The organism is Streptomyces sp. DT224, assembly GCF_049844595.1.
In the GTDB taxonomy this organism is placed as follows: domain Bacteria; phylum Actinomycetota; class Actinomycetes; order Streptomycetales; family Streptomycetaceae; genus Streptomyces.
In genome coordinates this window covers 1-53,852 of sequence record NZ_JBNCLI010000020.1, presented here as the reverse complement: position 1 = coordinate 53,852, position 53,852 = coordinate 1, and the positions used below count along the sequence as shown (strand labels likewise).

The window sequence follows — 53,852 nt, the reverse complement described above, 5'->3', positions numbered from 1 at the left end:
GGGGACAACCCCGCTGTCGGTGGCCGCCGCCGTGGGGCTGTGCGTCGCGCTCGTCCCGCTGGGTGTGGCCGTGGGGCGCGGGGGCCGGACCCCGGTCTCGGCCACCGTCGCCGGAAGGTTTCTTCTGGTGGGCGCCGTGGCGACCGGCATGTTCTTCTTCGGACGGGCCGGATGAGCGGCCTCGGATATCGTCGGCCGGTGCACTTCATGAGGCGGCGTGCCGGGGCCGGGGCGCATCTGCTGGTGCTCGACGCCTGCGCGGCGGCCGTGGTGACGGCCGGCTACGCGGCGCTGGCCGGGCAGGGCGACACGGACGGCCTCCCCCGGTTCACGGGTCCGTGGTGGCTGGGCCTCCTGGTGGCCGGCGGGGTCGGGGTGCCACTGGCGGTCCGGCGCCTGTGGCCCCTGCCCGTCCTGGGCACGGTGCTGGGCGCTTCGGCGGCCGCGACGCTGCTCGACATCACCCGGGACCCCTACGTCTCCCCCGCCCTGGCGCTCTACGCGGTCGCGCTCGCCGGACCGGCGCGCCGGGCGGCCGTGGCGGGCGCCCTGGCCCTGCTCGTCGCGGCCGCCGCCGTCGTCACCGGTGAGGCGGCCGTGACGCCCTCCGGCCCGTGGGCGGAAGCGGTCGCAACCGCCGCCCTTGTCTGGCTGGTCCTCGGGGCCGCGTGGTCGGCGGGCCGCGTCGTACGGGAGCGGCGGAAGCGGTCGGCGCGGCGGGAGCGCCGCCTCGCGGAGGAGGCGCTGGCCGAGGAACGGCTGCGCATCGCCCGGGAGTTGCACGACATCGTCTCGCACAGCCTGAGTGTGATCGTCGTCAAGGCGGCCGTGGCCAACCATGTCGCCGGGTCGCGTCCCCAGGAGACGCGGGACGCGGTCCGGGCCATCGAGCAGACCGGCCGGGAGGCGCTCACCGAGATGCGGCGGGCCCTGGGGGTACTGCGCGGCGGCACCGGTCGGGCGCAGACCGCTCCCCCACCCGGCCTGGACGACCTTCCGGCCCTCGTCCGGCGCGCCGAGCGGGCCGGGGTCCGTACCGAACTGCGCGCCCGCCCGGCCGGCGGCGTTCCGGCGGGGGCGGCGCTGGCCGTCTACCGGATCGTCCAGGAGGCCCTGACGAACGTGGTCAAGCACGCCGGCACCGGCGCCCACTGCCAGGTCGCGGTCACCACCGGTCCGGGAGGGGAGGTCTGCGTCGAGGTCGTGGACGACGGGAAGGGGAGCCCGGGCACGCCCGGCCGAAGCGCGCCCGGCGGCGGCCACGGGCTCGTGGGGATGCGTGAGCGGGTGATGATGTACAACGGGACGCTGACCGCCGGCCCCAGGCCCGGCGGAGGATTCGCCGTGTCCGCCCGGCTCCTGTCCGGACCGGCCCACGGCCCGGCCCCGAGCAGCGAGGAGCCGATGACGTGACCGAGCCCGTCCGGGTACTCGTCGCCGACGACCAGTCGCTGCTCCGGGGGAGTTTCCGGGTGCTCATCGACACCGCTCCCGGGCTGAGGGCGGTGGGCGAGGCCGGGACCGGGGCCGAGGCCGTCGAGGGCGCGCGGCGACTGCGCCCGGACGTGGTGCTGATGGACATCCGGATGCCCGGCATGGACGGCATCGAGGCGACCCGGCACATCGCCGGTTCCCCCGGGACGGCCACGGCACGCGTGCTGATCCTCACCACCTTCGACCTCGACGAGTACGTGTACGGCGCGCTGCGCGCCGGAGCGGCGGGGTTCCTGCTCAAGGACACCTCTCCCGAGGTGCTGCTCGCGGGCATCCGTACGGTCGCCGCCGGTGAGTCCCTGCTCGCGCCCTCGGTGACCCGGCGGCTGATCGCCGAGTTCGCCCGTCTCCCCGGGGCCCGCCCCGGGCCGGCGCCCTCGCTCGGGGAGCTCACGGACCGCGAGCGCGAAGTCCTCGTGCTGGTGGCCCGGGGCCTCTCCAACGCCGACATCTCCACGTACCTTCATCTCAGCAGCGGCACCGTGAAGACCTACATCGGCCGGCTGCTGAGCAAGCTGCGTGCCCGGGACCGGGCCCAACTGGTGATCAGCGCCTATGAGTCGGGGCTCGTCACCGCCACTCCTCGGGAAGGGGACGCGACCGCGTGACGGGCGACGATGTGCTGGAGGTCCTGGACCTGCTGCGGGAGGCCGGTACGGAGGTCTGGGTCGGCGGGGGCTGGGGCATCGACGCCCTGGTGGGGCGGCAGACCCGGGAGCACGAGGATCTGGACCTGATGCACCGCCTGGAGCAGGAGCCGGCGGTCGTCGCCGCTCTTGCCGCGGCCGGGTTCACCGAAACGCTCGACTGGCGGCCCGCACGGTTCGTCGTCTCGGACGCGGCGGGACGTCAGATCGATCTGCACCCGCTCGTGTTCGGCCCCGGTGGAGGCGCCCTCCAGGAGTCGCTGGAGCCCGGGAAGCCGTTCGTCTATCCGGCGGGCTGCTTCGTCACGGGCCGTGTCCGGGGCCGCACCGTGCCCTGCCTGTCGGCCGCGCAGCAGGTCTCCTTCCACCAGGGTTACGAGCCCAGGGACCGGGATCTCCATGACATGGCCCGGCTCCGCGAGGCGTTCGGGATCCGTACGCACTTCTGACCCCGGGGCGGGGCTCGACCGGTGCCCCCGCCGCGCACGGGACGCGCTCGGAACCGGCTCGAAGCGCGCTCACGAAGTCCCCCCATCTCCTGGGGAAGCACCCGTACGCGCGGCGGCGGGTGCTTGAATACCCTTGATCGGTAAGGTACTTGACTCAGGGGGCGAGCTCCGCCATGCGGAAGTCGTATTACGCAGCACACGTCTACATGATCGTCGGAGTGGTCTCGGGGCTCTTCTACCGGGAGTTCACCAAGATCAAGGACTTCCACGGCGACACCCAGCTGGCGCTCATGCACACCCATCTTCTGGCGCTGGGCATGCTCGTCTTCCTGATCGTCCTCGCCCTGGACAAGGTCTTCGGGCTGTCCGGCTCGAAGCTGTTCACCGCGTTCTTCTGGTTCTACAACACCGGCATCGCCATCTCGACGGCGATGATGGGCGTCCACGGCATCCTGACCGTGCTCGGCCGCGACGAGGACCACATCGCGGAGGCCGTGCCGCTGACCGCCGGACTCGGCCACATCCTGCTGACCGTGGGGCTGGTCCTGCTCTTCATCCTGCTCGGCAAGCGCGTCAACGAGCACGTCAAGCCGGCCGCCACTCCGGACGAGCCGACCGCACAGACCGCGGGCGCCGTCTGACCCCGCATGCGGGGGGCCTCGATCATTACGCCGTAATGATCGAGGCCCCCCGTCGTGCGTCCGCCCCGCTACCGCGCGGGCGCCTGGAACGTCACCTCGGGATTGCCCGGCGTCGGGCCGGCGAGCAGACGCTGCGGTACGCCCTTGAGGTGGAGGTCGAAGAAGGCGGCGACGTAGTCGCGGGTGATGTCGCCGGAACGGCCGGCGGGCAGCGGGGCCGAGGGGTCGGCGATGCCCAGCTCCGCCCCGAGCAGCGGCAGGTCGGTGAAGGTGAAGTGGCCGGCTCCGGCGACCGTGAGCCACCTCTTCCAGCCGTCGAGGCGCTTCCAGTCGCGGTCCCACGTGGTGTCGAAGGTGCCGCCGGAAGCGTGGTCGGCCTCGGTGCCGAGCATCAGGAACGGCCGGCCCTTGAGCCCCGCGGCGGGAACCGGGTCGTAGAAGGTGCCGTCCATGTTCACGCCCGCGCGCACCCGCCGGTCGGCGGCCATCGTGGACGCGGCGCAGTCGCCGCCGATGGAGTGCCCGGCCATGCCGATGCTCCCCCGGTCGATCATCGGGGCATGCCGCCAGGCGGGGTGATGGCCCGTCAGCCGGTCCAGCAGGAACGAGACGTCCTCGGCCCGGCCCCGCGCGACCTCCGCGAGCCCCGCGTCACCGACGCGCTCCACGTACGCGCAGGCGGCGCAGGGCAGGACGCGCCCGCCCGGGAAGACGGTGGCGACGGACTCGTGGGCGTGGTCCACCGCCGCGACGACGTACCCCCGGGAGGCCAGGTCCGCCGCGAGGGACGTCAGCGTGAAACGGCTCTGCCCGAACCCGGGCGACAGCACGACGAGCGGAAACCTCCCGCGCGCGGGCGCGGCGCCGGTACGCGCGTACGTCTCGGTGGCCGCGACCGCCCCGGGCGCGGCGACCCCGCCCAACCCCCGGGATTCCAGCAGCAGTTCCGCCTCCTCCGTGCTCATGTACGGGGCACGGGCCCCGGTCCCGGCCCGCGCCGGGTAGAAGACGGACACCAGCAGCTCACGCGCCCCCGCCTCCGGTACGTACGGGTCGGCGCGCCCGGTGTCCCGCAGGTGGAGGGTGTCCTCGCCGACGGCGTACGGCCCGGACGGGGCGGGGAGCCGCAGCCGGGGGGCGGGGACGTCGGCGACGGGGGTGGAGGGGGCGGGACGGGGGGAGGCGAGGGCCGGGGGGACGGCCGTCGCGCCCAGGGCGAGGACGAGGAGCGCGGCGGCCGTGGCGCGGTGACGAGTTCTCATGACCCGAACGCTAGGCGGGGGCCGGGCGCGTCAACGTCCGCCCGCGGTACGCGTTTTCGTACCTCTCTGGTCGCATGGACGGGATGTGTGTCGTACTACGGGCCCACCGGCACGCGGTCAGCGGGAACGGGCGACGGGGCCGCGGGTTCAGGGCGTCCGTCGAAGTCCTATCCTCTGCCGCGGCGGTGAACGTCGATCTGCGGCCGGCTCGTTCGTCGTGGATGCAGGAGGGCCGCAACAGGCCCCATGGCGACGGGATGCACGAGATGGCGAAGTACCTGCTCCTCATCTACGGGGACGAGCAGACCTGGGAATCGATGTCCGAGCAGGACCAGAGGGAGCTCGGGGCCGCCCACGCCGCCTTCACCGCCGCGGCCGGTGCCGCGGTCCTCTCCGGTCACGAGCTCCTGCCGACGACGACCGCGACGACCCTGCGCGGCAGCGTGAGCGGCCGGCCGGCGCTGACCGACGGGCCGTTCCTGGAGGCCAAGGAGGCCCTGGGCGGCTACTACGTGGTGGAGGCGCCCGACCTGGACGCGGCCATCGCGCTCGCCGAGCGGCTGCCCGAGGTGGCGGTGGGGCACAGCGGGGTCGAGATCCGCCCGGTCAACGACCCGGGCCCCAGCGGGACCGGCGTGTCGTGACGGAGAACACCGGCGGCGCCGATGTCAGGGAGGCCGTCGCGCGGGCGCACCGGCGCGAGTGGGCCGGAGTGCTCGCCGCGACGGTGCGCGTCACCCGCGATCTCGGCCTCGCCGAGGAGTGTGCCCAGGACGCGTACGCCCAGGCGCTGCGGAAGTGGACGCAGAACGGTGTCCCGCAGCGGCCGGGCGCGTGGCTGACCACCGTCGCGCGCAACCGCGCGAAGGACATCCTGCGCCGGGAGTCCGTCCTGCGCTCGGCGCTGCCGCTGCTGGTCATGGACGACGTGGTGGCCGGGCCGCAGGACGGGGAGGAGCCCCGGGCGGTCGACGACGACTGGTTGCGGCTCATCTTCACGTGCTGCCATCCCGCCCTCTCGCGTGACGCCCGGGTGGCGCTGACCCTGCGGCTGGTGTGCGGCTTGTCCACGGCCGAGGTGGCCCGGGCCTTCCTGGTCCAGGAGACCGCGATGGCGGCGCGGATCACCCGGGCGAAGAAGAAGATCAGCGGTGCCAGGATCGCCTACCGGGTGCCCGGCCCCGAGGACCTTCCCGGGCGCCTGGGCTCCGTGCTCGACGTCGTGCACCTGGTGTTCACCACCGGCCACGCCGCGCCCGTCGGCAGCCGGCTCGTACGGCAGGACCTGGTGGACGGTGCCCTCCACCTCGCCCGCACCCTCCACCGCCTGCTGCCGGGCAACAGCGAGGTCGCCGGCCTGCTCGCGCTGGTCCTGCTCACCGACTCGCGCCGGGAGACCCGCGTATCGAAGGCCGGGGAGCTGGTCCTGCTCTGCGAACAGGACCGGGCGCGATGGGACACCCGGCGGATCGAGGAGGGTTGCACGCTGCTGACCGAGTCGCTGCGCCGCGGGGGCCCCACCCGGTACTCGCTCCAGGCGGCCATCGCGGCGGTGCACGCAAAAGCCGCGACGTGGGAGGAGACCGACTGGACGGAAGTGATCGGGCTCTACCGGGAACTGCACCGCCTGTGGCCGTCGTCGGTGGTCCTGCTCAACCTCGCGATCGCCGTGGGATTCCGGGACGGCCCCCGGGCGGGCCTGGCCGCGCTCACCCCCCTGCTGGACGATCCGGCGCTGGGGACCTACGCGTACCTGAGCGCGGCCCGCGCCGGCTTCCTGCGCGCCCTGGGCCGGTGGGCGGAGGCGGCCACATCGTACGAGGAGGCCCTGGCCATGACCGGCAACGAGGTGGAGCGCGCCTTCCTGGCCCGTCGCCTCGCGGAGGCGACCGGCCGCCCCGGCTGATCCGCTCCCGGCTGCCGGTCCGCGCCCGGCCCGTTCGCCGCTCATGGGTGGGGCGCCGGGCGGGCGCCGGGCGGACGCGGAGGAGGTGGCGCGCACCGGCCGCTTCGGCCCTGCGGTCTTCCGGCGGGAGGAGCACGACGTCACGTACACCACGGCGCAGTACCTGGCCGTGCTGCGCACGTACTGCGGGCACCGGGCGCTTCCGGAGGCCGCCCGGCGCGGGCTGCCGGAGTCCGTCGCGGAGCTGGTCGACGGGCGGTGCGGGGGCCGGGTGGAGAAGCGGCACCGGATCGGGCCGGGGTCTTTCGCAGGCGGTGACCGCTACCCGTTCACGCCCGCGATCCCCCAGCCCCTGCGGGCGGCCTCGGCCAGGACTTCCCCCCAGTTGGCCAGGAGGCGCACGAAGGCGTCGAAGTCGCTGAACCGGAACGCGGTGGAGTGCTCCTCGAAGGGCGCGCGGAGCTCATCGAGCCGGGCCCGTACGCGCTCCCAGGCCGCGAGCAGTTCCCGTACGCCCTTTGGGGACTGAGCGACCAGCAGGCCGGAGCCCCCGGAGAAGAAGTCGTAGCCCTCGTCCGGCCCCTCGTCATCGAAGTCCGGCCCGTTCCAGATCAGCCCGCCGAGCAGCGCGTCCAGGTCCGCCCGCACGGCCGGGCCGACGTGGTCGCGCGCCTTCTCCCATGCCTCCCCCGCCCAGAAGTGCGGCTTGTACGAGCCGAGGGTGCCGGGGAACTCGTACACGCCGAAGTACGCGCTGTGCGGCCCGCGCGGCCACTCCCACCCGTACGTCACCGACATGGCGTCCCACAGCCCGGTCGCCTCGTCGTACCAGGCGTCCCGCAGCCGCTCCAGCCGCTCGGGGGGCGGGACCTCGGCCAGCCAGGACCAGTCGGCGATGAGGGTGGTGAGGTCGACGCCCATGGGGTCAGCCTATCGACCGGTACGGATCGTCAGGCCCGCGCGGGCAGCGCCGGATCCCCGATGTCTTACCCCGATCGGGGCATGTCCGCCCGACGTACCGGAATGCCGGCCGGGCACCGTGGATGATCCTGGACGAGCTGCCCCCACCCCGGAGGAGCCGGCCGGCCCCCGGGCGCCCTTCCCCCCACCTGGAGCATCCATGCGACACCGTGTCTCCCTCCTGCGCACGCGCGCCCTGGCCGTCGGGCTCGCCCTCGCGGCATCCGCGCTGCTGCCCTCCGGCTCCGCCGGTGCGGCCGACTCCTACCAGTGGGCCGCCCTGGGCGACTCGTACACCGCCGGCGTCTTCGTCGGAGCCCCGCAGCCGCCGCTGGGCGACGCGTCGCGCGACGGCTGCGCCCGCACCGCGGATGCCTACCCGGATCTCGTGGAACGGGAACTCGCCGGGTTCCCGCCCGGCAGGCCCGTCAGCCTGACCGACGTCAGCTGCGGCGGCGCGGCGATCTCCGACATCGCCACGACCCGGCAGACCCCGGTCAGCCCGGTCCAGCCGCCCGCCGCCGGCTGGCCGTCGGTGGCCCCGCAGACCGAGCGGGCCGGACTCGGTGACGGGACGGACGTCGTCACCATCGGCGTCGGCGGCAACAGCCTGCCCTTCGCCGGCATCCTGACCAGGTGCCTGGAGATGGGCGCGGCCGGCCGGTCCTGCCGCGACCACTACACCAGCCCGCCCGAGGGAGAGGAGAGCCTTCAGGACAAGCTCGCCCGGGTCCGGGGCGAATACATCGAGATGCTGGCCCGGGTGCACCGGGCGGCGCCCCACGCCAAGGTCGTCACGGTGGGCTACCCGGCCGCCTTCCCCGAGGACGGCGGCGCCTGCGACCGTCAGTCCCTCACCGGGCTGAGCCTCATCGGCCACGCCGACGTCGACTGGCTCCGCGACGAAGTCCTCAAGCCGCTGAACAGCACCATCCAGCAGGTGAGCGGCTTCTTCGGCGACCGCTACGTGGACGTCTACTCCTCCAGCGTGGGCCACGACGCCTGCCGGCCGGCGGACACCAAGTGGGTCGAGGGCATCTGCGGTGACGCCGAGGACTACTGGCCCGCCGGACTCCCGGGCACGGCGCTGGACTGCGGTGCCATCGGCAAGAAGGCCACCCTGGTCCACCCCAACGCCGAGGGCCACGCCGACATGGCGGCCCACGTCGAGCGGGCCGTCCGCATCGCCCTTCTCGAACGCTGACCGTCACAAAAGCGCGGTGGCCGGGGGTGTTGCCGGTGCGGCGGGCCCGGTGCGGCCCCTCTCGGAACGAGCCCGGCCGGCACGCGGCGCCCACGATCCGAAACCCCCTCTTGCCTTTGCGAAAGCAACGCTATAGTTTTCCCTCGTGAGCGCCACGGCGGTGGGTCAAAGCTCTTTGGTTTTGCATGAGATGGGGGATACTTGCATGCCTCGATTGCCTACAGAGGTTCGCACAGTGCAATCCGCAGCGCATATGGATGGCGGCTCGGGGATCGTCGTACGGGCGGCCCGGGCCGAGGGGGGCGCCCGGTGAGCGCGGCGGCCCGTTCGCGGGCCTGCTTCGCCCTGGCTCTCGTCGCTGCCGTGCTGGCGGGCGCCCCGGCCGGGGCCGCACCCGCCGCGGAGCAGGCGCCGCCCCGCATCGAGACGGTGCTCGATGTGTCGGGGTCGATGGCGACCGAGGACGCGGGCGGGCAGACCAGGCTCGACGCCGCCAAGACCGCCGTCCGCCGCCTCCTCGACAAAACACCCGACGGCACGGCCATGGGGCTGCGGGTGTACGGGTCCGAGTACGCCGGTGAGGCCAAGGGCCCCGGATGCAAGGACACCGGACTCCTCGCCCCGGTCGCCCCGATGGACTCCGCCTCGAAGGCGTCCGCGCTGGCCCGGGTGCAGGCGCTGAAGCCGGTCGGGATGACGCCGATCGGCCGCAGCCTGCGGGCCGCGGCCGCCGACCTCGGGGACACCGGACCGCGCCGGATCATCCTCGTCAGCGACGGGGAGGACACCTGCGCTCCCCCGAGCCCGTGCCAGGTCGCCCGTGAACTCAAGGGGGCCGGGATCGACCTGGTCGTCGACACCGTCGGCCTGAGGGTCAACGCCGCCGCCAAACGCGAGCTGACGTGCATCGCGAACGCCACGAAGGGGACGTACGTGGACGCGGGTGACGCGGACGAACTGGCCGACCGGCTCGACCAGTCCGTGAAACGCGCCCTCACCCCGTACGCGCGAAGCGGCACCAGGGTCAGCGGCGGCAAGGACTGCCCCAGCGCCCCCGTCCTCGTCCCCGGCCAGTACCTCGACAGGATCCGGGAGGGCGAGTCCCGCTGGTACAAGGTCACGCTGCGCCCGGGGCAGTCGCTCCGGTTCTCCGGCTCCGTCGTCCCGGCCGGCGCGTGGGAGACCCCGACCTCGGTCAACGCCCAGCTGTCGCTGCCCGGCCAGGCCGGGGTGTGGGCCACGGAGACGGCGGTCGAGGACCGCTGGTCCAACGTCATGTCCATCGGCGTCCAGTCCGAACGCCTGTCCTGGGACAGGATTCCCGCCGGAACCGACAGCACCGAGGTCTGCGCCCGGATCCACAGCAAGGTCCGGACAGGGCGGGCCGAGCCGGTCGAGGTCGCCGTCGGCATCGCCGACCGGGCCGTCCGCCCCGACGGAACACCCGACGAACGGGTCACCGGCGCGGGCGCCGAGGCCGGACAGCCCACCACACCCCCGAACACCGGCAGCACGCCCCCGAACACCGGCCACCACCGCGCCGGCACCACCGGGACAAGCGCGGCCGCCACGCCCTTCCTGGACCGCCCGGCAGCCCTCGCCATCGCCGCCCCGGCCGCGTTCCTGCTCACCCTGGCCCTTCGATTCGCCATCGCCCGCAACCGCCGCAGGGGAGCCTGACATGCGCGTACGCACCGCACTCATGACCACCGCGGCATTCGGCCTCCTCGCCGCCGGCACCGCGCACGCCGCCGACGGCGCCACGGGATCGGCGGGGGGCTACTCGTTCAACAGCAGCACCCCCCTCGACGAGGGCGCTCAGCGCCGGCTCACCGTCGGCGACTTCCACTTCTGGAAGATCACCCTCAAGCCCGGCCAGCGCCTGGACGTCAAGGCATCGGTCGAGGTGCCCGGCGGCTACGACCCCGGCCCCTCACCCCACTACGAGCGGCTCGGTGTCCGGATCTACGACCCCACCCGCCGGCCCATCCTGTGCGACGGCTCCTCGAACGGCACCGAGATGATCTACCGCGGACACGCCACGGCCCGAAGCGGCGGCACCTTCACCGCCGAGTGCACCGTGGGAACCGTCGACTACAAGCCCGTCGAGCGAGCCGGAACCTACTACGTCCAGGTCGGCATCGGCGGAGCCACCCAAACCAAGGGCGACACGCTTCCCCTCACGGTGTCCGCCGCCACCGGCACCGGCGTCACGCCCCGGCCCGTCGCATCCTGGAAGCCCGGCACTCCGGCCGGCGCCGTCCCCGCCGAGCCGGAACCCGCCGCCGCGACCACGCCGCCCGAGACTGCGGCGGACCCGGACCCGGACCCGGCCGCCGCCGCGGCGGCCGGCAAGGGCCTGCCGCCGTGGGCGCTGCCCGCCGCGCTGGCCGGAGGCGTGGTCGCCGCACTCGCCCTCGGCGCCGTACGCCGCCGCCCGGGCCGCGCGGCACCGCGGCCCACCCCCGCACCCGTCCCCCCGGGCCCACCGCCGCACGGCACCCCGCAGCAGCCGCCCCACACCGGCGCCCCCGGCGGGCCGCCCTCCCCGTTCTGAACCCGGGCTCAGTGGACCTTGTCACCGATCTGGCCGAACGGCAGGGTGAGGGCCATGGGCATTCCCTTCTTACGTGACGACATTGCAGGGCGCGTGACCGTGACGCTGGAGCGCGTCGACGATCCCGTTGCCGTGGGCAAGCACCCGTCCTCCGCCGGTTTCCCGAGTTGCACGGCTGTGGTGGACTACCCGGGCAAGGGGTACCGGGCCATGTTCGGCTGGGTCCAGCTGGTGCGTTCGACGGACAACTCCTCCGCGGGATCCGCGTTCGACATGGACCCGTTCTACCTTTTCGAGGACGCACCGTCGCCCTACGCGTTCTTCGGCCTCAACCCGACGCTGTTCGATGCCCCGTCACGGGCTGAACGGGCCGTCCTGGACTGGACGGCACACAGCTTTCTGGCCTGGACGCCGATGGACGACACCGAACGGCGCGTCGTGCCGCTGGCCGGCTTCTCGTGGGGGTTCGACATCGACGCGGCCGGTGAGATCGCGTTGCAAGGGGTTCAGGCTCTGACGGCTGAGGACTGGGCCGGGCACCTGCCGTACCTCGGCTCCTCCTTCCCGGGCTGGGGCTTCGACAAGTGGCTGCCCGAGACCCGGAGCCGTTGAGCGCCCAGGCCGCCGTGAGCGCATGAGCCGTCCGCTGATATCAGCCCGGATGCCGTTCGCGTGCGACGGATCGCCTCTCGTTCACTGCCCGATCGCCCACCCCGGCACCCAGGTTCCCGCCGCCCCGTAATCCCCCGCCGTCGCCAGGTGCGTCCGCAGCGCCTCCAGCCCCGGGTGCGGGTTGTCGCGGTGCCAGAGGAGGGAGGGGGGGTGGACCGGGGGTCGGGTCCGTGACCGGGATGCGGCGCAGGTCGTGGCCGGTGGGCCGGACGAGGCGGGAGTGTTCGCCCATGAACGGGGCCAGGGACGGGGTGTCCGCGATGGTGTCGAACAGGATGAAGTTGCTCTCCGGCCGATAAGTGACCACGTCGTGCGTCAGGATCTGGATGGTCACGTTGTCCAGCTCGCCGAGATCCGCGATCTCCTTGAACTGGTCGAGCATGACCTCCTGACTGCCGACCATCCTCCGGACGGTCGTCTCGTCCATGATGACGCGAAGCTCCAGAGGGTCTTCGGAGCGGGTGATCAGCCGGCCCGCGCCGCCACCCGCCCCGGCGACCGCACCGCCACCGTCCACCAAGGCGGCCCGCGCCGCCTGTACGACCTGCTCGACGGGGTGCGGTGGCGGTGGATCGAGGAGGGTGAACTGCCGGTGTACGGGGCGGAGGTCACTGTCACGCCGGGGGGTGGGACAACGCTGAGGCGTGGAGGGTGGACGGCGGTGTTGCAGGGGCGCCGGGTCTGGCGCTACGGATCGATCCGTCCGGTCAGCCGCCAGTCGAGGTACGTGGCCAGGTCGGGGGCCACCCAGGTGCGGCTGTCGTTCTCGTGGTTCCAGGCGAAGACGTCGGGGCGGTCGATCGTGGCGAGAAGCGCGAACAGGTCGCCGTTGCCCGCGTCCGCGAAGAAGAGGAGCGGGGCGAACGGCATGTAGAGGGCGGGGAACGCGGAGTCCTCGCGGAGGCTCTGATTCGTGGAGGCCACGTTCTCGGTCGGCCAGACGAGGCCGTCTCCGTACTCGTCCTCGATGCCGTCGGTCTCCCGTAGGAGGGCGACGAGGTCTGCGGGCAGCGGATGGCCGAGGACCGTGGCGCAGTGGGCCAACGACGACTCCGACGCGGGGGGCCGGAGGACTGCCGTAGGAGGTAGTGCTGTGACGACTTCGGTCCACACCGCTGATTCGCCTTTCATGGGCTCGGTCCCACCACGATACGACGGTGAGTCGCCGTTCAGCCGCCTGTCGGCGGAAGGTGCAAAGTGCCTCGAAGCGGCCGGCGCGAATGCGGTGGGGGCTCCGATCCGGCGGGCCCTACCCGGCGTCGGTAACCCGCCGCCATCCGTCCGCCCAGGCGTACGTGCCGGCAGGGTCATACGCGTGCGGCCCCTTGGCCTTGGCCTCGAGCGCCGGGTCGGTGGTCACCTTCCAGTCGCCGCCCTTCCGGGTGAGGATCAGGTGGGTGGTCTCGTCCCGAAGCGGGTCGCCGTCGACCCCCTCGTCTGCGGTCGTGGCGAACCGATCGTAGGACATCCATACGACGACCGGGTCTCCGCTCCGGTCGAGGGAACGTCCAAGCACAGCATTCACGTGGGTGCTGAAGGTGAGGCCGCCTGGCGTTCCGCCGGATGGAGGCAGGCCCACGCCTTCGCGGAGCTTGCGAACCTCGCTCACTACAGGTCGCACAACTCCCGTGTTCACTTTTCGACCGCCCACCCCGGCACCCAGGTTCCCGCCGCCCCGTAATCCCCCGCCGTCGCCAGGTGCGTCCGCAGCGTCGCCAGTCCCGGGTGCGGGTTGTCGCGGTGCCAGAGGAGGGAGTGGGGGTAGACCGGGGTCGGGTCCGTGACCGGGATACGGCGCAGGTCGTGGGTCCTGGGCCAGATGAGGCGGGAGTGTTCGCCCATGAACGTGGCCAGGGACGGGGTGTCCGCGATGGTGTCGAGCAGGACGTCCGAGCCGAAGTTCGGGCCCGTCGCCTCGATGGTCAGGTCGAACTCCGCGGCCAGGTCGTCGTAGTAGGCGCCCCACTCGGTGCCGGGGGCGATGCCCGGCATCCAGATGCGGTGGCCGGCCAGACCGGTGAGGGTCACCGAGGGGGCGTCGGCCAGGGTGTGGGCGGGGCCGGTGAGGAGCTGGAGGGGTTCGTCCAGGACGCGGGCGGACGCGATGTCGTCGGGCAGGGGGCGGCCGGGGGCCGTGACGGCGCGGAAGGTCGCGTCGAGTTCGCCGGAGCGCAGCGCGGCGACGGCCGTGTCCATGCTGACCAGCATCATCACGTCGAGGGCGATCCCGGGGTGTGCGCGGTGGAAGGCGCGCATCAGGTTCGACTGCGCGGTGCGGGACGCGAGCACGTCGACGCGCAGCGGGCGGCTGCCGGGGCGTACGGACGCGGTCGCGCGCTCGGCCGCGCGCAGCAGTTCGCGCGCGTGGGGCAAAAACGCCCGGCCGTCGATGGTGAGCTCGGCGCCACGCGGGGCGCGTGTGAACAACCGGACGCCGAGGGCCGCCTCCAGTGCGGCGATGCGCTTGGAGACGGCCTGCTGGGTGACCGAGAGGTCCGCGGCGGCCTTCTGGAACCCGCCCGCTTCCGTGACGGCGACGAAGGTGCGTACTGCTTGGAGGTCCACGTCGCCCTACCTTAGGGAACGTCACGCGGCCGTCGTGAGCGTCTTCCTGGTGTCGGCGGCCCGCGCCCGCCCCGCCGCACGGCGGCCGTAGACGTTGTTGGCGATGACGGCCGCCAGGGTCGGCGCGACGCCGGCGAGTTCGGCGGTGGTCGGCCGGTGGCCGCGTACGGCTTCGATCGCGAAGGCCGTGATCGGGACGAGGTTGATGAACAGGACGCCGTTGGCCGGGCCGAGGGTACGCGTCGCGTGGTTGAAGGCGAGGATCGCGACGGCGGTGGCGGGGACGGCCGCCCCTGATCTTCGCAGGGATCTTGGCCTTCGGGCTGGGGCGGGAATGCGATCTCGTGGCTGTTCTGACGTGATGGTCAAAGCGGACGTTTCTGCTGCTCGATGTACTGCTCAACGGTGCTCCGTCGCAGGACCCTGCGAAGTAGGACGGGGACCAGAAACGGCCGTGCGTGACTGCGCGGCCGGTGAACTCCTGGCGCAAGTATCGGGAGGAGACCCCTTTGAGGGAGTTGACCAGTTTGGACAGCTGGACCTTCGGTGGGTAGTGCACCAGAAGGTGGACGTGATCATCTTCGCCGTTGAACTCACGCAGCTCTGCCTCGAAGGACTGGCAGACGTCCCGCATGATCTCTTCGCAGCGGGTCAGCATGTCGTCGTTGAAGACACCGTGCCGATACCTGGTGACAAACACCAAGTGCACGTGCAAGTTGAAAACGACATGATTTCCCCTGCGGACTTCGGGATCGGTTTCCCAGCGCGGTGACATCCACCAAGGGGAGAGTCTTGGGCAAGCCGGACGAAGGGGGTGGGCTGGTTGATTCGTGCGTACAAGTTTCTGTTACGGCCCACCGTGAGCCAGGCGATCGCGCTCGGTGAGATGCTGCGTGATCACTGCTCGCTCTACAACGGTGCGTTGCAGGAACGCCGCGACGCCTACCGGCATCCGTCGAGGACGAGCATCAAGTACGGGACGCAGTCCGGGCAGCTCAAGGACATCCGGGCCTTCGGCCCCGAGCGTCAGGGCCGCTGGTCGTTCAGCTCCCAGCAGGCCACGCTGCGGCGACTCGACAAGGCGTTCGCCGCGTTCTTCCGCCGGGTCAAGATCGGGGACAAGCCCGGCTACCCGCGCTTTCGCGGGGTGAACTGGTTCGACACAGTGGACTTCCCCAAGGACGGGGACGGCTGCCGTTGGGACTCCACCCCGCACGACCCGGTCACCCGGGTCCGTCTCCAGGGCGTCGGGCATGTCAGGGTCCACCGGCACCGCCCGGTGGTCGGCACGGTCAAGACCGTCAGCGTGAAGCGTGAGGGCCGTAAGTGGTTCGTCGTGCTCACAGCCGAACGGGCCGTGCCCGAGCCACTGCCCGCGACCGGCTCCGGCATCGGTATCGGTATCGGTATCGGTATCGGTATCGGTATCGACCTTGGTATCGCGTCGTTCCTCACCGACTCCAACGGCGTCCACATCCCCAACCCGCGTCACGCCCGCAGGGCCGCCGCCAGGCTGGAGGCTGCGCAGCGGGCGCTGTCCCGGTTCCCCCGGTGCGGGGCAAAGGACCGCACCCGTAACCATCAGCGGGCGGTGGAGAAGGTCGCAGGCCCTGCACCGCAGAGTGCGGCGCCGACGGCTCGACCACGCACACAAGACCGCGCTCACTCTGGTCCGGGAGCACGACTTCATCGCGCACGAAGACCTCAAGATCCGCAACATGACCAAGGCCCCTGTACCGAAACCCGACCCCGATGCACCGGGGATCTTTCTGCCGAACGGGGCAGGGGCCAGGGCGGGGCTGAACCGTTCGATCGCTGATGCCGGTTGGGGGGTGTTCCTGACGATCCTGAACGCGAAGGCTGAGAGTGCCGGGCGGGAAGTGATGGCCGTGGACCCCCGCAACACCTCCCGTACGTGTCCCGCATGCGGGCACACCGCGCAGGAGAACCGGCCCACCCAGGAGAAGTTCCACTGCGTCGACTGCGGCCACCAGGCGCATGCCGACGAGGTCGGGGCACTCAACGTTCTACGGGCCGGGCTGGTCCGCCGCAACGCCAACACGGCATAGCGAGAAGCCCCGCCCCCCGGGGCGGGGAGGAGTCACGTAGAGGATCTGCCCTCAGTCGGCGGCGGACGGGGTGGGACCGAGGCCGAGCTTCCGACAACCAATGGTTGTGGGGAAACCGCACGTCGGTTGTTTGACCTGCGGTTCCGTCGAGCGGTTAGCTCTCACCCGGCTATTTCGGGTTGTATGGGTGAGGCGGCATGGGCAGAAGAGCGTGGGGGCGGCCGTTCAGCTGGTTGTGGGCCGCCTACGCCGTGAGCGCGTACGGGTCGGGGCTCGGGTTCGGAGCGCTGCCGCTGCTCGCCGTGCTGGTGCTGGACGCCGGGCCCGGCGAGGTGTCCGCGCTGTCGGCGGTCGGGCCCGCCGTGGGGGCGCTGATCGCGGTGCCGCTCGCGCCGTGGGTGGAGTTCCGGCGCAAGCGGCCCGTGATGATCGGGATGGACCTGGTCCGGTTCGCGGCCATGGCGTCGATCCCGGCCGCGTACGCCTTCGGGCTGCTCGGGTTCGTCCAGCTGCTGGTCGTGTCGGCCGTGGCCGCCGCGGCGAAGATCGCGTTCGGGGCGGCGAGCGGCGCGTATCTGAAGGCGCTCGTCCGCCAGGAGGACCTGCTCGTCGCCAACGCGCGGTTCGAGGCCGCGAACTGGAGCTCCATCGCGGTCGGCCCGCCCCTCGGCGGCGCGGCGATCGGGGTCTTCGGGCCGGTCACCACCGTGGTGGCCGACGCGCTCAGCTATCTGCTCTCCGCGCTCGGCATCACCGCGATCCGGGGCAAGGAGGACGCCCCGGGCCCGGCGGGCCGGAGCCCGCTGCGGGCGGGTGCGCTGCTCGCCGGATGGCGGCACATCCTGGGGCACCCCGTGCTGCGGGCGCTCTACCTCAACCAGGTCCTCGTCGGCGGCCTGATCATGGCCACCGAACCGTTGCTGGCGGTGCTCCTGCTGCGCCGCCTCGGGTTCCCGCCCTGGCAGTACGGTCTCGCCTTCGCCGCTCCGTGTCTCGGCGGGCTCATCGGCTCGCGGCTGGCCCGCCGGGTCGTCGCCCGCTACGGCCGCGACCGGGTCTTGCGGACGGTGGGCACCCTGCGCGCGGTCTGGCTGATCGGGCTGGTCTTCGTACGGCCGGGTGTCCTCGGGCTCGTCACGGTGATGGCCGTCGAGCTGGCCATCATCGTCAACATGAGCCTGTACGGGCCGGTGCTCTCCGCGTACCGGCTGGAACACACGCCCGAGCACCTCGTCGCCCGTATGCTCACCGCCTGGTCGATCGGGCAGCAGGCGTGCATCGCCGTGCTCACCGCGCTCGCCGGGCTGCTCGCCGACGTCACCGGGCCGCGCGCCGCCCTCGCGGTGGCCGGGGTGCTGATCCTGGGCACCCCGTTCCTGCTCCCTGGGCGGGGGCGGGCGCCCCGGACGGCCGCCCTCGACCTCAACCGGACTTGATCTCAACCGGACTTGAGGTCGCAGGATGCCGGGCATGGATACCGAAACACACACCCCCGCACACGCCGCCGACCTCGAAGCCATCCGCGCGGTCGTCGCCACCGTCGAGCGCTCCCAGCAGCGCAAGGACCCCGACGAGTTCCTGGCCCTCTTCCGGCCCGACGCGGTCTGGACGACGGCCCACGGCAAGGTGCTCATCGGCATCGACGCGATCTCCGCGTTCACCCGGACCGTGCTGCCCGCCGCCGACTGGGCAGGGCGGGTCACCTACGACGTGGCGCACGTCCTCTTCATCCGCCCGGACGTCGCGGCGGTCAAGGTCCGGCAGCGCTACCTGGCGCCGGAGGAGGAGAGCGAGGGCGCTCCGCTGTATGTGATGAGCCGGGGCGACGACGGGCGGTGGCTGCTGACCGCCGGTCAGAACACGCAGGTCGTCGCGGGCTGACCGCACCGGCGCCGGTCAGCCCGCCGCCGTCTCCTTTTCGAGCAGCGTGAACGACTTCGGCGTGCCGCCCGGCTGCGGCTTGCCCTCCTTGCGGCCGACGACCCGGTAGCCGGCGCCGAGGTAGTACGCGGTCAGGGGCTCGTTGCCCGCCAGGCAGTCCAGGCGTACGAGCGTCCGGCCCGCCTCGGCCACGCGGTGCTCGGCGGCCCGCAGGAGCCGGCGCCCCGTGCCGGGCGGGACGGCGGTGCGGTCCACCATCAGCCGGTGCACGTAACCGGCCGTCGCCGGCTGCGGGCCCCAGGCGTCCTCGTCCTCCCACCACAGCTCCCAGGCGCCGACCACACGTCCGGCGGCCTCGGCGAGCCACACCTCCCCCGTCGCCATGATCCGGCGGAAGTGGTCCTCGGCGAGTTCGCCGGGCTGCCACTGGCCGGTGACGCCCCGGGCGAGCATCCAACGGGCCGCGTCGTCCCGCAGCCGTACGACGGAGGCGAGGTCGGCTTCACCGGCGGGGCGCAGGCGCAGGTCGGTCGGGCTCAGGTCCTTCACGCCACGATCCTCGCACGCGCGTACGCATACGGCGTCGGGCGCGGGGGACCGACGTTCTCCCCGCGCCCCGTCGGGCCGATTACTACGACATCTTCGGCGCGATGACCGAGAAAGCCCCGCCCTGCGGGTCGGCCAGGACCGCCATGCGGCCGGCGACCATGTCGAAGGCGGGGGCCAGGACCGTGCCGCCGGCGCGGACGGCGGCCGACTGGATGTCGTCCACGCTGTCCACCGCGAAGTAGGGCTGCCAGTGCGGCGAGACACCGGGCGGCACCTTGCTCATGTCCATCATGCCGCCTACCGCCCGCCCCTCGACCTGGAACTCGACGTAGCCGTCGGCGCCCTCCATCTCGGAGGGGGTCGCCGTCACCGGCAGGGCGGCGGAGTAGAACGCGGACGCCGCGTCCGGGTCGGGGGTGGTCAGCTCGCTCCAGACCAGCGCGCCGTGCTCGTTGACGATGCCCGCGCCGCCGAAGGTGCCGGGCTGCCAGAGGCCGAGGACGGCGCCCGCCGGGTCGGCGAACACGGCCATGCGGCCGAGGTCCATGACGTCCATCGGGGGCACGACGACCGTGCCGCCGGCGTCGGTGACGGACGTGAGCGTGGCGTCGACGGCGTCGGTCGACAGGTACGTGGTCCACTCCGCCGGAGGCATCGGGTCCGGCACCGTGCCGTCCTGGTTCATCGCCTTCATGATCCCGGCGACCGGCTTGCCCTTGAGGGTGCAGACGGCGTAGCCGCCGTGTTCGGCCGGGCCCGCCTCGCCCTGCCAGCCGAAGAGGTCGCAGTAGAAGTCGATGGCCGCCTGCTGGTCGGGGACCATCAGGTCGATCCAGCAGGGGGTGCCGGGCCGGTAGGGGTCGTTCATTTCGGGCACGGGTGCCTCCGGGAGGCTGCTCGGGGGTGGACGGGCCCTCCTTACCCGCACCCCGCGCGAGCGGAATCGGCCCGTACGGGTGACAGCCCGTTCAGTACCAGGGCCGCGCCTCCGGCGTGGGCAGCGGACGCAGGGCCGGCCAGTTCTCCAGCAGGCGGGCGGCCAGGGAGGAGGCGAGACCGCCGAGCGCGTGCAGACGGTCGTGGTCGCGGGCCAGGTCCGCGACGGCGCCCAGGCGGTGCACGAGGCGTTCGCGGGCGGAGACGTACCCCCACTCGAAGTCCTCGGCGGGCACCCGGGCGAGCTGGTCGGCCGTCCCCCGCCGGGCCCGTTCGACCAGCGCGTCGCCCTGGATGAGCCAGCCGGCGCACGCGTCGGCGAGGTCGCCCGGCACGTCCCGGCCGGTGAGGTCGCGCCAGGTGGTCCGGTAGACGGCCTCGGCCTCCGTGAGCGGCGCGGCGGTGACCGACAGGGCGCACCAGCAGGTGGGGAAGCCGATGCGGAAGTACGCGAGCTCGACCAGGCCGTTGCCGAGCGCGGCCCGCTCGAAGTCGACGAAGCGGACGCCGTCCGGGGTGCGCAGGTCGTTGCCGGGGCAGGGGTCGCCGTGGAGCAGGGCGTGGTGCCCGGCGGGGTCGAGCCGTTCCAGGAGCCCGGCGAGTTCGTCCGGGACGGCGGCCGGCACGGGCACGTCGAGCGCGCGGGCGAGGGCGAGGAAGGAGTCCGCGTCGGCGGCCGTGGGGCCGGACCAGGCCGGGAGCGCGCCCGCGTCGGCGGGCCCGGTCAGGGCGTGCAGCCGGGCGAGCGCGTCGGCGTACCCCGGCATCCAGTCGTCGGTGCGGCCGAGGTCGTCCACGTATTCCAGGAGCATGATCCGCGCGGCCGGGTCCGTGGCGAGCAGCGCGGGGGCCGCGGAGCCGCGTCCCGCGAGGCGCAGTCCGGCGGTCTCCCGGGCGAAGCGCGCGTCCGCGTCGGCGGTGGTGTCCCCGTCGTCGGTGATCTGCTTGACGATCACGGGCCGCCCGTCCCCCGCCCGCACCCGCCACACCCGGGAGCGGGGGCTGCTGTCCAGGGGCTCGGCCTGTGCGGGGATGCCGCCCAGGGCGCAGAGCAGGGGGTCGGTGAGCAAAAGGGGGTCCGGCATGGAGCCGAGCCTACGGGTCTGCTCGGGCGCCCCGGGACCGCTCGACGAGTACGGCCACCCCGTCCAGCAGCCGTTCGAGGCCGAAGGAGAAGAGCGTGTCGAGTTCGAGGTCGAAGCCCTCGTCGCCGAAGAGCGTGGACAGGGTCGGATAGGAGCCGGTGATCTGGATCGTCTCCATCCGGGTCTCGTGGGTGGCCAGCCACTCCTCGGGGGTCATCCCGGTCTCCTGCCATGCCTGCGACTCCAGCTCGACGGCCGCGGCGATGCCCTGCGCGTAACCGAGGAGAGCCAGGTGCACGTGGATCATCTGGGTCGGGGTCAGGCCCAGGCCCTTGAGGGTGCTGAGGATCCGCTCGGTGTAGCGCATCGCGTGCGGCGAGGCCGACGGGCGGGTGAGGGCGGACAGGGCGCGCGCCATCCACGGGTGGCGCAGGTACAGGCTCCACAGCCATCGCACCTCACGCTCCAGCCGGGCCCGCCAGCCGGACGGGCGCGGGCCCGGCGGTTCGCCCTCGAACACCGTCTCCGACATCAGGCGTACGAGTTCTCCCTTGCTCGGGACGTGGCGGTAGAGCGCCATGGTGGACACCCCGAAGTCGGTGGCGATCCGGCGCATGGAGAGCGCGGGCAGCCCTTCGGCGTCGGCGAGGGCGATCGCGGCGTGCACGATGCGGTCGCGGGTGAGGCCGTGCGCCGGGGCCGGGGGGCGGGTGCGTCCGGTCTCGGCCACCACGGTGCCGACGCCGGGCACCGCGCACACCAGGCCCTCCTGGTTCAGGGCGGCGAGCGCCTTCGTCGCGGTCGCCATGGCGACGCCCCACTCCTGCGTGATGCGCCGGGTGGAGGGGACACGGTCCCCGGGCGCCAGCTCGCCGGAGGCGATGCGGCGCCGGATGTCCCCGGCGATGCGGAGGTAGGGCGGTTCCTTGGCCATGGGCGTACTGTACTAGTGCACCGCACGGGTCAACAGGGCAGGGCACCAGGCGTATTGACAGGTGCACTAGGCCGCCGCTTGCGGTGTACGCCGGTGCCTCGCTTCTCTTTTGCCCATGGAGAACAACACACCCGGCCCCCGCGCGGGGCGCAAGGAATGGACCGCCCTCGGCGTCCTGATGCTCCCCGTGGCTCTCGTCTCGATGGACGTCTCCGTCCTGTACTTCGCGATCCCCTCCATCAGCCAGGACCTGGAACCCAGCGCCACCCAGCAGTTGTGGGTCCTCGACATGTACGGTTTCGTGCTCGCCGGGCTGCTCGTCCCGATGGGCGCGCTCGGTGACCGGCTCGGCCGGCGCAGGCTGGTGCTCGTGGGGGCGGCCGTCTTCGCGGTGGCCTCGGCGGCTGCGGCGTACGCGCATACGGCGCAGGTGCTCATCGCCGTACGTGCGCTGCTGGGGGTCGGTGGCGCCGCGCTGATGCCGTCGACGCTCGGCGTGATCCGCAACCTCTTCCACGACGGCCGGCAGCGCGGCCGGGCGGTGGGCCTGTGGACCGCCGTCATGACGACGGGCATCTCGCTCGGCCCCGTCGTCAGCGGTCTGCTGCTGGAGCACTTCTGGTGGGGCTCGGTCTTCCTGGTCAACGTGCCCGCCATGGCACTGCTGCTCGTGCTGGTGCCGTTCCTGGTGCCGGAGTCCCGGCCGGCGAGGAGCGCGCGCTTCGACCCGCTGAGCGCGGCGCTGTCCCTCGGTGCCCTGCTGCCGGTCATCTACGGGATCAAGGAGTGGGCCCGGCACGGCTACGAGCCGCTGCCCGCGTCGGCCGTCGGTGCGGGGCTGGTGCTCGGTGCCGTGTTCGTACGCCGGCAAAGTCGCCTCCCGCATCCGATGGTCGACCTCGGGCTGCTCGGCCGGCGGTCCTTCGGCGGGCCGGTGCTCGCCAACCTCCTCGCGATGTTCGCCACGGTCGGGATGGCCGTCTTCCTCACCCAGTACCTGCAGTCGGTCCTCGGTCTGAGCCCGTTCCGCGCCGCGCTGTGGAGCCTGGTGCCGGCCGCCGGGGTTGCGGTCGCGGCCCCGGCCGGGGCGGCCCTCGCGCAACGGGCCGACCGGGCGTATGTGATGGGCGGCGGATTCCTCGTCTCCGCGTGCGGGTTCCTCTGGCTGTCCCAGGTCCGGACGGACTCGGCGCTCTGGTTCACCCTCACCGGCGCCTCCCTGTACGCGGGCGGCCTGGTGGCCGCGATGACACTGGCCAACGAACTCGCCCTGGGCGCGGCCCCGCCGCAGCGCGCGGGGTCGGCGGCGGCCGTGCTGGAGTCGGGCCAGGAGCTGGGCGGCGCGCTGGGCATGGCGATCCTGGGCTCCGTCGGCGCGGCAACCTACAGCCGGGACATGGCGGACGCGCTGCCCTCCGGCGTGCCGCAGGCCGACGCCGTACGCGAGACGCTGGGCGGTGCCATGGCCGTCGCGGCGCAGCTGCCGCGCGCGTCCGCCGACGCCGTGCTGAGGGCCGCGCGCGACGCCTTCACGCACGGGATGAGCGTCGCGGCCTTCGGTGCGGCCGCCGTCATGGCCGGGGCCGGTCTGCTGTCGCTCACCCGGCTGCGGGGTGCGGGCGGGACGGCGGGCGCCCGGGACGAGCGGGAATCGGCAAAGGTGGGGTAGGGCGCGGCCCGTAGCGGTAGAAGAGCTCCGGGTCGCCCTCGTCCAGACCATGGAGGAGGCCCGCCGGGGTCCAGCCGGCGCGTTGGAGCAGGCGTTGCATCGGGTGGTTGGAGACGTTGGCCGAGGTGAACAGCTTCGGGGAGGTGCACAGGGCCGTCACGGCTTCCAGCAGCCGGTGGCCCACGCCCCGGCGCCGGGCCTGTTCTGGACTGTTCCGGGGAAACCCCGGGGCCGCGGGCGGCCCCGCGGGCGGGCGGGGGCCGTGGCCGCCGCGCAGACCGGGGGTTTCCCAGGAGCGCGTCGAGGGCGGAGCCGTGATGAGCGAACCGGTGGCCGAGCTGCATCCCGACTACAGCAGTGCCGGTGCCACGGCGACCCCGTGGACCGAGGTGGTGGCCGTCCTGGAGCGGGCGCAGATGTTCTGGCTCTCGACGGTCCGGCCGGACGGGCGTCCGCATGTGACGCCGCTGCCGGCGGTGCGGCTCGACGGGGCGCTGTACTTCTCGACGGGGCTGGAGGAGCAGAAGGGCCGCAACCTCACCCGCAATCCGAACTGCGTCCTGACGACGGGCAACAACGTGTACGAGCGCGGGCTCGACGTGGTCGTCGAGGGGCCGGCGGTGCGGGTCGCCGAGCGCGCGGTGCTGGAGCGGCTCGCGGAGCTGTGGATGGCGAAGATCCGGTGGCCGTACGACGTGGCCGAGGGCGGTTTCCGGCACCGGCCGGAGGGTCCCCAGCCGGAGAGCTCCGGGGAGCCGGGTGCGGTCGTCCCGGTGTTCGCCGTCCGGCCGGTGAAGGTCCTCGCGTTCGGCCGGGGCGAGGTGTTCAGCCGGACCCGCTTGCGGCCCTGACGCGCTACGGCCGCCGGACCCAGGTGATCTCCGGCCGGAGCCCCCCCCCGGGAGCCGGGCGCGGTCGTCCCGGTGTTCGCCGTCCGGCCGGTGAAGGTCCTCGCGTTCGGCCGGGGCGAGGCGTTCAGCCGGACCCGCTTGCGGCCCTGACGCGCTACGGCCGCCGGACCCAGGTGATCTCCGGCCGGAGACCCCCCCGGGAGCCGGGTGCGGTCGTCCCGGTGTTCGCCGTCCGGCCGGTGAAGGTCCTCGCGTTCGGCCGGGGCGAGGCGTTCAGCCAGACCCGCTTGCGGCCCTGACGCGCTACGGCCGCCGGACCCAGGTGATCTCCGGCCGGATCCTCGGCAGACCCCAGCACTCCAGAGCGCCGCCGGCCAGGTCGGCCAGGAACTGCACCGCACCGCCGGTGTAGTGCCACCAGGCGCCGTTGCGCGAGGCGACGGTCACCGTCCATTCCTGCGGGCCCGACGGGCTGGTGGACCAGAGGAAGTAGTCGCCGTCGTACGAGGACGACCAGGGCAGCAGGCCGCCGGGGGCGGGGTACGGGTGCAGGGGGACGGTCAGGTCGGCGTCCTCGCACCACTCGGCCAGGGTCTCCAGGTCGTCGGTGTCCTCGGCCCAGACCGCTTCGCTGCCCGGGACCGGGCCGCCCACATGCAGGAAGTCGCTCAGCACGAACGTCGGGTAGCGGTCGCACAGGAGCTTGTAGTCGGCGGGCAGCGCCGTCCCCAGGGCGGCTTCCAGGCGGGGCCAGTCGACCCCCGGCGGGGCCGGAAGGCGGTGCGCCGCGAGAGCGGGCAGCACGCGTTCGAGTTCCGCGAGCGCCCCGGCGGGGTCGGTGAGGCGGCGGGCGGGGGCCTGCGTACCGACGAGATCGTCTTCCACCCGCGCAGGGTGTCACAACAGGCCCCCGCCGCCACGGCCGCCCCCGTACCCTGTTGTCCTTGACCTTCCTGTTGCATTCCCTTTGCGCAGAGGAGAGTTGACTTGCGCAAGCACCGCCGCACCGGCAGAAGCTGAAGGGTCAGGCAATGCAGATCGCACAAACGCTCGCGCTCATCGCGGCCACCGTGACGACGGGGCTGGTCAGCGGGCTGTTCTACGGCTTCGCGATCTCCGTGATGCCGGCGCTGCGCGGTGCGGGGGACCGTACGTTCATCGATGTGATGCAGCGGGTCAACGTGGCCATCCTCAACGGGTGGTTCGTGCTCGGCTACATCGGGGCCCTGGTGTTCACGGGGCTCGCGGTCGGGCTCCAGTTCGGCGGCGGGGACCGGGACGCGGTGGTGCCGACCGTCGCGGCGCTCGTCTGCTACATCGCGTCGATGGGTGTCACCAGCCGCCTGAACATCCCGCTGAACAACGCGCTGGAGACCGCGGGCCCGGTGGACGCAATCGCGCGGCCCGAGACGGTGCGGGCGGCGTTCGAGGAGGGCTGGGCACGCGGGAACGTGCTGCGCACACTGCTGTGCACCGCCGCCACCGGGCTGCTGTGCTGGGCTCTCGTCCTGCACGGCGGCAGCTGAACACACGGGAGGGCGGGTACGGGGCCCGCGCCCGTACCCGCCCTCCCCGGGGCCCGTCGGCTCAGCGGCCGGCGGACAGCAGCGCCTCCGCGCGGCCGTGCAGCCTGGCGGCGTACGCCGCGCAGCCCAGGGCCGCCGTGTTCAGGAGCGTACGGAAGATGTTGACGGTCTCCCAGGTCCCCTTGAACTTGTCGACCAGGGAGAAATCGTGGATCCCGGCCGGGTCGCCGAGGTCGGCGAGCTGGTTGTTGAGCGGGATCTCGACGCCCATCGTCAGCATCAGGACGACGAGGTAGAGGACGGCGGCGAGACCGGCCCACAGGGCGATCGTCTTTCGTCCCCGGCGGAACTCCAGGAACGCGGCGAGGCCCGCGGCGACGATGGCCCCCATGAAGATGAGCACGAACAGGCCGTTGCCGTCGATCTCCGCGTTGAACTGCTGCATCGCGGCCACGTAGGTGCGGTCGTCGGTCTTGGCGAGGCCGGGCATGACCGAGACGTCGAAGGCGAAGAACAGGCCCGCCATGAGCCCGAGCGTGATCACCGAGATCATGTGCAGCCAGCCCACGGCCTTGTTGGGGCGGTCGGCCCGCGGCGGCACGGGCGCGGCGGGCTGACCCCACGGCTGCTGGTACGGCGCCTGCGCGCCGGCGGGGCCCTGCTGCGGATACGGATTGGGTGTCATCGGTACGTCCTCGCTCTTGTCCGGTTCGTAAGTGGGGTGCCGAGGCGCGCTGTTGACGAGGATAGAGGCGCTCCTGCCCCGCCGCGGGCGCGGAGGCCGCCCCCGACAGGATCACGAGCGTTCCTCCAGCGAACACCGAGTGATACTCGAACGGGCGTGCCCGGGTGCGACGGGCCGGCTGGGGCGCAGCGGTCCGGTGTGCCCGTACACCCAGCCCTCACTGCACACCGACCGGCTCCCGCTCGCCGCACCCCACCCGGAACACCCCGGCCGCCCTGCCCCGCACCATGGACGCGCTACGCACCCGGCACAAACAGCCGACGGAAAACGAACAGGAACCCTCCCCGCCCCGCTGACAGTGCACGCAGACCACGACCACACGAACCCGAACAATCCCCACCTGCCGCAAGCCAAGCCCCGCCACGGAAGAAGCGGCATCCGTGACAGAAAAAGTGCGAGGGGCCCGGGCGGCCAGGCCCGGTGAGCCAGGCCCGGGCCCATCCGGCCACCACAGGGGCGCCGAAACAGCCCTCGCCGCCACAGACCGCAATGCCCACACCGACACCACGCAGCCAGAGGCGACAAAACCCCTTCCCACCCACACCGGCCAGCCCGGACGAGTCCGCCGACAAGCCACAACAGCAGAGTGAACCACTCGGTGAGGCCGGTCCCGGGCGGGGGCCGGCCGCCCTTCCACGTAGGGATCAGGCGCGGGCCCGCAGCGTGAGCGCCCGGCCCAGGCAGCCGAGGGCCGCCGTGCAGGCCAGGGTGCGGGCGGCGTTGGCCGGCGTCCAGGCGCCGCGGAACCGGTCGCGGATCACGGCGATCTCGGGTCCGGACGCCTCCGCGGTCAGCCGGGCGAGCTGCCGGTTGAGGGGGATGTTGACCTTCATCGTGACGGCGACGGCCGCCGAGTACAGGGCGAGCGCCGCCCAGGTCCAGCGGGCGGCGCGGGTGTGGCCGAGGCGGCGCAGGGAGACGCCCGAGACCCCGGTGGCCAGGAACGCGCCGAAGAAGACAAGCCCGAACAAGCCGTTCTCGATGGCGTCGTTGATGTGTCCCATGGCGCTCGCGAAGGCCGCGTCGTCGGTACGGTCGAGCCCGGGCATGACGGACACGTCGAACGCGAAGTACAGGCCCGCGCTCAGCCCCATGGCGATGGTGGCCGCGTAGAGCGAGGCTTCGGTGCGTCCGCCCGGCCGGGCCGGGAGCGAGGTGGTCGGCGCGGTGGCGGTCATGGCTTCTCCTCGGCGGTACGCAGTACGGGGGCGAGCAGGCGTTCGTAGCGGCGGCGCAGCACCGTGCGGCCGAGCAGCCGTACCGGCGGCGGGATGGTCGCGGCGACCTGGGCCGCGGCGGCGGGGCCGGCCCCGTCGAACATCCAGGGCTGGAGCCGGCCGAGCACGCCGGGCGGGGCGGTGCGCAGCAACCGCCGTTCCAGGGAGGCGTAGCGGGCGGCGCCGAGCGCGGTGAAGGCGGGAAAGGCGATGCGTTCCTCGGCGGCGAGGTGGTCGCGCAGGACGGCGGCGAAAGCGTCGGCGGCGGGGCGCAGCGCTGCGGGGCCGGTGCCCGGGCGGAGGGCTGCGCCGACGGCGTCCATCGCCGCGTCGAGGCGTTGGTGGTCGCCGTCGATGGCGTCGGCGGCCTGTGCGAAGCCGGGGACGGTGCGCCGCAGCCCGGGCCACAGGACGGCGTCCTCGCTGTGGTGGTGCCAGTCGATCACCTCGCGCAGGCTGTGCCACCAGGTGACCACACCGCCGGTGGGGGTGCCGGGCCCGGAGTGTGCGACGTCGACGAGCCGGGCGGCGTCGCGGCGCATCGCGATGTGCATCAGCGCGAATCCGTGGAAGTGCCCGGGCAGCGACGGGAGGTGTTCGCTCGTCATCGGTTCGGTACCGGTCATGGGTGCCTCCTCACGCGGGGGGGGTGGGACGGGGACGGGCGGCCGCGGTGTGCGGCCGCCCGCCCCGCGGGTCCCGGTGTCGGTCAGGCGTTCCAGACGCCGCTGGCGGCGGCGTCCCGGGCGAAGTCTGCGAAGTCCTTCGGCTTGCGGCCGGTGGCCTCCTCGACCCCGTGCACGAGGTGGGCGTTGCGGCCGTCGAGGATCAGCCCGAACAGGTCGGCGAACTCGACGGGGAGCCCGTTCTCCTCCAGGGCCTGGCGGTACTCGTCCACGCTGACGGGGATGTACGTGATGGTGCGGCCGGTGGCCTTGCCCAGCTCCTGGGCGATGTCGCCGAAGCTGAGCAGGCGCGGGCCGGACAGCTCGTACGTCTTGCCGATGTGCTCGTCGTCGGTGAGCGCGGCGACGGCGACGTCCGCGATGTCGTCGGCGTCCACGAAGGGCTCCACCGCGTCCCCGGTCGGCAGGACGATCTCGCCGGCCATGACCAGGTCGTGGAAGAAGCTCTCGCTGAAGTTCTGGTTGAACCAGCTGGCGCGGACGACGGTCCAGTCCGCGCCGGACTCCTTCACCTTGTCCTCGCTGATGACCGCGCCCTCCTCGCCGCGCCCGGACAGCAGCACTAGGCGGCGCGCCCCCTTGGCGACAGCGGCCTTGGCGAACGCGCCGACGGTCTCGGCGGCCCCCGGGAAGGCGAGGTCGGGGTAGTAGGTGATGTAGACGGCGCTCACCCCGTCGAGGGCGGCGTCCCAGGTCGCGGGGTCCTCCCAGACGAAGGGGGGCGTGCCGGAGCGCGATCCGATGCGTACGGGGAGCCCTTTGGCGGACAGCCGCTCGGCGACCCGCCGCCCGGTTTTGCCCGTGCCGCCGATCACAAGGGTCGTGTTCGTCATGTTCGTCCCGTCTGTCGTGGCCTGCGTGGTGGTGTGGTTCTCGTCGTGAGGCAGTGGTCGCGTGCGGAGGGTGGTGGGGTCCGCACGGTGGCGGCGGTGGCGGCGCTGTCCGGTGGGGGCGGCTGGGGAAGGACCGTCGGGTACGGCCTTCATCCGCAGCGTAGGCAGCCCTTCGCCGGACGAGCCATGTCACCGGGCCTTGTCTCCAGCGGTTCTCCAGGGGGACTCTGGGCGGTCACCTCGTACGGTGGCGGGTCAGTAGCGGTAGTGGTCGGGCTTGTACGGGCCTTCGGCCTGGACAGGGTCGAGAAGATGTCGCAGGAGGCCCAGCGCACCTGCGCGCCGAGCGCGGGTGCCCGGATCACCGGTTCGCTGCACATGACGGTGACCGACGCGTTCGCCGCGCTGACGAGGGTCACTGGCCGCCTCGGGCTCGGCCCGCGTTGAAGTACGACGCCTCGGGGCACCGGCCCCCCGCGGCAGTCCTGGAGCGCCGGGCCGCGCCACAGCTCCAGGGCGCCGTGCCGGACGTCGGTGGCCGGCATGATCTCCGGGGTGATCGGGGTGGTGCAGCCGGCGGCCGCCACCCGGCCCCGCAGCCGCAGGCAGCATCGTGCCGGTCTGGAGGTGTCGCATGCCGAGTTCTTCCCACGATCCACTACGAGGCGCCCGGCAGGGCGCTGCCCCAGCCTCCGGCCGGCGGCCCGTTCCGGGCAACGCCTCTCTGGGACAGGCACGTTAACCTGCGGGTTAACGCAGAGGAGGAGAGCGTGGAACTCAGGGACATCGAGATCTTCCTGACGCTGGCGCGGGAACTGCACTTCGGCCGCACCGCCGAGCGCCTGTACGTGACACCGGCCCGCGTCAGCCAGGCGGTCAAGAAGCAGGAACGCGGCATCGGCGGCGCCCTCTTCGAACGGACCAGCCACCACGTCCGTCTGACCCCGCTCGGACAGCAGCTCCATGACGACCTTCTCCCCGCATACCAGGCACTGCGTCACGGCCTGGAGCGCGCCGCGCAGACCGCCCGCGGCGCACCAGATGTGCTGCGGCTCGGCATGATCTCCAGCAACACCGGTGACCTGCGGCCGGTACTCGACGAGTTCGCCGCCCGGCGCCCGGGCTGCACCGTACAGATCCGGGCCGTGGCCTACGACGACCCCTTCGCCCGGTTGCGCGACGCAACCGTCGACGTCCTGCTCGTCTGGCTGCCCATCGAGGAGCCCGACCTGACCGTCGGCCCGGTCGTATGCACCGAGCCCGTCGTGCTCGTCGTCTCCGCCACCCACCGGCTGGCCGCCCGTGCCTCGGTCTCGTACGAGGACCTGGCCGACGAAGCCGTGGTCACCGGAGCGTCCCCCGCGTACTGGCGTCAGGCCCTGATCCCCGCCCTGACCCCGAGCGGCCGCCCCATCCCCGCCGGCCCGTCCGTGTCGGACGGCACCCAACTGTTCGCCGTCGTCGCGACCGGCGAGGCAGTCTGCCCGGCCTTCGCACACGGAACCCGCTACTACGCCCGCCCGGACATCGCCTACGTCCCGATCCACGACGCACCCCTCAGCCACTGGGCATTCTGCTGGCGCAGCGACACAGAGACCGACACCATCCGCACACTCGCCTCCACGGCAGCAGACCTCGGCCCACTGACCCTGTAACCGCACCGGCGACGCCAGCCCATCTTCGTGCATCAGTCCGCGGTGTCCGGTGCGTCTTCGAGCTCTCGGCTCCGCTCGAACTGGGGCGACCCCACTTCTCGGGCATGCGCCCGGAGACGACGTCGGCGACGGACGAGGAGGGCAGTTCCCCGTCCAAGCCGAGGGCGGGCATGCCGCGGATGACCCCGAGCGCGGTGAGTCCGTAGCCGCCCCCGATCGAGTGCGTGCCGAACTTCAGGACAGCGGCGACGGCCGCATCCGCCACGACGGAGAAAGTCAGGCTCCCACCAGGAGAACCCGCAGTCCGCGACGGCCTGGGAAGGTTGCCGAGAATCACGGCGGTGAAGATCCCGTCGCGTAGACACGGACGTCCCACTCCGGTCCGTCGACATTCCCGACGTGTATCGCTCGGGCATGACGGGCGGCTGTGGCTTCGTCGAGACCGGAGCCGCCCGGCATCCGGTCGTTGACGTCGACCGGCGATGAGCGCCACCCGCGCCGCTCAGGCGTGGGCCGCCGCCGCAGCGACGATCCAGTTCGTGCACTCGACGGCGTAGTGGCGCAGGTGGTGGTCCAGGACGTCCTTCGGGCAGGACGTGGGGACGTAGACCGTGAGGTTCGCGGTGAACCCTTCGGCGGTGTCGCCGAACTGGATCAGCCGCCCGCCCGACGACCGGCCCCGTCGTCGGCCCAGGCCATCGCGGCCGTGCCCCAGCCGCCCGTGTAGAAGGAGCAGACGTGGGGGCCGATGTTTTCCCCCACGAGCGCGCCGGTGTCGTCGGTGCCCCTCACGTAGCGCTCGGGGTGCGCCGCGAGCAGCGGGGCGCGAGTCGTCGCTGTCCGGCATCGTGAACGCCTACGCGCACGCCCAGCTGCAGTCCTTCGCCGACAGCAACAACCTGTTGCCCGAACTGCTGCGCGCACGAGGCGCCAAGCCCTCGGACCGCGGCGCCTGCTTCCACAACTCCGTACGCCCCGACCCGGCGACCGGCGAGACGGCCCAGCGCCGCTACGCGGACGAACTCAGCGACATGGCGGTCGCCTACCTCCTCACGCCTGACCGCCGGGGCCCCGCCCGTGGCTGTGCGCCCGGCCCACCTCTGGGCAGAACGGCCGGTCACAGCCGGCGGCGGCAATGAACGTGTGGCGTCGGCCCCGTCGAACGCCTCGCTGAAGCGCATCAAAGCATCCGCAGGAACGGACACGACTGCGGCGAACAGCTTGTTCTTCGACCGGAAGATCTGCATCACCAGTGACGCGTCCACCCCGGCGTCGGCCGCGACCCGCCGGATCGGGGTCCCGGTGAAGCCGTCGCCCGCGAAACGGGCGCGGGCCGCGGTGAGGATCGTTTGCCGGGTCGTACTCAGCGGCACGTCCGCTGAGCGGGCTTCCGCCTCCCCGGGGGCAGCTGTCGCCGCGCGGGATCAGTCGAGCCCGGTGCTCGTGCCCGGGGCCTGCCGGTGATAGCGGGCGGGACCCTGGGGCCACGCTCCCCGAGAAAGCCTCGAAGGCGGCACCGCCCCCGTCGCCTCGGGCGGTGCCGGCGCAGTATCGGCAGTCGTCTGGTGCGGGGGCAGCAGTTGCCGTAGGGTGCCGGACGATCCATGGGAGCGCTCCCATGCGTCGAGCGCTCCCATGCGTCCCTCCGGCCTCACCCGATTGGAGAACTTCGCATGCGCTACCTCCTCTCCGTCCGGCGGCTGCACCGGCTGCTCATCGCCGTCGCCCTGGCCGGCGTCACGGTGGTGACCGCCACCGGCGGCGCTCCGGCACACGACCGCCACGGCGGCCGGCCGATTGGCGGTTGTTCCCCCGACCCGGCGTTACTGTTCTGCGAGGACTTCGAGGAGCTGCCGCGGGGCGCGGGCACCAGCCTGCGCTGGGGCGTGGACACCCGCAACGGCGCACTGTCCGTCGAACGCGAGCGGGGCCGGGGACACGGCGGGGAGCGCGGCGCGGACCAAGTACTCCGGGTGCGCACCGAGGGCAACGGGTACGCGTTCCTGGAGGTCGACGAGTTCTCCGCCCCGGACAACAGCTTCTTCGGCCGGATGCGGGTGAAGGTCGACGCCTTCCCCACCGCTCCGGACTGGGCCCACTTCACCCTGGTGGAAGCCACCGGCCGGGGCGACGGCAGCGTGGTCCGACCGATCGGCGGCCAGTACGTACCGGCCGTCGGCAACGGGGTGCAGCTGTGGGGCATCGGCTCCGACGGCGGTCCCACCGGCGACTGGACCGACTGGCGCGAGTCCGCCCCGGCCGAACCGGGGAAGTGGACGTGCCTGGAATGGCAGGTGGACGCCTCGGACAACCGGGTGGCGGTATGGATCGACGGCGAGCCCCAGCCCGACATGACCGTCACCACCACCCGGCACGGAGGCAATCCGGTGGACTTCGTCCTGCCCGCCTTCGACACCGTCCGCATCGGCTGGCAGCTCTACCAAGGCAATCCCACCCCGGACTCCTACGACCTGCGCCTGGACGACTTGGCGCTGTCCACGGAACGCGTCGGATGCAGCCGCTGAGCGGCACCATGAGCCGGCGCCCGCTCAGGGCGCCGGCCGGTTGAGACCGACGGCGAGCAGGGCGGTGACGGCCAGTGCCACGACAGCCGACACCGCCCTCGCCCGCTCCGGCGGGCAGCGTGTTCAGCCCAGGCCCGGCGCAGGGCCTCAGAGCGGGAGACGTCGACCTGATGGCGGTGCTCGATGCGGGCCTGCTCGATCGGGCCATCCGGTCGTGGCCGTCACCTGCGGCTCGGGGAGCACCCGGAGGCTGACCGCCCACACCGCCCCGGTCTGCCTCCACCGCCTTCGCGATCGAGGGGGCGACGGCGACGCGGCTCGCGGGCACTACGGCCTGGGGACTGTCGTCAAACTCCCCTCGTCGCCCGGAGGGCGGCCGCCGGGCGTCCGGTGCATCATCCCCACGTTCTCGGCTTCGCTCGAACAGGGGAGCTCCGCCTCTCGGCGTGCCGGCCGCGACCCTCGTACTGGACGTACGAGGGATCTCGGCCGGTGCGGCGAGAGTGCGTGCCACCTTCGGCGACACCGCCTATTCCACCGGGCCGACCCGTCAGGCCCTGCACCGGGCGGGACACCGGCTGTTCCTCAAACCCGCACCACTACGGCCCGCTGTCCCGGGCGGCTTCACCCTCGACGACTTCACCATCGACACCACCACCGGCACGGTGACCTGCCCCGCCGGACACACCGTTCCCCTGTCCAGGCCCGGGGGACAACGACAGCAGCGCACAGCCAAGTTCACGAATCTGTGCATCGGATGCCCCTTGCGCGGACGGTGCACCACAGCCAGGGCCGGACGCATCCTGACCATCCGCCCGCACCACGACACCCAGGCAGCCGCCCGACGTCAGGCCGCCACCGACCCCGCCTGGCAGGCCGATTACCGCCGCCGGCGGCCACCGGTCGAACGCGCCGTCGCCTGGATCGTCCACCACGGCAACCGCAGACTCCGCTACCGCGGAACCATCAAGAACGACCTCTGGCTCCACACCCGAGCCGCCGCCCTCAACCTCCGCCGACTGATCAACCTCGGACTCACCCACACCCAAGGCACCTGGCACCTCGCCACCGTCAGCGCATGACCGGCGGGGTGGTCCGACCTCACAGCCGGACCACCCCGCCCCAAGATCTTCATCAGTCTTCTAGGCGCGTACGCCACCGTGCAGCACCGCGTCCCGCGCCGTGCGGGCGGCCTCCGCCGCGGCGTCGTGGTCGAGGCGTTCGTTCATAACGACCGTGCCGTAACTGCCGTCGTCCACCCAACTGCACGCCACATGTGCGCCGGTCGCCTCCCTGTCCTCCGCGAACGAGACGCAGCGAAGCCTGCCCCCGCCCGGACCGGCATCCGGCTGCCAGATCTCGTTGATGGTCGAGTCCGACTCCGACAGCCCCAACTCATATCCCTTCAGGACCGCGTCGGGGGTGCCCCGGAAGTCACCGGTCACGCCGACGATGACGGCGCCCGGGCCGCTCCTGTCGCCCAGGACCGACAGGTCGCCGTAGAGGTAGGCGAACGCGCCCTCGACGTCCAGGGTCTCCGTCCACAGCGACGCGAGATCGGAGCCGACACCGTCCACCACCGGAACGGCGGAGGCCAGCGACTCACCCCGGAACTCCTGCGGCGGCGTGACCGTGTAGCGCGGGTAGTCCCTGGGCTCGGCCGGCACGGTCTTGAGTGCCATCGGCGAGACCAACGCGAACACCGCGAGGGTGAGCGCCGCGCCCAGCACCGCGAAGTCACGCAGCCCCGGCGGGGCCGGCGGACTCGCCGGTTCGGGCGTGCCGGCCGGGAGCGGCACAACGCGGTCCATGGCACGGATGCGGGCGCCGCTCTCCAGCACGGTGAGCAGCCGGTACGGGACGAGGGCCAGCACGGCGCCGGCACCCGCCCACACCGACCAGCGCGCCGACGCGTCGAGGACGAGCGTCAGGGCGCCCACCGCCAGGACGGCGAGGATGCTCAGATACGGTGCTCTGATCAGCCACAGGAGCAGCGGGCGGCCGGGCCGGGTGAACGCGGTGAGCGTCTCGGCGCGGATGGCCAGGCGCAGGCTGTACGGGCGCTGCCCCGCCTCTTCCTCGGCGAGTCGGGCCGCCTCGGCCAGGCCGGGGGCGGCGGCCAGGGCCTGGCGGACGTCGTGGCGCTGGGTGTGGGCGAGGGAGTGCTGGGGCGTCGCGCTCTGCGTCGTCCAGAGCGGAGCCGGGTCGCGGAGCCGCTGGGCCTCCGGCGAGCCGGGGGCCAGCTCCTCGACCCGCGCCATGAGCTGCGCGGCGCGGGCGGCGCGGCCGGGGCGCTCCAGTCCGTCGGCGGCCCGGCAGAGCTCGGCGTACGCGGCGAGCAGGACCAGGTTGTCGGGGAAGGCGTCGAGGCCCCGGCGGTAGACGCGCTCGGCCTCGTCGTCGTGGTCGTCCTCGTCCTCGGCGACATGCGCCCGGCCCAGCAGTGCGTACAGCTCCGGGTCGGGGCCGTACTCCTCCAGTGCGGCGGTGGCCCGCTCGCGGGCCTCGCCGCGGCGCTTGGCCGCGAGCGCGTCCCGTACGGCTTCCAGCGCGGCGGCGGCCTCCGGTGACCGCTGCTCCGCCTCCGGCTCTGCCGGCTGTGCCTTGTCGGGCGTGTTCGCGTGCCCGGTGTCCTGCATGAAGATCCCCACCCTGTGAAGCGACCGGCGACGGCCGGACGCGTCACTATCGCCGGTGACCGGGGCGCGGGTCAACGCCCATTGGGTGACGGTTGCGCAGGTCAGCGGGCCAGCACGCGAGGAGGACCTTGCCCTGGCCGGGGTGGTTCCTGACGGTGCCCCTCCGGGCCAGGCGCTGGACCAGGGGCCCGGGCTCGACAGCTCAGGGCCGTTGTCACCCCGCTGCGGAGGGGACCGAGCAGGGCCGAGGCGGGAACGGGGCAGTCGTCGAAGTCGATCCCCGCGAAGCGGCAGCCGCGCAGTCCTACGGCGACATGACGGGGCAGCAGCACGGCGCGGTCCACGGGGAGGGCGCCGGGGTCGAGCAGCAGGGCCGAGTGACTGCGGCTGCCGGCGGTGTCCGTGCGGCAGAAGAGGACGAGCGCCCGGGCCCGCTCCAGGTTGTTGATCAGTGGCTTGGCACCGCTCAGCAGCAGGCCGCCGCCCGAGGGCCGGGCGGTCACCCGGCTGCGCACGTAGTGGTTGCTGTGCGCGGTCTCGTGCTGCGCGATGGCGGCCTTGCCGCCGGACAGCATCAGGCAGGCCAGCCATTCCCGCTGCTCCGGCGTCCCCGCCAGCCACACGTCGGAGGCGGCCATCCAGCTCGTCATCCCGTAGCCCATGGCGAGACCGACGTCCCGGCGGAAGACGGGGCGCAGGACGGCGACGAGGTCCTCGTACGAGTCGAGGCGGCCGCCGAGCTCCGTGGGCACGAACTCGGCGGACACCCCTCGCCCGTCGAGCAGTTCCTCCCCCTGCGCGAACCGCTCCGCGGCCCGGTCGGCGGTCAGCAGCGACGCGTACCCGACGGCGTTGGCCGGATCGGCGGGGTCGCCCAGCGCGAACTCGAGGCCCTGCGCGCAGGTCCGGGCGTCGCCGATGGCGAGCGGGGTCACCACCGGCCGCCCCCGCCCCCGGCCGGTTCAGGAGTCAGCAGGTCCTCGCCGAGGTCGGCGCACTCGCCACCGCGGCGCCCGACGCGGGCCGCGACGGCGGGATCGAGCACCTCGTGGCAGGCCGGCAGGGAGCCCTTCAGGAAGAGCGTGCGCATCAGGGCCCGCTGGATCTTCCCGCTGGTGGTGCGCCGCACGGTGCCGGCGGGGACGAGCAGGATGTTGGCGAGCGGCACGTTGCACTCGGCGCCGACCGTCTCCTGGATCCGGCGGACCAGCGCGCGCCGGTCCACGGCCTCCCCGGCCCGGTCCGGCGGCGTGTCCCGGACCTCCTGCACAAGGACCAGCTGCTCACGCCCGCCCGCCCGCCCGCGTCGACGGAGAAGGCCGCCCCGACGCCGGAGTTCAGGGCCGGAGCAATGCCGCGCACCGCGTACTCGACGTCCTGGGGGAAGAGGTTGCGGCCGTTGAGAATGATCAGTTCCTTGAGCCGGCCCGTGACATACAGGTCTCCGTCCTCGACCACTCCGAGGTCCCCGGTGCGCAGGAAACCGGTCTCGCCGCCTTCCAGGACGGCGCGGAACGTCGGGCGCGCCCGGCGGCGGGCTCCGGGGCCGGGGCGAGCCTGCCCTGTTCCAGCACGGCCGGGTCGGCGGTCAGGGTGGCGGACGGAGCGCCGGGCGCGCCGGCGGAGACCAGGAGGGTGGCCTCGGCCAGGCCGTAGCAGGGGTAGAGCGCCTCTGCCCGCAGTCCCGCCGGGGCGAAGCGCTTCGCGAAGGCGTCGAGGGTCGCCGGGCGCACCGGTTCGGCACCGTTGAGCGCCAGTCGCCAGCGGGAGAGGTCGAGGCCGGCGATCTCCTCGTCCGTGACCCGCGTGGTGCACAGGTCGTAGCAGAAGTTGGGGCCGCCCCCGACGGTCACGCCGTACGCGTCGACGGCCTGGAGCCAGCGCAGCGGTCGCTGCACGAACGAGACCGGGGACATCTGGACGGAGTGGCTGCCCAGCCAGACCGGGTGGAGGAGGTGGGCGATGGAACCCCATGTCGTGGAAGTGCGGGAGCATCCGCCGAAGCGGTCCGCCTGCGTGGTGCCGAGCACCTGCTGCAACAGCAACTGATTGGCCATCAGGTTGCGGTGGGAGACCATGACGCCGCGCGGATCGGACACCGAGCCCGAGGTGTACTGGAGGAAGGCCAGGTCGTCGGGGCGGGTCCGCGTCGGCCGCCACGCGTCCGGGTCCCCCAGGCCGGACAGATCGGTCGCCAGGCAGGTGACACCGTCGAGGAGCGAGCCGGCGAGCCACTGCGACACCTCCGGTGCGGTCGCCGAGCCGGTCAGGACCAGGCGCGCGCCGGTGTCCCGCAGGACGGAGGTCACCCGGTCGGTCCGGCCGCCCCGCGGACCGCCGCCGGGCAGCGGCGCCGGCACGGCGACCACTCCCGCGTACAGGCAGCCGGCATAGGCCGCCAGGAAGTCGGCCGTCGAGGAGTACAGCAGGAGCGCCGGCGTTCCCGCGGCGCCCCGGTCCTGGAGCACCGAGGCGATGCCGCGGGCCCGCCGGTCCAGCTCCGCGTACGTCATGTGCCGGGCCGCGACTCCCCCGCCCCGGTGGGAGAGCTCGATGTGGACGTCGGCACCGGCCAGCGCCTCGGTTCGTTCCCGTACGAGCTCGGTGAATGTGGTCGGGTTCGGCATCGTTCCCCCTCGCGCCGCTGATCGGACCGCCGGGGACCCCGTGTGTCCGGCCCCGGTCGGACCCATGCTCGGTGGCCGTCCTAAAAATCCGCTTGGATCCGAGGCGGCCACCCCCCTGCCGACCCCTGACCTGCCGCGGGAGCCGCACGCAGGGCCCCGGAAACGCCCGGCCTCCCGGTCGCCCCCCGACCGCGGGAAGTCCCGCCGTGCCCTCCGGGCGCCACTGCCTGTTCCGGGGCCGGCCGCCAACGGCGGGCCGAACCGCTCGCCCGCGAGCGGGACGCACCCCTCGCTGTCTCAAATTTCCCGGGACCGTCTCAACTACGTCACCAAGACGGCGATCCATGCACCTGCCAACTTCCTGGGACTAGCGTGCTACCCCGAAAGGAAGTCCTCACCGATGCAAGGGAGCCATATGAAGTTCCGCAAGACCGGCACCGCCGCAGGCACGATCATGCTCGCCGCCGCCGCGCTGACACTGAACGCCGGCAGCGCCTCCGCCATCGACTGGGACCACACCAAGTCCTACGACGGCGTGACCGTCTACTTCGAGGAGCACGGCGACATCGTCAAGGTGTGCGACTCGAAGAAGAACGGCCGTTCGGCGACGGTCATCGTCTACGAGGACAGCCCCGGCGACGTCGGCTACGACATGACCGTCTCCACGGGCTACGGAGACTGCAAGTCGCACCGTGCGAGCGACGGCGCGAGGTACAACCCGCTGGAGAACCACTACGTGTACTTCCAGCTCGACCCCCACACCACCACGCACTACACGGTCAAGTGGTTCAACGACCACTGACCGACAGGCGCCACCGGGACCGCCGGACGGCCTGACCGGACGCACCCGCCCGGTCCGAGACCGCTGATGCGCCGGGGGCCGGACCGAGCCGCTGATGCCGCCCGGTCCGGCCCCTTCGTCGTGGGAGGCCACGCGGCATCAGCTGCTCGACACGGCCGCCGCAGTGCTGTTGCCGCTGCCTCGGGCACCGGCGGCAGCGAGCGCGTCGTCGACGCGGGCACGGGCATCGTCCAGACCCACTGACAGGCCTGCGGCAGCAGGGGCCGGTGCTTGGTCGCGGCAACGCGAGCCCTCGGTCTGCCGTCCGTCCAGGAACGCGGCCAGGCCCCGGGGGGCTCCCCCTCAGGCAGTTCCGTGCTTGAGGCCCAGGCCGCCACGGAACCCCATGTCGTCAGGCCCCTCCCCCTCGGACACCGATGCGTCCGGGCGCCAGCGGTCGACGGTTACTACGCCCGGTTCCAGCAGTTCCAGTCCGGTGAAGAATTCCTCGATCTGCTTCTGTGTGCGCAGCACCACGGGCTTGGAGACTTTGTTCTGCCGGTAGAAGGCCGATGCCTCCGCTGCCCTGACGGGATCTGCGTCACCACAGGCATGGGACAACGCGACATACGAGCCGGCCGGAAGAGCGTCCACGAGAACCCGCAGGACGCCCGCCGGGTCCTCGTCGTCGTCGAGGAAGTGAAGGATCGCGGCCAGGACCAGGCCCACCGGACGTGTCATGTCGAGTGTCCCGGTCACCTCGGGCGATTCCAGTACCGCACGCGGGTCACGCAGGTCGGCTTGCAGGTAGGTCGATCGGCCCTCGGATGATATCGGGGTGAGCAGCGCCTCGGCGTGCCGGAGCACCACGGGGTCGTTGTCCACGTAGACGATCCGAGCCGAGGGCACCATGCCTTGAGCGATCTCGTGCAGGTTGGGCCGGGTGGGGATGCCGGTGCCGATGTCCAGGAACTGTGTGACACCGCCCTCTTTCACCATGTGCCGTACAGCGCGCGCCATCCATGCCCGGTTCTGCCGCGCACTGCGCTGGATTTCCGGCCAGCGCTGGGCGATGCCCTCCGCGACGGCTTGGTCCACGGGGTAGTTGTCCTTGCCACCGAGAAGGCTGTCGTAGACGCGCGCCGGGTGCGGCTTTCCCTGTTCGAACGACCCGTTGGGGAACACACGATCTCCTTCGCGCTATGGCACGTTCGGTTCACATAACAACGCTCTGGCCAGAGTCATTTGAACACACTGTGCCGCGCGGACCACCCTTGCCCTCGGGTCACTTCGGTCTGACTCATCGCGTCGCAGGGGCGGGCGTCTGCCCTCACGGCCGATGCCCAGGGCCATGCCGAGGGCGCCGATGGTGCCGACGCATCCGTTGCCGGACAGGAGGTGCTCCTCAAGGGCGCCGGACCTGCGCCGGCGCCGTCGTCCAGGGGTCAAGGCCCGTCAACGGTCCCGCCTGGGCAGATGCCGCATCCGTGTGGTGGGTGAAGCGGTGGCGGTACGACGTCGGTGTGGTCGCGTAGTGCGCGGAGAAGTTCTGCCGGAAGGTCACGGCGCTGGCGAATCCACATGCTGCCGAGATGCGGGCGATGCTCCAGGTGGTCGTCTCCAGCAGTCTGCGGGCCTCGTCGAGCCTGCGGGTGAGGATCCACTTGGCCGGGCTCATGCCGGTCGTCTCGTAGAAGCGGCGGGAGAAGTTGCGGGTGCTCATGTGCGCGTGGGCGGCGAGTTCGGTGACGGACAGCCGCTGGTCGAGGTTGGCCAGGGCCCAGGTGATCGTGTCGCCGATGGGCCCCGCGGCGTCGTCGGGCACGGGCCGGTCGATGTACTGGGCCTGGTCTCCTTCCCGGTGGGGCGCGATGACGAGATGGCGCGCCACGGTGGCGGCCGCCGCGGATCCCAGCCGGTTGCGGACGATGTGGAGGCAGGCGTCCAGCCCGGAGGCAGTGCCGGCTGAGGTGAGCACGTCACCGTGGTCCAGGTAGAGGGCGTCCGCGTGCACGTCCACGGCGGGATACCGTTCGGCCAGTTGTTCCGCCGCAGCCCAGTGGGTGGCCACGGTGCGACCGTCGAGCACGCCGCTGCCCGCCACGGGGAACGCGCCGAGGCAGAGCCCGGTGATCCCCGCCCCGCGGGCATGCGCGTTGCGGATCAGGGCGACGCACTCGCCGTCCGGTTCCGGGAGGTCGGTCGGCCAGGAAGGGAAGACGAGCAGGTCGGCCGTCTCCGCCGCCGCGGGCCCTGCGAGGTCGCCGATCAGGATCCCCTCCAAGGTGCGGACCGGGCGCGCGCCCGCGCTCCACACCGTGGTGGTCCAGCCCTGGGCCAGGCCCTGCCGGGCCACTTCACCGAACACGAGCAGGGGCGCGGCGAGATGGAACGCGGTGATCCCGTCGAAGGCGTGAAGGGCGATGCGCATGCCTGTCCTGATCCCATCGATTATTGCTTTTCTGCCACTCACTGTAGCGCCGACGGCCCCAGGAGGATGGAGTCCGCGGCGCCCTCCGCGCCGCATCCGCCCAGGAACAGGAGAGAACGTTGACCGCCCCACGCCGCGCCCTTGTCCTCATCGACGTGCAGCAGGAGTACTTCGACGGACCGCTGAGCATCCAGTACCCGCCCCGCGACGCGTCGCTGGCGAACATCCTGCGCGCCCTGGACACCGCCGCGCGGGCGGGCATGCCCGTGGTCGCCCTCCGGCACGAGTCCCCGGAAGGGGTCCCGGTCTTCGCGGCGGGCTCCCCCGGCTGGGAACTCCACCCCGAGGTGGAGCGCCGCCTCGGCTCCACAGCCAAGCGGGTGACCAAGAGCTTTTCCGACATCTTCAGTTCCACCGGTCTCGCCGAATGGTTCCGGCAGAACGAGATCGACACGCTGACCTTGGTCGGCTACATGACGAACAACTGTGTCCTGGCCACGTCCGCCGCCGCCGAGCCTCTCGGTCTCACGGTCGAGGTCCTCTCCGACGCGACCGGCGCGGTGCACCTCGCCAACGAGGCGGGGGCCGCGTCCGCGCAGCAGGTCCACGAAACCCTGATGACGCTGTTGCACTCGAACTGGGCGGCGGTCACCACCACCGACGGCTGGGCATCGGCCGTCGCCGACGGAGAGCGATCCGCCAGGAGCGATCTCGTTACCTCGGCCCTGCAGGGCCGCGCCGCTCACTGACGGCACCCCGCCCTCCACGAGGGAGACGCCCCGCGGGTACGCCCCCGCGGCGCTCTCCCTCGGCGGCCTGTGGCGACAACAAGGGCGCGCCCTGGCACGGTTACGGTGACCGGGAGGCAAGGGCGATTCCTGCGGCGACGGTCGCGGTGGCCCTGAAGGTGGCGGGGCAGTCCGCCGGTACGGGGCACGACGGGGAGGTCCTGCTCGCGGCTCGAACGGCATGCCGGCGGACGTTTTCGGCCTGGCGTAGGCGATCGTGTGAGGGAGTTGAGGCCCGTCGGCCGCTGTGGGCTCCTCCCTCTGCCACATCTGTGCAGGGGGTGGGCGGTCGAGAGACCGATGAGTTCCGGGGCGTGCGGCGGTCATGACCGCACGGCCGCTCACAGGCAGACGCCCCCGTGCCCGAAGGAGACACATGGCACAGCTCATCTACTCGATGGTCACCTCACTCGACGGCTACGCCGAGGCGGAGGGCGGCCTCGGCACCGGGGCCGACGACCAGGAGGTGCACACCTTCATCAACGACCTCTTCCGCCCCGTCGGCACGTACCTCTACGGCCGCCGGATGTACGAGACGATGGTCTACTGGGAAACCGCGCACGCCGAGCCCGACCAGCCGCCGCACATCCTGCAGTACGCCCGCGACTGGCAGGCCGCGGAGAAGATCGTGTACTCCACGACCCTTGAGTCGGTGTCCAGCGCGAAGACCCGGATCGAGCGAACCTTTGACCCGGATGCGGTGCGTGAGCTCAAGGCCGCGGCCGATCACGACATCACCGTCGACGGTCCGAACCTCGCGGCCCAGGCGATCGAGGCCGGGCTGGTGGACGAGTACCACCTGTTCATCACCACGAGCGTGGTCGGCGGTGGCAAGCGGTTCTTCCCCGACGGCGTGCGCCTCGATCTCGACCTGGTCGAGGAGCGTGCGTTCGACAGCGGACTGATCTACACGCGCTACCGGGCCGGCTGAGCCGCAACGGCCGGTCTCGCCTGCCGACGGCCGAGGCGGCGCAGGGAGCGGACCCGCGCCGGTCAGCGAAACCGGTCCGGAACGACGCGCGCGCCGGCACAACCCGGTCCAGGTACGACAGTGACGCGCTGCGCATGTCCTGCGAAGGACTTCGCGTTACGGACCGACGACCCTGCTCGGCGCCGGCCTCGCGAGCAGACCGTACGGCAGGTACCCGGACCGCACGCCGAGTTCCCACCCATGCACCTGGACGGCCAGGCAGGCCAGGGCAAGGGTCCCGAGGGGAAGCAGGGACCGGGGCGCGGTGTCGGCGGCGTCGGGCTCGGCGCGCTCGCGGTACGCGACCAGCCGGGCGGCGAGGGCGTCCTCGAAGGCATGCCGGTCGTCGTCGAGGAGTACGCGGAGCAGCCGCTGATCCGCGCTCAGCGCGTCGCCGGCCTCGTCGAGCCGCCGGGCTGCTTCCGCGCGCTCCCCCGCGTGCGGCTTGCGCAGCGGAACCGTGGGCCAGTCACGGGGCAGATGTCCGGTCGCCTCGGTGAGGTAGGAGCACAGGGCGTCCATTGCGGCGAGGTCGGCGGGAGCGGAGACGGAGGTGTACCGGTTGTAGGGCGCGCCGTCACGTATGGCGGGCGCGTAGTCGTCGCGCAGCAGGAGACCGGTGACGCGCTCCCAGTCCCAGATGTGGCCGCTGACGACGCACACTTCGAACGTGTCGAGCCATGTCCGCGCGGTGGGCGCCTCCTTGACCACGTCCCGGAAGGTGACGGGCCCGTCGCCGAACTCGTCGTCGTCCGGGTCTGTGCCGATCCGCTCCCCGACGAGGGGGAACCGGAGTTCCTGGTCCCCGTCCGGGAAGCACAGGATGCTCAGCACTCCGTGCACGCACTCCGCGGCGGTGACGGCGACCGTGCGGGCCGCGGCGTCGAGCCCCGGCTCCGTCACCGTTCGAGCGGCGACATGGTCGAGCAGTTCGTCCGCCATGGCCCGGATCAGCGTCGGCGAGACGCTGGAGTACCGCAGCGAATGCCACCGCTTGTAGGCCCGCCCGTGGATGTCGTCGAGCGCCTCGGCCAACCGCTGCTCGCCGACCTGATGTGCTGCCACGTCCCGCACGTACCCCGTCCCTTCACGCACTTCCCGGCTGGACGAAGCACGCTACCCATGGGCACTGACAGGAGACGTTCGAGGTTTCGAGGGCCCATGCACCGAGGACGTCGCCGACGCCCGCCGTTACACGGAATCCAAGGCGCGGACCGCCAAGATGGCGGTCAGCGTCGCTCACTGCACCGACGCGCCCTGATCCCGGTCCCTTCACTGCCCACCGCCCGTCACAAGGAGCCGCACGCATGCGCGCGATCATTCAGCACACCTACGGAGGGCCCGAGGTCCTCACCGAGACCGAACGGCCGCTTCCCGAGCCGGGCGTGGGCGAGATCCGTGTCCGGGTCGCCGCAGCGGGCGTGAACCCGACCGACTGGAAGCACCGCGACGGCACGATTCCCTACGACCACGGCCTGCCCGCCACGACCGGCTGGGACGTGGCCGGTGTCGTCGACAAGGTCGGCGTCGGTGTCACGATCTTCGATGAGGGCGACGCTGTCTTCGGGATGCTGCCGTATCCGTACGAACCCGGCGGCTACGCCGAGTACGCCACGGGCCCGGCCCGGGCCTTCGCCGCCAAGCCCGACAGCATCGACTTCACGCAGGCCGCGGCGCTGCCCCTGGCCTCGCTCACAGCCTGGCAGGCGCTGAACGACACCGCTGGGCTCCGTCCCGGGCAGCGGGTGCTGATCCAGGGCGGTGCCGGCGGCGTGGGACATCTCGCCGTACAGATCGCCCGCCACCTCGGCGCCGACGTGACGGCCACGGCATCGGCCGCCGACGCGGAGTTCGTACGCTCCCTGGGCGCGGACCACGTCTTCGACTACCGCACCACCACCATCAGCGACGTCCTCACCGACGCCGATGCCGCGCTTGTCCCGCTCACCGGGCAGACGCGGCTGGACTCCCTGCGTGCCGTACGCCGTGGGGGCGTGCTCGTCTCCCTCCTCGGGGCCGACGACGAAGCCCTCGCCCTGGCCGGCGAACGCGGCGTGCGGTACCGCAGCATGATGGTGCAGTCCGACCACGCCGGTATGCGGGCCATCGCCGGCATGGCCGCCACGGGAGCACTGCGGGTGACGCTCCACTCGGCGCTCCCGCTGTCGAGCGCCGCCGAAGCGCACCGGCTCGGCGAGGCGGGCAAGATCGACGGCAAGCTCGTCCTCGTCCCCTGACCCCGGACACACGGGGAGCTGCCGGCCTCGGGCCGAGGGCGGCAGCTTGGCCGTCCGGGAGTCGGCCCGGGTCCACCTCGTGTGATCCGCCTGCCCTTCGAGGACACACCCCTCAGCCCTTGAAGCCCCTGCTGACCGAAGCCAATCGTTTCGCTTCCTGTGCGCCCACGGCCGACTGCCCGTCGGCGCCCGCACCGAGCGTGGGGCGCCGCCCCCCTGCTGCCCGAGACCCGCGAACAGCACGGTGGGCTTGGAGGGCTGGCACCATCCTGTCCGGTGGGCTACGTTGTGCGGTGATGACTACCGGGACGGCATTGCGCCACACACGGATGGGTGACCCGGCTCTCCTCTGAGCGCCGTACGGGCCGGAGCCGGCCCGCTGTGGGATCGAGAATCCGGCACTGCTGCGCGGGCTCCGCCCCCTGTCGTATTGACATCGACTCAATACGTCAACCACGACAGGAGAAATCATGCCCACCAAGACGCTGCACATCTTCACCGCGGACGGCCAAGCCGACGCGTTCGCCGCCTTCCCCGACAACAGCGAGCAGCACCCGGGGGTGTTGATGTACCCGGACGGATTCGGCATCCGGCCCGTGCTGCGGGAGATGGCCCGCGAACTGGCCGGCCACGGGTACTACGTGCTCGTCCCCAACCTCTTCTACCGGCACGGCCCGGCACCGGTGATCGAACTTCCCGAGCACATCGGAGAAGAGGTCCGGCCCGCGGTCTTCGCCCAGCTGATGCCCTTGATCGAGGCGCACACCGCCGAACGTGTCCTGAGCGACGCCGACGCCTACCTCAGCTTCCTCGCCGCCCAGCCCGAAGTCAGCGCCGGACCGGTCGCGGTGACCGGCTACTGCATCGGCGGCCTCTACGCGATGCGCACCGCCGCAGCCCACCCCGGCCGAGTGGCCGCCCTCGCCGCTTTCCACGGCCCGGTGGGCGTCGACGGCCCCGGCCTCTTCTCCAAGCTCACCGCCCAGGTCCACCTCGGCCACGCCGAAGGCGACATGACACCCGAGACCCTGGCTGAGCTCGGCCAGGCCCTGGACGCCGCAGGGGTCGGCTACACCTCCGAGATCTACCCCGGCACCGTCCACGGCTTCACCATGTCCGACACCGACGCCTTCAACCCCGCCGCGCTGCAGCGCCACTGGGACCGCCTGTTCCCCCTTCTCGATCGCACCCTGGCCAGTAGCTGAGGCTCCGGCTCGGAATCCGGACCCCTTGCACGGGGCCGGATTCCCAGCGTTTTTCGAAGCCGGCGTGAGGGCGGGCGCGGCCCGCCCTCACCGGCCCCGTTCCGGCCTCCGAAGCAGCGTCGGAACCGGCATCCGCGCGGCGCACGGCCCGCGCCTGCCGGGGCCCCGCGACCGGGCTCCCTGTACGGCCGGGTGAACCCGCTGCCGGCTCCCAGGCAGGGGCAGGGCCCTTGCGGTTACGCGGCCCGGGCGAGTTCGGCACGGCCGAAGAGCAGTGCGTAGCCGGTGGGGAGTTGACGCAGGACACGCGTGATCAGGTCGGGGCCCGCGTGGGCGGCGACGGCCGCGAAGACGGATCCGGTATCCCAGCGGGTAGGAGCCAGGGCCGCGCCGGAGCGGGTGGCCAGGTCCTTGACGAACGCCCAGCCGGTCAGCGGCTGGAGGCCGGGGACCTGCGCGGTCAGGACCCGTGCGGCCTCCGTGGGCAGGCAGCGGGCCAGCTCCACGCGTTCGTCGCCGGTCAGCTGACGCCCGAGCCCCGCGAGGACCAGGCGGACTGCTTCCTCGGCGCGCTCGCGGGTGGGATAGGCGCCTTCGTAGCGGACTTTCTCCAGCAGTTGTTCGTACGCCGTCGAGTACTGCTGCTGGTGCCCGAGCGGTGCGCGTACGTCGGTGGTCACTGCGGTCCATGCCTTTCTCGAAGCCGGAGTGGAGTGGTGCGTCAGGTCAGGTGGGGTGGCCGAAGAGGAGGTCGTAGCCGGTGGGGAGCTGGAGCAGGATCTGTTCCAGCAGGGCGTCGCCGACGGCGTCGGCGGCCGTCGACAGCACGGCGCTGACATCCCAGGCCGCGGTCTTCTCGGTGGCGCCCTCGATCCAGGCCGCGGCAGCGCGGACGAATCGTTCCGGTGGGAGCGGTTCGGCGCTCTGCAGCGGATTGAGGAGGATCAGGGCGAACTCGTCGGGAAGGCGTGCGGCGAGCTGGGCGCGGACCGTACCGGCCAGGTGCGCACCCAGCAGGGCGAGTACCACGCGTGCCGCGCGCTCGGCCTCTTCCAGGGTTTCGTAAGCGCCGCGCTCCTTGACGTGGTCGAGGAACGCATCGCGTCGCCAAGTCATCTCGCCGCACCCCATTCCTTCGGACGGTCCCGGGGGTGCGGAGGGCGGAAGTGCCCGGTCAGGCAGCCGCTCTCCGCAGGTGCCGGGCTGGTCTCAGCCGGAGATCTCCTGGCGTCCCGAGCCGACGCCGACCGCGATCTTGCGGGGCTTGGCGCGCTCGGCGATCGGGATGCGCAGGGTGAGGACTCCTGCGTCGTAGTCGGCCTGGATGTGCTCGGTGTCGAGGGTGTCGGCGAGCACGATCTGCCGGGAAAAGACGCCGAGCGGCCGCTCCGAAAGCTCGACCTGTACGTCGTCGGACTTCGCCACCGGCCGACGCTCGGCCTTGACGGTGAGCATGTTGCGCTCGACGTCGATGTCGATGGCGTCCGAGGCGACGCCGGGCAGATCGAAGGCCACCACGTACTGGTCGCCCTCGCGATAGGCGTCCATCGGCATCACCGACGGCCTCGACCAGGTGCCCGTGCTCATCATCTGCTGCGCCAGCCGGTCCAGCTCACGGAAGGGGTCAGTGCGCATCAACATGGGGAAACACCTCCAGTGGGTTCAGGCAGTTGCTGCCAATGCGCCTCACTGACACCGTTGTAACATGTCATCGAAATGATGACAACTGCGATGTCATCCGATCGATGACGTTCGAAGGAGGGACCCATGGCTGCGGCCGATCAGCCGTCCTCGCCCAGCGCCGGCGCGCACAGTCCGGTGTCGTTCCTCGCCGCCGCGGCGGCCCTGCGGGCCATTGACGACGCTCTTCGCGAAGCCCGGCACGGAAGTCCCGACGCTCCGGCTCCCGGCCCGGAACAGGCCCTGGCGTCTCTGTCGCTGCTGCGGCAGGTACGCGAACAGCTCGCCGGGTGGGAGACCGGTCTGATCGAAACGGCCCGTGACGCGGGAGCGAGCTGGGCGGACCTCGCCCCTCCCCTCGGTGTCGCCAGCCGGCAGGCCGCCGAGCGCCGCTACCTGCGGGGTCGCCCGGGCCCGGCGGGGACGACCGGCGAGCAGCGCGTGCAAGCCACCCGCCAGGCCCGGGCGGCCGACCGCGACACCGCCGCCTGGGCGCGGCGCAACGCGGCCGACCTGCGCCGTCTCGCCGGACAGATCATCGCCCTCACCGACCTGCCCCCTGCGGCCCGCCGGCCTGTCGGCGAGCTCCGTGCGGCCCTGGCCCACGACGACCCTGCCGACCTCATCGCCCCGCTGGCCGCCACGCGGCATCACCTGACCGGTACGCATGGCGACCTGGCCGCCCGGACCGACGACCTCACTCCTCCCTGACGACCGCGTTTCGCCCTCGTGCGGCGTTCCGCAGACCGTCGCCGCCCGTCCTCCTGTGCGCGTGGTGGGAGGGTCGGAAGAACGGCGCTCACGGTGGGCGCGGCCAGTGCGGAACGGTCGGGCGGCGGTATGCCCGGACGGCGGCCGGTACGAAGCACGTCGGCTTCGAATGGCCGTATCAATTCAGGAGGCGCGGCTCACGATGTAGGCCGTGCCCACCCTGTCTTCCTCGGGTGAGTCCGCCTGGATCGCGAGACTCGGCCCGGCCGTGGTGAAGTCGAAACCGCTCGTCGTAGGCTGCGTACAGTCGACGTGCTCCGCGGTCCTGGCGGCGCCTGAGGAGACCGTGAAGGTCACCGAGCCCTCCCCTGCACACGCCACCTCCACGCGCAGGACCGTGCGCGACTCGATGGTCTCGTCGACGTTCTGCCCTGGCACTGCGAGGGTTCCGGCCGAAACCAAGCCCTTGTCGTCCGACTCCAGGCGCTCCTCCATATTGAGCAAGTCGCCGGCTTTCTTGCTCAACTGCTCCCTGCCGGACTGGGAGGGAGACTGCACGTGGGGAGCCGCCGTGGAGCTCGCCGCCTTTTCGGGCTGCGAAGCCTCGGACGCCGAAGGCGACTCAGAGCAGGCGGCTGCCATGCCGGTAATCAGCGCGACGGCAGTCAGAGCGCTGCCGGTGCGGCGGGTGAAGCGGTACATGAGGTCCCCCGAAGTGCACTCAGAAACAAGCAGAAGTACGGAACAAGGTGATCATCCCGTCGGGACACCCGCGTCACCTCTGCCGTCTGGACATCGGCACCTGATTGGTACACAGGTGCGGCGTGCTTCTCCGGCACGGGGCTGTCCCACGCCGGCCGCAGCCATCCCGAGGGCAACGGCGATATGGAGAGCGCGTCATGGCGGCGCAGGGACTCGAGTGCCACGGCAGCCAGTTGGTGCGGTGGGAACTTGCCGTGGCGGCCACCTGAGCGCAGCTTCTGCTCGAACAGCGCGAGCGGTTGACACGCTGGGCATCCACGCCTCCGTGGGCCCGTCTCGCGGCCCGACGGCGCCCTCCACGACAAAGGGGCCCACAAGGCCGGAAGCAACGCCGGAAGCAAGGCCGAGGCCGCGTCCCAGTGCGGCCTCGCAGCTGTGGTCCGGTGGGTGGAGCAGGAAAGGCAGCGGCCCGTCCCTCGCAGCGGGTCGTGGAAATCGCGGTCGACGGTGAAGCGGACCCAGGGCCGGTGAAACTGGACGCGTGGGTCTCCGACACCGCGCACAGCACGAGCAGCTCAGCTCGGAGCAACTCGCTGCCTTCGCCAACCTCGAACTGGCCAGGGCAGCGGAGTGACGAGGTCACACAAAGGCCGCGGACGGCGGGGTTCAGCTGGAGGGCAGGACCTTCCGGGAGCCCGTGCCGGTGCCGCGGTCGGTGTAGTGGCTTGTGACAACGTCGTACTTGGCGCCGCCGGACTGGCTGGAAACGCCGTTGGTGTCGAGGTAGGAGCCGCCGCCGTACTGGTTCTGCAGCAGGATGTTGCTGCCGTAGCTTGGATCTCGGAGGCGTCCGCCACGGTCCAGTCGTAGAGGTGGGCGAACGGCTCGCGCAGGGATTCACCGAGAGGGGTCAGCGCGTACTCGACGCCGACCGGCAGGTCGGCAGCACGCGGCGCTCGACCATCCCGTTGCATTCGAGGCGGCGCAGGGTCTGCGTGAGAACACGTTGCGTGACGCCGTCGAGGCGGCGCTTGATCTCGTTGAACCGGCGTGGTTCGACCAGGACTGCCATCACCATCATCGACCGTTTGTCGGCGATCTGATCGAGGATGGGCCGGCTCGGACAGTCGGCCCGAAACACCACGCCGTGCTCGGCAATGGCCCGGTAGACGGCCTCAGAAGCGGCCATAGCGGTATCCTCCGCGACCCCCGGGATGCCTAAAGTGCCTATTGACGCAGGTCACAGCCGGTTTCACTGTAGGTATGCAACAGGAACCAGAATCCTGCCAGGTACCTGAGGGCTGCCCCGTTTTCGGCGTCCTGTTCGACGTAGGGTCTGCAGGACAGCGCGGCCGGAGCTGTTGTCTCAGTAACTTGAGAGGGCATCGTTGAACCCGAACCCCATCTGCTGCTTCTGCTATCAGGTCATCGATCTCGACCAGGACGGGGCAGCAACCAAGCTCAGGCTCGGTGCGGTTGACCTGGTGCGAGGCGATACCGTGCGGCAGCAGGCCTATTCACACTCAAACTGCCTGCGCGAACGGGTCCACCCGAACATCGGCCTCTGGTTTGAGTTCTGAGGCCAGGTGGCCTCCAAGGCTGCCGCCCGAAGGTGCGATGATCCTGCGGTGCCTCGCGTGATCACGGCGTCGGAACCGTCCTGGACAGCCCCGTTCACCGGGCTGAGCCCGCAGTCGGACACGAAGAGCCGGGAACGGCCATCGTCGCCGCCTCCCCCGAGGGCCCCTTCTTCGTGTTCCAGCAGGCGGACGGCTACCGCGCTCCGGTCTGGCCCCCCGTCGACGGGGAACAGCGCCCGATGATGCACTTCGACTTCCAGGTCGGGGACCTGGACTCGGCAGTCACCGAGGCGGTAGCCCTGGGTGCCACCCTGGCGGAAACCCAGCCGCAGGACAACGTCCGCGTGCTCTTCGACCCGGCCGGCCACCCCTTCTGCCTCTGCTACGACGCCTGACGCGCCGACCGTCGTCGGGCCATCGACCTCCACGGTGCCATCGGCCGCCAGAAGCGACCGATGGCACCGCGAGGAGGCCGTCCCACTTCAGAGTCCGACCGTCTGCCGACAGCACCGCGAGGTCCGAGTGGAGCCGCCACGAAGCGGCGATCGCTGACCGACCACACCCGAAGCCCGGCACACGAGGCCGCGCGTCTCCGGAAGGCGAATCGCGGCACGCGAAAAAAGACTGCCGGCAGGTGGTTGGTCACCGGCGTGATCGTCTTCATCGTGCTCGCCCCGGCGGCAGGTCAGCCGCGAACGGTCCACGGCCGCCTTCGCGGACCGGCCTCCCCTTCGGCGGCTCACCGTGCCCAACAGGCAGTGAGCCGCCAACCGCAGAACCGCCCGCCAGGCCGACATACGGGCTCTCGCTCTGAGCGACAACCTGGCGGACACGGCATCAACGGGCTGGCAAGGCGTCAGCGATGCTGCATGCCGAGCTGTTTCGCGGCGGCGTCCACGGTCTGCGCGAGCAGGACGGCGATGGTCATCGGCCCAACGCCACCGGGAACCGGAGTGATCAGTCGGGCTCGGGTGAGGGCGGTGTCGTGGTCCACGTCTCCGACGTTGCCCGGGTTGTAGCCGGCGTCAATCACCACCGCGCCAGGTTTGATGTCCTCACCGCGGATCAACCGAGGCCGCCCCACGGCCGCTACCAGGACATCCGCTTCCCGGACGATCGCCGACAGATCAGCCGTGCGGGAGTGGCAGTACGTCACCGTCGCGTCCTTGGCGAGCAGAAGCATCCCGGCCGGTTTGCCGAGAATCGCGCTGCGACCCACCACAACGGCGTGCTTGCCGGCAAGTTCGACGTCGTACGCTTCCAGCAACCGCATGATTCCGCCCGGAGTGCAGGACACGAAGCCCGGCAGCGCGAAGCTCATCGCGGCGAAGGAATGCATCGTGACCCCGTCAACGTCCTTCTCCGGAGCGATGGCCTCGAACGCCGCTCGCTCGTCGATGTGCGGGCCGCAGGGGTGCTGGAGCAGGATCCCGTGCACTTCCGGATCGCTGGACAGGCCCGCGAGGGTGTCGACCAGCTCGGCGGTCGTGGTGGTGGCGGGCAGACCGATGTGCCGCGACCGGATGCCTGCCTTCGCGCACCGCGCCCGCTTCATGCGGACGTACGTGGCCGACGCGGGATCCTCTCCCACCAGCACCGTCGCCAGGCAGGGGCTGGCCCCCGCTCGTCGTGAGATCTCCGCCGCCCTGGCAGCAGCGTCGTCGACGATGCGTTGGGCGAGACCGGTGCCATCCATGAGCTGTGCCGTGCGAGTCGCGGACATCCTTGCCCTCCGGGCGTTGCTGACCACTCGCCCAGGCGCACGGCACCGACATCTCGTCAGGCCGCTCCCCGGTGGTACTCCACCTCAGCGCCAGTCACGGCCCACGCCGAACTGTAGTAGACGGGGAAGGTGTAGTGGACGATGCCCCAGCTCACGATCTGCGTCAGGCAGAGGGCGGGCAGGTCGGTGGTGGCGGGCTCGTTCACGGCTACTCCTTGACTGTTTCGACATCCGTCGATGTCTTGCACGGCCCAGCATGG

Annotated in this window: 58 protein-coding genes, 4 pseudogenes and 1 riboswitch (1 of these 63 running past the window's edge); of the genes and pseudogenes, 30 read left to right on the top strand and 32 right to left on the bottom strand. The window is 72.0% G+C overall.

The features are described 5' to 3' along the window. From ACLQ2N_RS35085 to ACLQ2N_RS35065, 5 genes are all read left to right on the top strand, one after another. Positions 1-175, top strand: the 3' portion of a protein-coding gene (locus ACLQ2N_RS35085; protein WP_425819675.1) for a hypothetical protein. It extends 560 nt beyond the left edge of the window; 175 of the gene's 735 nt are visible here — the last part of the coding sequence; its start codon lies beyond the left edge, outside the window; the stop codon is at positions 173-175. A 32-nt stretch (positions 176-207) separates the two neighbouring features. Next, a complete protein-coding gene (locus ACLQ2N_RS35080; protein WP_425819739.1) occupies positions 208-1,413 on the top strand; it encodes a histidine kinase in 1,206 nt (401 codons plus the stop codon). Continuing rightward, positions 1,410-2,102: a response regulator gene (locus ACLQ2N_RS35075; protein WP_425819673.1), complete on the top strand. Its 693-nt coding sequence runs from the start codon at positions 1,410-1,412 to the stop codon at positions 2,100-2,102. Before ACLQ2N_RS35080 ends, ACLQ2N_RS35075 begins: the two co-directional genes overlap by 4 nt. Further along, positions 2,099-2,590 (top strand): nucleotidyltransferase domain-containing protein, encoded by a 492-nt coding sequence (locus tag ACLQ2N_RS35070; RefSeq protein ID WP_425819671.1) that lies wholly within the window; start codon positions 2,099-2,101, stop codon positions 2,588-2,590. Before ACLQ2N_RS35075 ends, ACLQ2N_RS35070 begins: the two co-directional genes overlap by 4 nt. Before the next feature lie 173 nt (positions 2,591-2,763). Further along, entirely contained in the window at positions 2,764-3,231 is a 468-nt protein-coding gene (locus tag ACLQ2N_RS35065) for a DUF2871 domain-containing protein (protein WP_425819669.1), read from the top strand. 68 nt (positions 3,232-3,299) lie between these two features. Here the strand turns inward: ACLQ2N_RS35065 and ACLQ2N_RS35060 are convergent, their stop codons facing one another. Then, positions 3,300-4,493, bottom strand: coding sequence for an alpha/beta hydrolase family protein (locus ACLQ2N_RS35060; RefSeq protein ID WP_425819667.1), 1,194 nt, complete (start codon positions 4,491-4,493; stop codon positions 3,300-3,302). A 266-nt stretch (positions 4,494-4,759) separates the two neighbouring features. On the opposite strand from ACLQ2N_RS35060, the gene ACLQ2N_RS35055 reads away from it, so the two are divergent. Then, a complete protein-coding gene (locus ACLQ2N_RS35055; RefSeq protein WP_425819665.1) occupies positions 4,760-5,137 on the top strand; it encodes a YciI family protein in 378 nt (125 codons plus the stop codon). Beyond that, complete coding sequence (locus tag ACLQ2N_RS35050) at positions 5,134-6,399, top strand: RNA polymerase sigma factor (RefSeq protein ID WP_425819663.1); 1,266 nt, start codon at positions 5,134-5,136, stop codon at positions 6,397-6,399. Before ACLQ2N_RS35055 ends, ACLQ2N_RS35050 begins: the two co-directional genes overlap by 4 nt. A 321-nt stretch (positions 6,400-6,720) precedes the next feature. On the opposite strand, the gene ACLQ2N_RS35045 is transcribed toward ACLQ2N_RS35050, so the two are convergent. After that, positions 6,721-7,320, bottom strand: coding sequence for a hypothetical protein (locus ACLQ2N_RS35045; protein WP_425819661.1), 600 nt, complete (start codon positions 7,318-7,320; stop codon positions 6,721-6,723). Positions 7,321-7,519: 199 nt separating this feature from the next. Between ACLQ2N_RS35045 and ACLQ2N_RS35040 the strand changes: the two genes are divergently transcribed. The 4 genes from ACLQ2N_RS35040 (at position 7,520) to ACLQ2N_RS35025 (ending at position 11,732) form a co-directional block, all read left to right on the top strand. Continuing rightward, positions 7,520-8,563, top strand: a complete 1,044-nt coding sequence (locus tag ACLQ2N_RS35040) for an SGNH/GDSL hydrolase family protein (protein WP_425819659.1) — start codon at positions 7,520-7,522, stop codon at positions 8,561-8,563. A 309-nt stretch (positions 8,564-8,872) separates the two neighbouring features. Then, positions 8,873-10,243: a VWA domain-containing protein gene (locus ACLQ2N_RS35035; RefSeq protein WP_425819657.1), complete on the top strand. Its 1,371-nt coding sequence runs from the start codon at positions 8,873-8,875 to the stop codon at positions 10,241-10,243. 1 nt (position 10,244) lies between these two features. Further along, the gene (locus ACLQ2N_RS35030) at positions 10,245-11,120 is read left to right on the top strand and encodes a hypothetical protein (RefSeq protein ID WP_425819655.1); all 876 of its coding nucleotides are present in this window, start codon (positions 10,245-10,247) and stop codon (positions 11,118-11,120) included. Between the two features lie 93 nt (positions 11,121-11,213). After that, on the top strand, positions 11,214-11,732 hold the full coding sequence (locus ACLQ2N_RS35025; RefSeq protein WP_425819653.1) for a hypothetical protein: 519 nt from the start codon (positions 11,214-11,216) through the stop codon (positions 11,730-11,732). 81 nt (positions 11,733-11,813) lie between these two features. On the opposite strand, the pseudogene ACLQ2N_RS35020 reads toward ACLQ2N_RS35025, so the two are convergent. From ACLQ2N_RS35020 to tnpA, 6 genes and pseudogenes are all read right to left on the bottom strand, one after another. After that, positions 11,814-12,261 (bottom strand): annotated as a pseudogene (locus ACLQ2N_RS35020) (Scr1 family TA system antitoxin-like transcriptional regulator); the annotation flags it as partial. Between the two features lie 218 nt (positions 12,262-12,479). Further along, positions 12,480-12,923: an SMI1/KNR4 family protein gene (locus ACLQ2N_RS35015; RefSeq protein WP_425819651.1), complete on the bottom strand. Its 444-nt coding sequence runs from the start codon at positions 12,921-12,923 to the stop codon at positions 12,480-12,482. A 118-nt stretch (positions 12,924-13,041) separates the two neighbouring features. After that, on the bottom strand, positions 13,042-13,260 hold the full coding sequence (locus ACLQ2N_RS35010; protein ID WP_425819649.1) for a hypothetical protein: 219 nt from the start codon (positions 13,258-13,260) through the stop codon (positions 13,042-13,044). A gap of 164 nt (positions 13,261-13,424) precedes the next feature. Continuing rightward, positions 13,425-14,357 carry a LysR family transcriptional regulator gene (locus ACLQ2N_RS35005; protein WP_425819647.1) on the bottom strand — a complete coding sequence of 311 codons (933 nt, stop codon included), beginning with the start codon at positions 14,355-14,357 and terminating at the stop codon, positions 13,425-13,427. A 21-nt stretch (positions 14,358-14,378) separates the two neighbouring features. Then, positions 14,379-14,726 carry a hypothetical protein gene (locus tag ACLQ2N_RS35000; RefSeq protein WP_425819645.1) on the bottom strand — a complete coding sequence of 116 codons (348 nt, stop codon included), beginning with the start codon at positions 14,724-14,726 and terminating at the stop codon, positions 14,379-14,381. After that, positions 14,723-15,132: pseudogene (tnpA, locus tag ACLQ2N_RS34995) on the bottom strand (IS200/IS605 family transposase). Before tnpA ends, ACLQ2N_RS35000 begins: the two are co-directional and overlap by 4 nt. Positions 15,133-15,180: 48 nt before the next feature. Between tnpA and ACLQ2N_RS34990 the strand changes: the two are divergent. From ACLQ2N_RS34990 to ACLQ2N_RS34980, 3 genes and pseudogenes are all read left to right on the top strand, one after another. Continuing rightward, positions 15,181-16,426: pseudogene (locus ACLQ2N_RS34990) on the top strand (RNA-guided endonuclease InsQ/TnpB family protein). A 197-nt stretch (positions 16,427-16,623) separates the two neighbouring features. Next, positions 16,624-17,862 carry an MFS transporter gene (locus ACLQ2N_RS34985; RefSeq protein ID WP_425819643.1) on the top strand — a complete coding sequence of 413 codons (1,239 nt, stop codon included), beginning with the start codon at positions 16,624-16,626 and terminating at the stop codon, positions 17,860-17,862. Positions 17,863-17,896: 34 nt separating this feature from the next. Then, on the top strand, positions 17,897-18,307 hold the full coding sequence (locus ACLQ2N_RS34980; protein ID WP_425819641.1) for an SgcJ/EcaC family oxidoreductase: 411 nt from the start codon (positions 17,897-17,899) through the stop codon (positions 18,305-18,307). 15 nt (positions 18,308-18,322) lie between these two features. On the opposite strand, the gene ACLQ2N_RS34975 is transcribed toward ACLQ2N_RS34980, so the two are convergent. From ACLQ2N_RS34975 to ACLQ2N_RS34960, 4 genes are all read right to left on the bottom strand, one after another. Next, on the bottom strand, positions 18,323-18,856 hold the full coding sequence (locus tag ACLQ2N_RS34975; RefSeq protein ID WP_425819639.1) for a GNAT family N-acetyltransferase: 534 nt from the start codon (positions 18,854-18,856) through the stop codon (positions 18,323-18,325). A gap of 82 nt (positions 18,857-18,938) precedes the next feature. Then, a complete protein-coding gene (locus tag ACLQ2N_RS34970) occupies positions 18,939-19,724 on the bottom strand; it encodes a VOC family protein (RefSeq protein ID WP_425819737.1) in 786 nt (261 codons plus the stop codon). A 100-nt stretch (positions 19,725-19,824) separates the two neighbouring features. After that, complete coding sequence (locus ACLQ2N_RS34965) at positions 19,825-20,877, bottom strand: phosphotransferase family protein (RefSeq protein WP_425819637.1); 1,053 nt, start codon at positions 20,875-20,877, stop codon at positions 19,825-19,827. Between the two features lie 10 nt (positions 20,878-20,887). Beyond that, on the bottom strand, positions 20,888-21,811 hold the full coding sequence (locus ACLQ2N_RS34960; RefSeq protein WP_425819635.1) for a TetR/AcrR family transcriptional regulator C-terminal domain-containing protein: 924 nt from the start codon (positions 21,809-21,811) through the stop codon (positions 20,888-20,890). Positions 21,812-21,926: 115 nt separating this feature from the next. Between ACLQ2N_RS34960 and ACLQ2N_RS34955 the strand changes: the two genes are divergently transcribed. Together ACLQ2N_RS34955 and ACLQ2N_RS34950 are read left to right on the top strand one after the other, a co-directional pair. Beyond that, positions 21,927-23,480, top strand: a complete 1,554-nt coding sequence (locus ACLQ2N_RS34955; protein ID WP_425819633.1) for an MFS transporter — start codon at positions 21,927-21,929, stop codon at positions 23,478-23,480. A gap of 314 nt (positions 23,481-23,794) precedes the next feature. Then, positions 23,795-24,331, top strand: a complete 537-nt coding sequence (locus ACLQ2N_RS34950) for a pyridoxamine 5'-phosphate oxidase family protein (RefSeq protein ID WP_425819631.1) — start codon at positions 23,795-23,797, stop codon at positions 24,329-24,331. Between the two features lie 303 nt (positions 24,332-24,634). On the opposite strand, the gene ACLQ2N_RS34945 is transcribed toward ACLQ2N_RS34950, so the two are convergent. Beyond that, positions 24,635-25,216 carry an SMI1/KNR4 family protein gene (locus ACLQ2N_RS34945; RefSeq protein WP_425819629.1) on the bottom strand — a complete coding sequence of 194 codons (582 nt, stop codon included), beginning with the start codon at positions 25,214-25,216 and terminating at the stop codon, positions 24,635-24,637. Between the two features lie 146 nt (positions 25,217-25,362). Between ACLQ2N_RS34945 and ACLQ2N_RS34940 the strand changes: the two genes are divergently transcribed. Next, positions 25,363-25,857, top strand: coding sequence for a DUF1772 domain-containing protein (locus ACLQ2N_RS34940; protein WP_425819627.1), 495 nt, complete (start codon positions 25,363-25,365; stop codon positions 25,855-25,857). Between the two features lie 61 nt (positions 25,858-25,918). Here the strand turns inward: ACLQ2N_RS34940 and ACLQ2N_RS34935 are convergent, their stop codons facing one another. From ACLQ2N_RS34935 to ACLQ2N_RS34920, 4 genes are all read right to left on the bottom strand, one after another. After that, on the bottom strand, positions 25,919-26,542 hold the full coding sequence (locus ACLQ2N_RS34935) for a DUF1772 domain-containing protein (RefSeq protein WP_425819625.1): 624 nt from the start codon (positions 26,540-26,542) through the stop codon (positions 25,919-25,921). Positions 26,543-27,246: 704 nt separating this feature from the next. Continuing rightward, positions 27,247-27,780 (bottom strand): DUF1772 domain-containing protein, encoded by a 534-nt coding sequence (locus ACLQ2N_RS34930; protein ID WP_425819623.1) that lies wholly within the window; start codon positions 27,778-27,780, stop codon positions 27,247-27,249. Further along, positions 27,777-28,445: a hemerythrin domain-containing protein gene (locus tag ACLQ2N_RS34925; RefSeq protein ID WP_425819621.1), complete on the bottom strand. Its 669-nt coding sequence runs from the start codon at positions 28,443-28,445 to the stop codon at positions 27,777-27,779. The genes ACLQ2N_RS34930 and ACLQ2N_RS34925 overlap by 4 nt, the downstream gene beginning before the upstream one ends. Positions 28,446-28,528: 83 nt before the next feature. Then, positions 28,529-29,338 carry an NmrA family NAD(P)-binding protein gene (locus ACLQ2N_RS34920; RefSeq protein ID WP_425819619.1) on the bottom strand — a complete coding sequence of 270 codons (810 nt, stop codon included), beginning with the start codon at positions 29,336-29,338 and terminating at the stop codon, positions 28,529-28,531. Positions 29,339-29,605: 267 nt separating this feature from the next. On the opposite strand from ACLQ2N_RS34920, the gene ACLQ2N_RS34915 reads away from it, so the two are divergent. Then, a complete protein-coding gene (locus ACLQ2N_RS34915; protein WP_425819747.1) occupies positions 29,606-29,785 on the top strand; it encodes a hypothetical protein in 180 nt (59 codons plus the stop codon). Between the two features lie 323 nt (positions 29,786-30,108). After that, entirely contained in the window at positions 30,109-30,993 is an 885-nt protein-coding gene (locus ACLQ2N_RS34910) for a LysR substrate-binding domain-containing protein (protein WP_425819617.1), read from the top strand. 654 nt (positions 30,994-31,647) lie between these two features. On the opposite strand, the gene ACLQ2N_RS34905 is transcribed toward ACLQ2N_RS34910, so the two are convergent. Further along, on the bottom strand, positions 31,648-31,785 hold the full coding sequence (locus ACLQ2N_RS34905) for a hypothetical protein (RefSeq protein ID WP_425819615.1): 138 nt from the start codon (positions 31,783-31,785) through the stop codon (positions 31,648-31,650). Between the two features lie 56 nt (positions 31,786-31,841). On the opposite strand from ACLQ2N_RS34905, the gene ACLQ2N_RS34900 reads away from it, so the two are divergent. Continuing rightward, complete coding sequence (locus ACLQ2N_RS34900; protein ID WP_425819745.1) at positions 31,842-32,132, top strand: hypothetical protein; 291 nt, start codon at positions 31,842-31,844, stop codon at positions 32,130-32,132. A gap of 78 nt (positions 32,133-32,210) precedes the next feature. Here the strand turns inward: ACLQ2N_RS34900 and ACLQ2N_RS34895 are convergent. After that, a pseudogene (locus tag ACLQ2N_RS34895) lies at positions 32,211-32,366 on the bottom strand (TetR/AcrR family transcriptional regulator); the annotation flags it as partial. Between the two features lie 300 nt (positions 32,367-32,666). On the opposite strand from ACLQ2N_RS34895, the gene ACLQ2N_RS34890 reads away from it, so the two are divergent. Then, positions 32,667-33,518, top strand: a complete 852-nt coding sequence (locus ACLQ2N_RS34890; protein WP_425819613.1) for a hypothetical protein — start codon at positions 32,667-32,669, stop codon at positions 33,516-33,518. A gap of 446 nt (positions 33,519-33,964) precedes the next feature. Further along, positions 33,965-34,600 (top strand): transposase, encoded by a 636-nt coding sequence (locus ACLQ2N_RS34885; protein WP_425819611.1) that lies wholly within the window; start codon positions 33,965-33,967, stop codon positions 34,598-34,600. A 60-nt stretch (positions 34,601-34,660) separates the two neighbouring features. Here the strand turns inward: ACLQ2N_RS34885 and ACLQ2N_RS34880 are convergent, their stop codons facing one another. The 4 genes from ACLQ2N_RS34880 to ACLQ2N_RS34865 all read right to left on the bottom strand — a co-directional run bounded on the left by ACLQ2N_RS34880 (position 34,661) and on the right by ACLQ2N_RS34865 (position 38,784). Then, entirely contained in the window at positions 34,661-36,157 is a 1,497-nt protein-coding gene (locus ACLQ2N_RS34880; RefSeq protein WP_425819609.1) for a tetratricopeptide repeat protein, read from the bottom strand. A gap of 101 nt (positions 36,158-36,258) precedes the next feature. Continuing rightward, entirely contained in the window at positions 36,259-37,095 is an 837-nt protein-coding gene (locus ACLQ2N_RS34875; RefSeq protein ID WP_425819607.1) for a hypothetical protein, read from the bottom strand. Beyond that, a complete protein-coding gene (locus ACLQ2N_RS34870; protein WP_425819605.1) occupies positions 37,089-37,427 on the bottom strand; it encodes a hypothetical protein in 339 nt (112 codons plus the stop codon). Before ACLQ2N_RS34870 ends, ACLQ2N_RS34875 begins: the two co-directional genes overlap by 7 nt. A gap of 139 nt (positions 37,428-37,566) precedes the next feature. Beyond that, positions 37,567-38,784 carry an AMP-binding protein gene (locus ACLQ2N_RS34865; RefSeq protein ID WP_425819603.1) on the bottom strand — a complete coding sequence of 406 codons (1,218 nt, stop codon included), beginning with the start codon at positions 38,782-38,784 and terminating at the stop codon, positions 37,567-37,569. A gap of 415 nt (positions 38,785-39,199) precedes the next feature. On the opposite strand from ACLQ2N_RS34865, the gene ACLQ2N_RS34860 reads away from it, so the two are divergent. Continuing rightward, positions 39,200-39,586, top strand: a complete 387-nt coding sequence (locus tag ACLQ2N_RS34860) for a hypothetical protein (protein WP_425819601.1) — start codon at positions 39,200-39,202, stop codon at positions 39,584-39,586. Between the two features lie 342 nt (positions 39,587-39,928). On the opposite strand, the gene ACLQ2N_RS34855 is transcribed toward ACLQ2N_RS34860, so the two are convergent. Then, on the bottom strand, positions 39,929-40,750 hold the full coding sequence (locus ACLQ2N_RS34855; RefSeq protein WP_425819599.1) for an SAM-dependent methyltransferase: 822 nt from the start codon (positions 40,748-40,750) through the stop codon (positions 39,929-39,931). 220 nt (positions 40,751-40,970) lie between these two features. Then, positions 40,971-41,996: a GlxA family transcriptional regulator gene (locus ACLQ2N_RS34850; protein ID WP_425819597.1), complete on the bottom strand. Its 1,026-nt coding sequence runs from the start codon at positions 41,994-41,996 to the stop codon at positions 40,971-40,973. A 119-nt stretch (positions 41,997-42,115) separates the two neighbouring features. Between ACLQ2N_RS34850 and ACLQ2N_RS34845 the strand changes: the two genes are divergently transcribed. Further along, on the top strand, positions 42,116-42,745 hold the full coding sequence (locus ACLQ2N_RS34845) for a cysteine hydrolase family protein (protein WP_425819595.1): 630 nt from the start codon (positions 42,116-42,118) through the stop codon (positions 42,743-42,745). Positions 42,746-43,160: 415 nt separating this feature from the next. Then, positions 43,161-43,715 carry a dihydrofolate reductase family protein gene (locus ACLQ2N_RS34840; protein WP_425819593.1) on the top strand — a complete coding sequence of 185 codons (555 nt, stop codon included), beginning with the start codon at positions 43,161-43,163 and terminating at the stop codon, positions 43,713-43,715. Positions 43,716-43,871: 156 nt separating this feature from the next. Here ACLQ2N_RS34840 and ACLQ2N_RS34835 read toward each other — a convergent pair whose 3' ends face one another. Then, positions 43,872-44,828: an immunity 49 family protein gene (locus ACLQ2N_RS34835; protein WP_425819591.1), complete on the bottom strand. Its 957-nt coding sequence runs from the start codon at positions 44,826-44,828 to the stop codon at positions 43,872-43,874. A gap of 233 nt (positions 44,829-45,061) precedes the next feature. On the opposite strand from ACLQ2N_RS34835, the gene ACLQ2N_RS34830 reads away from it, so the two are divergent. Both ACLQ2N_RS34830 and ACLQ2N_RS34825 read left to right on the top strand, forming a co-directional pair. Further along, positions 45,062-45,991: an NADP-dependent oxidoreductase gene (locus ACLQ2N_RS34830; protein WP_425819589.1), complete on the top strand. Its 930-nt coding sequence runs from the start codon at positions 45,062-45,064 to the stop codon at positions 45,989-45,991. A 470-nt stretch (positions 45,992-46,461) separates the two neighbouring features. Then, positions 46,462-47,196, top strand: coding sequence for a dienelactone hydrolase family protein (locus ACLQ2N_RS34825; protein WP_425819587.1), 735 nt, complete (start codon positions 46,462-46,464; stop codon positions 47,194-47,196). A gap of 236 nt (positions 47,197-47,432) precedes the next feature. On the opposite strand, the gene ACLQ2N_RS34820 is transcribed toward ACLQ2N_RS34825, so the two are convergent. From ACLQ2N_RS34820 to ACLQ2N_RS34810, 3 genes are all read right to left on the bottom strand, one after another. Beyond that, a complete protein-coding gene (locus ACLQ2N_RS34820; protein WP_425819585.1) occupies positions 47,433-47,876 on the bottom strand; it encodes a DUF2267 domain-containing protein in 444 nt (147 codons plus the stop codon). 46 nt (positions 47,877-47,922) lie between these two features. Continuing rightward, complete coding sequence (locus ACLQ2N_RS34815; RefSeq protein ID WP_425819583.1) at positions 47,923-48,312, bottom strand: DUF2267 domain-containing protein; 390 nt, start codon at positions 48,310-48,312, stop codon at positions 47,923-47,925. 93 nt (positions 48,313-48,405) lie between these two features. Then, complete coding sequence (locus ACLQ2N_RS34810) at positions 48,406-48,837, bottom strand: Hsp20/alpha crystallin family protein (RefSeq protein ID WP_425819581.1); 432 nt, start codon at positions 48,835-48,837, stop codon at positions 48,406-48,408. 126 nt (positions 48,838-48,963) lie between these two features. On the opposite strand from ACLQ2N_RS34810, the gene ACLQ2N_RS34805 reads away from it, so the two are divergent. Further along, complete coding sequence (locus ACLQ2N_RS34805) at positions 48,964-49,587, top strand: type III effector protein (protein WP_425819579.1); 624 nt, start codon at positions 48,964-48,966, stop codon at positions 49,585-49,587. A gap of 183 nt (positions 49,588-49,770) precedes the next feature. On the opposite strand, the gene ACLQ2N_RS34800 is transcribed toward ACLQ2N_RS34805, so the two are convergent. Further along, the gene (locus tag ACLQ2N_RS34800) at positions 49,771-50,289 is read right to left on the bottom strand and encodes a hypothetical protein (RefSeq protein ID WP_425819577.1); all 519 of its coding nucleotides are present in this window, start codon (positions 50,287-50,289) and stop codon (positions 49,771-49,773) included. 910 nt (positions 50,290-51,199) lie between these two features. After that, the gene (locus ACLQ2N_RS34795; protein WP_425819575.1) at positions 51,200-51,478 is read right to left on the bottom strand and encodes a winged helix-turn-helix transcriptional regulator; all 279 of its coding nucleotides are present in this window, start codon (positions 51,476-51,478) and stop codon (positions 51,200-51,202) included. Between the two features lie 199 nt (positions 51,479-51,677). On the opposite strand from ACLQ2N_RS34795, the gene ACLQ2N_RS34790 reads away from it, so the two are divergent. Next, positions 51,678-51,869 (top strand): hypothetical protein, encoded by a 192-nt coding sequence (locus ACLQ2N_RS34790; protein ID WP_425819573.1) that lies wholly within the window; start codon positions 51,678-51,680, stop codon positions 51,867-51,869. An 80-nt stretch (positions 51,870-51,949) separates the two neighbouring features. Next, positions 51,950-52,264 carry a VOC family protein gene (locus ACLQ2N_RS34785; RefSeq protein ID WP_425819735.1) on the top strand — a complete coding sequence of 105 codons (315 nt, stop codon included), beginning with the start codon at positions 51,950-51,952 and terminating at the stop codon, positions 52,262-52,264. A gap of 461 nt (positions 52,265-52,725) precedes the next feature. Here ACLQ2N_RS34785 and ACLQ2N_RS34780 read toward each other — a convergent pair whose 3' ends face one another. Then, the gene (locus tag ACLQ2N_RS34780) at positions 52,726-53,592 is read right to left on the bottom strand and encodes a bifunctional 5,10-methylenetetrahydrofolate dehydrogenase/5,10-methenyltetrahydrofolate cyclohydrolase (RefSeq protein ID WP_425819571.1); all 867 of its coding nucleotides are present in this window, start codon (positions 53,590-53,592) and stop codon (positions 52,726-52,728) included. Between the two features lie 22 nt (positions 53,593-53,614). After that, a riboswitch (ZMP/ZTP riboswitch) is annotated at positions 53,615-53,700 on the bottom strand. Positions 53,701-53,852: the final 152 nt, after the last annotated feature.

Excerpts from the sequence above, each read along its gene's own strand:
- ACLQ2N_RS35080 (WP_425819739.1), top strand. The coding sequence starts at position 208 with ATGAGGCGGCGTGCCGGGGCCGGGGCGCATCTGCTGGTGCTCGACGCC.
- ACLQ2N_RS35065 (WP_425819669.1), top strand. The coding sequence starts at position 2,764 with ATGCGGAAGTCGTATTACGCAGCACACGTCTACATGATCGTCGGAGTG.
- ACLQ2N_RS35060 (WP_425819667.1), bottom strand. The coding sequence starts at position 4,493 with ATGAGAACTCGTCACCGCGCCACGGCCGCCGCGCTCCTCGTCCTCGCC.
- ACLQ2N_RS35055 (WP_425819665.1), top strand. The coding sequence starts at position 4,760 with ATGGCGAAGTACCTGCTCCTCATCTACGGGGACGAGCAGACCTGGGAA.
- ACLQ2N_RS35045 (WP_425819661.1), bottom strand. The coding sequence starts at position 7,320 with ATGGGCGTCGACCTCACCACCCTCATCGCCGACTGGTCCTGGCTGGCC.
- ACLQ2N_RS35040 (WP_425819659.1), top strand. The coding sequence starts at position 7,520 with ATGCGACACCGTGTCTCCCTCCTGCGCACGCGCGCCCTGGCCGTCGGG.
- ACLQ2N_RS35030 (WP_425819655.1), top strand. The coding sequence starts at position 10,245 with ATGCGCGTACGCACCGCACTCATGACCACCGCGGCATTCGGCCTCCTC.
- ACLQ2N_RS35015 (WP_425819651.1), bottom strand. The coding sequence starts at position 12,923 with ATGAAAGGCGAATCAGCGGTGTGGACCGAAGTCGTCACAGCACTACCT.
- ACLQ2N_RS35010 (WP_425819649.1), bottom strand. The coding sequence starts at position 13,260 with ATGTCCTACGATCGGTTCGCCACGACCGCAGACGAGGGGGTCGACGGC.
- ACLQ2N_RS34985 (WP_425819643.1), top strand. The coding sequence starts at position 16,624 with ATGGGCAGAAGAGCGTGGGGGCGGCCGTTCAGCTGGTTGTGGGCCGCC.
- ACLQ2N_RS34980 (WP_425819641.1), top strand. The coding sequence starts at position 17,897 with ATGGATACCGAAACACACACCCCCGCACACGCCGCCGACCTCGAAGCC.
- ACLQ2N_RS34970 (WP_425819737.1), bottom strand. The coding sequence starts at position 19,724 with ATGAACGACCCCTACCGGCCCGGCACCCCCTGCTGGATCGACCTGATG.
- ACLQ2N_RS34965 (WP_425819637.1), bottom strand. The coding sequence starts at position 20,877 with ATGCCGGACCCCCTTTTGCTCACCGACCCCCTGCTCTGCGCCCTGGGC.
- ACLQ2N_RS34960 (WP_425819635.1), bottom strand. The coding sequence starts at position 21,811 with ATGGCCAAGGAACCGCCCTACCTCCGCATCGCCGGGGACATCCGGCGC.
- ACLQ2N_RS34955 (WP_425819633.1), top strand. The coding sequence starts at position 21,927 with ATGGAGAACAACACACCCGGCCCCCGCGCGGGGCGCAAGGAATGGACC.
- ACLQ2N_RS34940 (WP_425819627.1), top strand. The coding sequence starts at position 25,363 with ATGCAGATCGCACAAACGCTCGCGCTCATCGCGGCCACCGTGACGACG.
- ACLQ2N_RS34935 (WP_425819625.1), bottom strand. The coding sequence starts at position 26,542 with ATGACACCCAATCCGTATCCGCAGCAGGGCCCCGCCGGCGCGCAGGCG.
- ACLQ2N_RS34930 (WP_425819623.1), bottom strand. The coding sequence starts at position 27,780 with ATGACCGCCACCGCGCCGACCACCTCGCTCCCGGCCCGGCCGGGCGGA.
- ACLQ2N_RS34925 (WP_425819621.1), bottom strand. The coding sequence starts at position 28,445 with ATGACCGGTACCGAACCGATGACGAGCGAACACCTCCCGTCGCTGCCC.
- ACLQ2N_RS34920 (WP_425819619.1), bottom strand. The coding sequence starts at position 29,338 with ATGACGAACACGACCCTTGTGATCGGCGGCACGGGCAAAACCGGGCGG.
- ACLQ2N_RS34890 (WP_425819613.1), top strand. The coding sequence starts at position 32,667 with ATGCGCTACCTCCTCTCCGTCCGGCGGCTGCACCGGCTGCTCATCGCC.
- ACLQ2N_RS34880 (WP_425819609.1), bottom strand. The coding sequence starts at position 36,157 with ATGCAGGACACCGGGCACGCGAACACGCCCGACAAGGCACAGCCGGCA.
- ACLQ2N_RS34865 (WP_425819603.1), bottom strand. The coding sequence starts at position 38,784 with ATGCCGAACCCGACCACATTCACCGAGCTCGTACGGGAACGAACCGAG.
- ACLQ2N_RS34860 (WP_425819601.1), top strand. The coding sequence starts at position 39,200 with ATGAAGTTCCGCAAGACCGGCACCGCCGCAGGCACGATCATGCTCGCC.
- ACLQ2N_RS34850 (WP_425819597.1), bottom strand. The coding sequence starts at position 41,996 with ATGCGCATCGCCCTTCACGCCTTCGACGGGATCACCGCGTTCCATCTC.
- ACLQ2N_RS34840 (WP_425819593.1), top strand. The coding sequence starts at position 43,161 with ATGGCACAGCTCATCTACTCGATGGTCACCTCACTCGACGGCTACGCC.
- ACLQ2N_RS34830 (WP_425819589.1), top strand. The coding sequence starts at position 45,062 with ATGCGCGCGATCATTCAGCACACCTACGGAGGGCCCGAGGTCCTCACC.
- ACLQ2N_RS34825 (WP_425819587.1), top strand. The coding sequence starts at position 46,462 with ATGCCCACCAAGACGCTGCACATCTTCACCGCGGACGGCCAAGCCGAC.
- ACLQ2N_RS34815 (WP_425819583.1), bottom strand. The coding sequence starts at position 48,312 with ATGACTTGGCGACGCGATGCGTTCCTCGACCACGTCAAGGAGCGCGGC.
- ACLQ2N_RS34810 (WP_425819581.1), bottom strand. The coding sequence starts at position 48,837 with ATGTTGATGCGCACTGACCCCTTCCGTGAGCTGGACCGGCTGGCGCAG.
- ACLQ2N_RS34805 (WP_425819579.1), top strand. The coding sequence starts at position 48,964 with ATGGCTGCGGCCGATCAGCCGTCCTCGCCCAGCGCCGGCGCGCACAGT.
- ACLQ2N_RS34800 (WP_425819577.1), bottom strand. The coding sequence starts at position 50,289 with ATGTACCGCTTCACCCGCCGCACCGGCAGCGCTCTGACTGCCGTCGCG.
- ACLQ2N_RS34795 (WP_425819575.1), bottom strand. The coding sequence starts at position 51,478 with ATGGCCGCTTCTGAGGCCGTCTACCGGGCCATTGCCGAGCACGGCGTG.
- ACLQ2N_RS34780 (WP_425819571.1), bottom strand. The coding sequence starts at position 53,592 with ATGTCCGCGACTCGCACGGCACAGCTCATGGATGGCACCGGTCTCGCC.